General features: G+C 28.6%; 52 protein-coding genes, 4 tRNA genes and 2 pseudogenes. 45 read left to right on the forward strand and 13 right to left on the reverse strand.

All coding sequences use genetic code 11. The annotated features are described in order from the left end of the window. Positions 1-388 precede the first annotated feature (388 nt). The 7 genes and pseudogenes from B2W91_RS07330 to dnaA all read right to left on the reverse strand — a co-directional run bounded on the left by B2W91_RS07330 (position 389) and on the right by dnaA (position 9172). Positions 389-2796 (reverse strand): annotated as a pseudogene (locus B2W91_RS07330) (DNA gyrase subunit A). 31 nt (positions 2797-2827) lie between these two features. Then, positions 2828-4735 carry a DNA topoisomerase (ATP-hydrolyzing) subunit B gene (gene gyrB / locus B2W91_RS07335; RefSeq protein WP_291579744.1) on the reverse strand — a complete coding sequence of 636 codons (1908 nt, stop codon included), beginning with the start codon at positions 4733-4735 and terminating at the stop codon, positions 2828-2830. 18 nt (positions 4736-4753) lie between these two features. Beyond that, the gene (remB, locus tag B2W91_RS07340) at positions 4754-5017 is read right to left on the reverse strand and encodes an extracellular matrix regulator RemB (protein ID WP_039634431.1); all 264 of its coding nucleotides are present in this window, start codon (positions 5015-5017) and stop codon (positions 4754-4756) included. 19 nt (positions 5018-5036) lie between these two features. After that, positions 5037-6128, reverse strand: a complete 1092-nt coding sequence (recF, locus tag B2W91_RS07345; RefSeq protein WP_291579745.1) for a DNA replication/repair protein RecF — start codon at positions 6126-6128, stop codon at positions 5037-5039. Between the two features lie 111 nt (positions 6129-6239). Next, positions 6240-6446 (reverse strand): S4 domain-containing protein YaaA, encoded by a 207-nt coding sequence (gene yaaA / locus B2W91_RS07350; protein ID WP_291579746.1) that lies wholly within the window; start codon positions 6444-6446, stop codon positions 6240-6242. A gap of 17 nt (positions 6447-6463) precedes the next feature. Further along, on the reverse strand, positions 6464-7564 hold the full coding sequence (gene dnaN, locus B2W91_RS07355; RefSeq protein WP_291579747.1) for a DNA polymerase III subunit beta: 1101 nt from the start codon (positions 7562-7564) through the stop codon (positions 6464-6466). Positions 7565-7822: 258 nt separating this feature from the next. Beyond that, positions 7823-9172 (reverse strand): chromosomal replication initiator protein DnaA, encoded by a 1350-nt coding sequence (gene dnaA / locus B2W91_RS07360; RefSeq protein WP_291579748.1) that lies wholly within the window; start codon positions 9170-9172, stop codon positions 7823-7825. A 605-nt stretch (positions 9173-9777) separates the two neighbouring features. Between dnaA and rpmH the strand changes: the two genes are divergently transcribed. The 12 genes from rpmH to B2W91_RS07420 all read left to right on the forward strand — a co-directional run bounded on the left by rpmH (position 9778) and on the right by B2W91_RS07420 (position 19522). Then, on the forward strand, positions 9778-9912 hold the full coding sequence (gene rpmH / locus B2W91_RS07365) for a 50S ribosomal protein L34 (protein ID WP_039634440.1): 135 nt from the start codon (positions 9778-9780) through the stop codon (positions 9910-9912). Between the two features lie 54 nt (positions 9913-9966). Then, on the forward strand, positions 9967-10332 hold the full coding sequence (gene rnpA / locus B2W91_RS07370) for a ribonuclease P protein component (RefSeq protein WP_291579749.1): 366 nt from the start codon (positions 9967-9969) through the stop codon (positions 10330-10332). Then, a complete protein-coding gene (gene yidD, locus B2W91_RS07375; protein ID WP_414633112.1) occupies positions 10301-10513 on the forward strand; it encodes a membrane protein insertion efficiency factor YidD in 213 nt (70 codons plus the stop codon). The genes rnpA and yidD overlap by 32 nt, the downstream gene beginning before the upstream one ends. A 27-nt stretch (positions 10514-10540) precedes the next feature. After that, complete coding sequence (yidC, locus tag B2W91_RS07380) at positions 10541-11191, forward strand: membrane protein insertase YidC (RefSeq protein WP_291579750.1); 651 nt, start codon at positions 10541-10543, stop codon at positions 11189-11191. Between the two features lie 67 nt (positions 11192-11258). Further along, on the forward strand, positions 11259-11885 hold the full coding sequence (gene jag / locus B2W91_RS07385) for an RNA-binding cell elongation regulator Jag/EloR (RefSeq protein WP_291579751.1): 627 nt from the start codon (positions 11259-11261) through the stop codon (positions 11883-11885). A 223-nt stretch (positions 11886-12108) separates the two neighbouring features. Next, entirely contained in the window at positions 12109-13485 is a 1377-nt protein-coding gene (gene mnmE / locus B2W91_RS07390) for a tRNA uridine-5-carboxymethylaminomethyl(34) synthesis GTPase MnmE (protein ID WP_291579752.1), read from the forward strand. 8 nt (positions 13486-13493) lie between these two features. After that, a complete protein-coding gene (gene mnmG, locus B2W91_RS07395; protein ID WP_291579753.1) occupies positions 13494-15392 on the forward strand; it encodes a tRNA uridine-5-carboxymethylaminomethyl(34) synthesis enzyme MnmG in 1899 nt (632 codons plus the stop codon). 20 nt (positions 15393-15412) lie between these two features. After that, the gene (gene rsmG / locus B2W91_RS07400; protein ID WP_291579754.1) at positions 15413-16132 is read left to right on the forward strand and encodes a 16S rRNA (guanine(527)-N(7))-methyltransferase RsmG; all 720 of its coding nucleotides are present in this window, start codon (positions 15413-15415) and stop codon (positions 16130-16132) included. A 110-nt stretch (positions 16133-16242) separates the two neighbouring features. Then, positions 16243-17022 carry a ParB/RepB/Spo0J family partition protein gene (locus B2W91_RS07405; protein ID WP_291579755.1) on the forward strand — a complete coding sequence of 260 codons (780 nt, stop codon included), beginning with the start codon at positions 16243-16245 and terminating at the stop codon, positions 17020-17022. 335 nt (positions 17023-17357) lie between these two features. Further along, the gene (locus B2W91_RS07410; RefSeq protein ID WP_291579757.1) at positions 17358-18131 is read left to right on the forward strand and encodes a ParA family protein; all 774 of its coding nucleotides are present in this window, start codon (positions 17358-17360) and stop codon (positions 18129-18131) included. Continuing rightward, positions 18131-18982 carry a ParB/RepB/Spo0J family partition protein gene (locus tag B2W91_RS07415; RefSeq protein ID WP_291579758.1) on the forward strand — a complete coding sequence of 284 codons (852 nt, stop codon included), beginning with the start codon at positions 18131-18133 and terminating at the stop codon, positions 18980-18982. The genes B2W91_RS07410 and B2W91_RS07415 overlap by 1 nt, the downstream gene beginning before the upstream one ends. A gap of 36 nt (positions 18983-19018) precedes the next feature. Beyond that, positions 19019-19522 (forward strand): DUF4446 family protein, encoded by a 504-nt coding sequence (locus B2W91_RS07420; RefSeq protein ID WP_291579759.1) that lies wholly within the window; start codon positions 19019-19021, stop codon positions 19520-19522. 306 nt (positions 19523-19828) lie between these two features. Here the strand turns inward: B2W91_RS07420 and yyaC are convergent. After that, positions 19829-20441: pseudogene (gene yyaC, locus B2W91_RS07425) on the reverse strand (spore protease YyaC). A 203-nt stretch (positions 20442-20644) separates the two neighbouring features. After that, positions 20645-21793 (reverse strand): aminotransferase class V-fold PLP-dependent enzyme, encoded by a 1149-nt coding sequence (locus B2W91_RS07430; RefSeq protein ID WP_291579761.1) that lies wholly within the window; start codon positions 21791-21793, stop codon positions 20645-20647. Between the two features lie 232 nt (positions 21794-22025). On the opposite strand from B2W91_RS07430, the gene yedF reads away from it, so the two are divergent. Together yedF and B2W91_RS07440 are read left to right on the forward strand one after the other, a co-directional pair. Beyond that, the gene (gene yedF, locus B2W91_RS07435; protein WP_291579763.1) at positions 22026-22619 is read left to right on the forward strand and encodes a sulfurtransferase-like selenium metabolism protein YedF; all 594 of its coding nucleotides are present in this window, start codon (positions 22026-22028) and stop codon (positions 22617-22619) included. A gap of 18 nt (positions 22620-22637) precedes the next feature. Then, positions 22638-22889, forward strand: coding sequence for a DUF3343 domain-containing protein (locus B2W91_RS07440; RefSeq protein WP_291579765.1), 252 nt, complete (start codon positions 22638-22640; stop codon positions 22887-22889). Between the two features lie 429 nt (positions 22890-23318). Here B2W91_RS07440 and B2W91_RS07445 read toward each other — a convergent pair whose 3' ends face one another. After that, positions 23319-23495, reverse strand: a complete 177-nt coding sequence (locus tag B2W91_RS07445) for a DUF6440 family protein (RefSeq protein WP_291579767.1) — start codon at positions 23493-23495, stop codon at positions 23319-23321. Between the two features lie 429 nt (positions 23496-23924). On the opposite strand from B2W91_RS07445, the gene B2W91_RS07450 reads away from it, so the two are divergent. From B2W91_RS07450 to B2W91_RS07565, 24 genes are all read left to right on the forward strand, one after another. Next, the gene (locus B2W91_RS07450) at positions 23925-24116 is read left to right on the forward strand and encodes a DUF951 domain-containing protein (RefSeq protein WP_291569096.1); all 192 of its coding nucleotides are present in this window, start codon (positions 23925-23927) and stop codon (positions 24114-24116) included. Between the two features lie 176 nt (positions 24117-24292). Beyond that, positions 24293-24580, forward strand: a complete 288-nt coding sequence (gene rpsF / locus B2W91_RS07455) for a 30S ribosomal protein S6 (RefSeq protein ID WP_291579769.1) — start codon at positions 24293-24295, stop codon at positions 24578-24580. 14 nt (positions 24581-24594) lie between these two features. Beyond that, positions 24595-25029, forward strand: a complete 435-nt coding sequence (locus B2W91_RS07460) for a single-stranded DNA-binding protein (RefSeq protein WP_039634470.1) — start codon at positions 24595-24597, stop codon at positions 25027-25029. 20 nt (positions 25030-25049) lie between these two features. Then, entirely contained in the window at positions 25050-25295 is a 246-nt protein-coding gene (gene rpsR / locus B2W91_RS07465) for a 30S ribosomal protein S18 (RefSeq protein WP_414633113.1), read from the forward strand. Positions 25296-25571: 276 nt separating this feature from the next. Next, entirely contained in the window at positions 25572-26342 is a 771-nt protein-coding gene (locus B2W91_RS07470; protein WP_291579770.1) for a hypothetical protein, read from the forward strand. A gap of 140 nt (positions 26343-26482) precedes the next feature. Further along, a complete protein-coding gene (locus B2W91_RS07475) occupies positions 26483-27361 on the forward strand; it encodes a hypothetical protein (protein ID WP_291579771.1) in 879 nt (292 codons plus the stop codon). Between the two features lie 272 nt (positions 27362-27633). Then, positions 27634-27951: a MazG-like family protein gene (locus B2W91_RS07480; RefSeq protein ID WP_039634480.1), complete on the forward strand. Its 318-nt coding sequence runs from the start codon at positions 27634-27636 to the stop codon at positions 27949-27951. Positions 27952-27962: 11 nt separating this feature from the next. Then, positions 27963-28961, forward strand: a complete 999-nt coding sequence (locus B2W91_RS07485; protein WP_291579772.1) for a DUF2232 domain-containing protein — start codon at positions 27963-27965, stop codon at positions 28959-28961. 11 nt (positions 28962-28972) lie between these two features. Next, positions 28973-30973 (forward strand): DHH family phosphoesterase, encoded by a 2001-nt coding sequence (locus B2W91_RS07490; protein WP_291579773.1) that lies wholly within the window; start codon positions 28973-28975, stop codon positions 30971-30973. Next, entirely contained in the window at positions 30973-31416 is a 444-nt protein-coding gene (rplI, locus tag B2W91_RS07495) for a 50S ribosomal protein L9 (RefSeq protein WP_291579775.1), read from the forward strand. Before B2W91_RS07490 ends, rplI begins: the two co-directional genes overlap by 1 nt. Positions 31417-31529: 113 nt before the next feature. After that, entirely contained in the window at positions 31530-33386 is a 1857-nt protein-coding gene (lonC, locus tag B2W91_RS07500; protein ID WP_291579830.1) for a Lon family ATP-dependent protease, read from the forward strand. Between the two features lie 104 nt (positions 33387-33490). Then, positions 33491-34822, forward strand: a complete 1332-nt coding sequence (locus B2W91_RS07505; RefSeq protein WP_291579777.1) for a replicative DNA helicase — start codon at positions 33491-33493, stop codon at positions 34820-34822. Between the two features lie 358 nt (positions 34823-35180). Then, the gene (locus tag B2W91_RS07510) at positions 35181-36083 is read left to right on the forward strand and encodes a CAP domain-containing protein (protein WP_291579779.1); all 903 of its coding nucleotides are present in this window, start codon (positions 35181-35183) and stop codon (positions 36081-36083) included. Positions 36084-36356: 273 nt separating this feature from the next. Beyond that, positions 36357-36689: a TM2 domain-containing protein gene (locus tag B2W91_RS07515; protein WP_291579781.1), complete on the forward strand. Its 333-nt coding sequence runs from the start codon at positions 36357-36359 to the stop codon at positions 36687-36689. Positions 36690-37057: 368 nt separating this feature from the next. After that, entirely contained in the window at positions 37058-38188 is a 1131-nt protein-coding gene (locus B2W91_RS07520; RefSeq protein ID WP_291579782.1) for an SPFH domain-containing protein, read from the forward strand. 16 nt (positions 38189-38204) lie between these two features. After that, the gene (locus B2W91_RS07525) at positions 38205-39308 is read left to right on the forward strand and encodes a hypothetical protein (protein WP_291579784.1); all 1104 of its coding nucleotides are present in this window, start codon (positions 38205-38207) and stop codon (positions 39306-39308) included. Between the two features lie 172 nt (positions 39309-39480). Beyond that, complete coding sequence (locus B2W91_RS07530; RefSeq protein ID WP_291579786.1) at positions 39481-40476, forward strand: 3'-5' exoribonuclease YhaM family protein; 996 nt, start codon at positions 39481-39483, stop codon at positions 40474-40476. Between the two features lie 189 nt (positions 40477-40665). Next, positions 40666-41952 carry an adenylosuccinate synthase gene (locus B2W91_RS07535; RefSeq protein WP_291579788.1) on the forward strand — a complete coding sequence of 429 codons (1287 nt, stop codon included), beginning with the start codon at positions 40666-40668 and terminating at the stop codon, positions 41950-41952. 731 nt (positions 41953-42683) lie between these two features. Then, positions 42684-43772 (forward strand): radical SAM protein, encoded by a 1089-nt coding sequence (locus B2W91_RS07540; protein WP_291579789.1) that lies wholly within the window; start codon positions 42684-42686, stop codon positions 43770-43772. A 45-nt stretch (positions 43773-43817) separates the two neighbouring features. Further along, complete coding sequence (locus B2W91_RS07545; RefSeq protein WP_291579791.1) at positions 43818-44099, forward strand: hypothetical protein; 282 nt, start codon at positions 43818-43820, stop codon at positions 44097-44099. Beyond that, entirely contained in the window at positions 44092-45726 is a 1635-nt protein-coding gene (locus B2W91_RS07550; protein ID WP_291579792.1) for an ABC transporter ATP-binding protein, read from the forward strand. The genes B2W91_RS07545 and B2W91_RS07550 overlap by 8 nt, the downstream gene beginning before the upstream one ends. 489 nt (positions 45727-46215) lie before the next feature. Continuing rightward, positions 46216-47130, forward strand: coding sequence for an ABC transporter ATP-binding protein (locus B2W91_RS07555; RefSeq protein WP_291579793.1), 915 nt, complete (start codon positions 46216-46218; stop codon positions 47128-47130). 2 nt (positions 47131-47132) lie between these two features. Then, positions 47133-47897, forward strand: a complete 765-nt coding sequence (locus B2W91_RS07560; protein WP_291579794.1) for an ABC transporter permease — start codon at positions 47133-47135, stop codon at positions 47895-47897. 238 nt (positions 47898-48135) lie between these two features. Further along, on the forward strand, positions 48136-48321 hold the full coding sequence (locus B2W91_RS07565; protein WP_291579796.1) for a DUF1858 domain-containing protein: 186 nt from the start codon (positions 48136-48138) through the stop codon (positions 48319-48321). A gap of 123 nt (positions 48322-48444) precedes the next feature. Here the strand turns inward: B2W91_RS07565 and B2W91_RS07570 are convergent, their stop codons facing one another. Next, positions 48445-49680, reverse strand: coding sequence for an NAD(P)/FAD-dependent oxidoreductase (locus tag B2W91_RS07570; protein WP_291579797.1), 1236 nt, complete (start codon positions 49678-49680; stop codon positions 48445-48447). 379 nt (positions 49681-50059) lie between these two features. On the opposite strand from B2W91_RS07570, the gene B2W91_RS07575 reads away from it, so the two are divergent. From B2W91_RS07575 to B2W91_RS07600, 6 genes are all read left to right on the forward strand, one after another. Then, positions 50060-50134: transfer RNA gene (locus B2W91_RS07575), tRNA-Glu, on the forward strand. 5 nt (positions 50135-50139) lie between these two features. Continuing rightward, a tRNA-Val gene (locus tag B2W91_RS07580) sits at positions 50140-50215 on the forward strand. 5 nt (positions 50216-50220) lie between these two features. Further along, positions 50221-50297: transfer RNA gene (locus B2W91_RS07585), tRNA-Asp, on the forward strand. Between the two features lie 5 nt (positions 50298-50302). Beyond that, a tRNA-Thr gene (locus B2W91_RS07590) sits at positions 50303-50377 on the forward strand. Positions 50378-51563: 1186 nt separating this feature from the next. Next, entirely contained in the window at positions 51564-52709 is a 1146-nt protein-coding gene (locus tag B2W91_RS07595) for a double-cubane-cluster-containing anaerobic reductase (protein ID WP_291579799.1), read from the forward strand. 15 nt (positions 52710-52724) lie between these two features. Then, a complete protein-coding gene (locus tag B2W91_RS07600; RefSeq protein WP_291579801.1) occupies positions 52725-53480 on the forward strand; it encodes an acyl-CoA dehydratase activase in 756 nt (251 codons plus the stop codon). A 255-nt stretch (positions 53481-53735) separates the two neighbouring features. On the opposite strand, the gene B2W91_RS07605 is transcribed toward B2W91_RS07600, so the two are convergent. After that, on the reverse strand, positions 53736-54716 hold the full coding sequence (locus tag B2W91_RS07605; RefSeq protein ID WP_291579802.1) for an ATP-binding protein: 981 nt from the start codon (positions 54714-54716) through the stop codon (positions 53736-53738). Further along, positions 54709-55692 (reverse strand): DnaD domain protein, encoded by a 984-nt coding sequence (locus tag B2W91_RS07610; RefSeq protein WP_291579803.1) that lies wholly within the window; start codon positions 55690-55692, stop codon positions 54709-54711. The genes B2W91_RS07605 and B2W91_RS07610 overlap by 8 nt, the downstream gene beginning before the upstream one ends. A gap of 278 nt (positions 55693-55970) precedes the next feature. Here B2W91_RS07610 and B2W91_RS07615 point away from each other — a divergent pair. Continuing rightward, the coding region (locus B2W91_RS07615) for a hypothetical protein (RefSeq protein WP_291579804.1) at positions 55971-56651 on the forward strand (681 nt) is incomplete at its 3' end.

Here is a 56651-nt window from a genome sequence, read left to right on the forward strand (position 1 = left end):
TTTCGCATCTCTTAGGGACAAGGATTATTATATCTAAATAAAAGTTATCTGTTGAAACTAAAATACATTGTTTTATCAAATTATATTAGCTATCCTCCTTCGTTCTTCTTCTTTTGCTGTATTTCTTTTATTGATACACCAGGAAAGGTATACTTAAACAATTAGGTATTTAAGTATAATAATGTGATTTTATTAGTATTTTTTATTACAGATAGAAGTTAGTAGTCCGTTGATTTTTAAAGTGTTGGATAATAACTTTATACGAAATTCATGAATTAGTTACTTATAAATCTACAAATAATTATTTAAATATTCTTAGGTCATCTTCTAAGATGCTTTAAGAAAAAAAAGACTAAAGCATAAAGCCTCAGTCTTTTAATTGTTCTTCTTATTCTTCATTTTCTATTTGTTCTAAACTCTGATCTATTTCTTCTATACTTTCTTCTGATTCTTCATTAGAAGTATCTCCATCATGTGAATCAGTATAGTTTATTTTTGCCATAGCAACAATATTTACATCTTCACCTGTCTTCATAAGAGTTACACCCATAGTATTTCTGCTTGTAGTAGATATATCTGCAACGTTTAATCTTATTATTATACCGTCACTATTAATTAACATTAATTCATCTGCGTCTTTAACTATTCTTGCACCTACTACGTAACCTGTTTTCTCAGTTACCCTATAAGTTTTTATACCTTTTCCACCTCTACGTTGTAATGTGTACTCTGATATATCTGTTCTCTTACCAAAACCTTTTTCACTTATAACTAAAAGCTCTTCATTTTCTTTAACAACTACCATTGAAACTGCAATATCTTCATCTCTTAAAGTTATTGCCTTAACCCCTGTAGTTGTTCTTCCCATTTCTCTAGCATCTTTTTCATTAAATCTTATAGAATAACCTTGTTTAGTAACAAAAATTATTTCACTATCTCCAGTTGTGATAGTAGCACCTATAAGTTCATCTTCTTCTCTTAAGTTTATAGCAATTAATCCATTTTTTCTTATGGATGCATACTTATCAAGAGAAGTTTTCTTTACTAAACCTTCTTTTGTTCCCATAACAAGATAATTATCCGCTTCAAAAGTTTTTAATGATATAACTGCTTGAATTGTTTCATTATTTTCTAATGGAAGTATATTTATAAGGTTAGTACCTTTTGCTGTTCTACTACCCTCTGGTATTTCATAAGCCTTTAATTTATAAGCCTTACCTCTATTAGTGAAGAATATCAGGTTATTATGAGTTGGAGTTATAAAGATATGTTCTACGAAATCATCCTCTTTTGTAGTAACCCCTTGAATTCCTCTTCCACCTCTTTTTTGAGCATTATAAGTGTCTATAGGAAGTCTCTTAATATATCCTGCATGAGTTAATGTTATTACAACATCTTCTTCTGCTATTAGATCTTCTTCATCTATGCTATATGGATTTTTCTCAATAGCTGTTCTTCTTTCATCTCCATACTTATTTCTAACTTCTATAAGCTCTTCTTTTATTATCCCTAAAAGAATCTCCTCATTTTCAAGTATAGATTTTAAGTACTCTATTGTTTTCATAAGCTCATTATATTCTTCTTCAATCTTTTCACGTTCTAATCCTGTAAGTCTTTGAAGTTTCATATCTAATATAGCTTGAGATTGCTTCTCAGAAAGACCAAATTTAGCCATAAGACCTTCTTTAGCTTCTTGACCAGTTTTAGATGATCTAATTAGAGAAATTACTTCATCTATGTGATCTAGTGCAATTTTTAAGCCTTCTAGGATATGAGCTCTAGCTTGAGCCTTATCTAAGTCAAATTCAGTTCTTCTTCTTACCACCATTTTTTGATGGTTTAAATAATAAACTAAAATTTGTTTTAAATTTAATACTTGAGGCTGACCATCTACTAAAGCAAGCATTATGATACCAAAAGTATCTTGCATCTTAGTATGCTTATAAAGTCTATTTAAANNTTAACTAATTCTGCTATACTCTCTATTAGATTTGCTTTATTTACTTGATAAGGAAGCTCTGAAACTATAATTCTATTACGTCCGTTCTGCTCCTCTATCTCTGATTTTGATCTAACTATTACTTTTCCTCTACCTGTTTCATAGGCATTTTTAATTCCAGCTCTTCCTAAAATTATACCTGCTGTAGGGAAATCCGGTCCCTTTATACTACTCATAAGCTCAGTAATAGTAACATCTTCATTTTCTATTATCATTATAACTCCATCTATAACCTCTTTTAGATTATGAGGAGGTATATTAGTTGCCATACCAACAGCTATACCTGATGAACCATTAACTAAAAGATTAGGAAATCTTGATGGAAGTACAGATGGCTCTAGCTCCTCACCATCGAAGTTTGGAGTAAAGTCAACGGTATTTTTGTTAATATCCCTAAGCATTTGAAGAGTAATTTTACTCATCTTTGCCTCTGTATATCTCATTGCTGCTGCTCTATCACCATCAACAGAACCGAAGTTACCATGTCCATCAACTAATGTATATCTAATAGAGAAGTCCTGTGCCATTCTAACTAAAGCATCATAAACAGAAGAATCACCATGTGGGTGATATTTACCTAAAACATCTCCAACGATTCTTGCACATTTTCTATATCCTTTTTCTGGTGTTATACCAAGTTCATGCATAGAATAAAGTATTCTTCTATGTACTGGTTTTAATCCATCTCTTACATCAGGAAGAGCACGACCAACAATAACACTCATGGCATAACTAATATAGGAATTTTTCATCTCGTGTCTTATATCTATGGGTAATATATTTTCTTCCCTATTCATATGTTTCACCTCACCTTATTTTTCTAAAATACTATATATCTAAATTGCTAACTTTCTTAGCGTTTTCTTGTATAAATTCCCTACGAGGTTCTACCTTATCTCCCATAAGAATAGTGAAGATTTCATCTGCAGCCATAGCATCTTCTACTGTAACTTTTAATAGCGTCCTTTTTTCAGGATTCATAGTTGTATCCCAAAGCTGTTCTGGATTCATCTCTCCAAGACCTTTATATCTTTGAATATCTGTATTACTATCTTTTCCACCTACTTGATTTAGAATTTCTTCTAATTCTTCATCACTATAAGTGTAGTACTCGTTTTTACCCTTTTTAACTTTATATAAAGGTGGCTGAGCTATATAAACGTGGCCTTGCTCTACTAGCTCTCTCATATATCTATAAAAGAATGTAAGAAGTAATGTTCTTATATGAGCTCCATCAACGTCAGCATCTGTCATTATTATGATTTTATGATATCTTAATTTAGATACATCAAAATCTTTAGCTATTCCTGCTCCAAAAGCAGTAACCATATTTCTTATTTCTTCAGAGTTAAGAACTCTGTCAAGACGTTGCTTTTCTATATTTATTATCTTTCCTCTTAAAGGTAAAATAGCTTGAAATCTTCTTTCTCTTCCTTGCTTAGCTGAACCACCGGCAGAATCTCCCTCAACTATATATATTTCGCATTCTTCTGGATCCTTTGAAGAACAATCTGCAAGCTTACCAGGTAATGAAGTACTTTCAAGTGCAGTCTTTCTTCTTGTAAGTTCTCTTGCTTTTTTTGCTGCTTCTCTTGCTCTTGCAGCATTTAGTCCTTTATCTATAATACTTTTTCCTACAGCAGGATTTTCCTCCAGAAAATTGCTTATAGCCTCAGAAACTATAGCTTCAACCACACCTCTAATTTCACTATTACCTAGTTTAGTTTTTGTTTGACCTTCAAATTGGGGATCTACTACTTTAACAGATATAACTGCTGTAAGCCCCTCTCTTACATCTTCTCCACTTAAATTCTTATCATTCTCTTTTAAGAATCCAAATCTCTTAGCATAATCATTTAAAACTCTTGTTAACGCAGTTTTAAATCCCACTAAGTGAGTTCCTCCTTCAATAGTATCTATATTGTTGGCAAAAGAAAATAAATTCTCATTATAAGTATCGTTATATTGAAATGCAATCTCAACTATACATTCATCCTTATTACCCTCTACATAAATAGGTTCGTTGTGTACCTTTCCTTTATTTCTATTTAAGTACTCAACAAAGGATTTAATTCCACCTTCATAGTGAAATTCATGGCTTTTATCTTCTCTTTCATCAGTTAAGGTTATTCTTATACCTTTATTTAAAAATGCTAATTCTCTTAATCTTTGAGATAAAGTTTCATAATCAAAATCTACTTCATCAAAAATTTCCTTATCAGGTTTAAAATAAGTTTTAGTTCCATGTTCTTCAGTATCACCAATCTTTTCAAGCGAGGTTACAACCTTCCCTCTTGAAAATCCTTGCCTCCAAATATGTCCCTCTCTTTTAACTTCAACCTCACATGTTTCTGATAGAGCATTAACTACAGAAGCTCCAACCCCATGTAATCCCCCAGATGCTTTATATCCGCCACCACCAAATTTACCTCCAGCATGAAGCACTGTCATTATAACTTCAACTGTTGGTATCTTTAGCTTAGGATGTATACCTACAGGCATACCTCTACCATCATCTATTACAGTAATTGAGTTGTCATTGTGAATTGTAACATTTATATTGCTACAAGCCCCTACAGTTGCTTCATCAATACTATTATCAACTATTTCGTATACTAGATGATGAAGTCCTCTAGCACTTGTGCTACCAATATACATACCTGGTCTTTTTCTAACAGCTTCAAGTCCTTCTAACACTTGTATCTGATTTTCATCATAGTTTTGATTATTATTCATGTATATCCTCCTAACTAATTAAAGCTCACAATATACAATGTCTGTTCTTTTACATAAGGTGGCTGAAGAAATAGGAGATAAATAAACCTTACTTTTCTTATTAACCTCAGCTATAACAAAAGATTTAGGTTTTTCTTTAGTTATTCGCTCTACAAATCCGTCTTCCTCTGCCATCCTTATAAATTGAATTGTATCCGAACTATACATAGTGGCTTCCATATCGAAAATTGCTATTACGTCTTTTACAGGAACCACTACATTTTCTCCTAAATGTAGAAACATGGTTATCCTCCTTAACATGCTACAGCTTTGTTATTTTTCCACTTGAGACCTTAAATATTTTTATATTATTAGTTTTATTTAAATGCTTTTCAATATTACTTATTCCTGTACATGTGATTAAAGTTTGCACATCACTTATAGAGTTTAAAATGTATTCCTGTCTTTTAGTATCTAACTCTGATAACACATCGTCTAATAATAAAAGGGGATACTCTCCTGTTAACTCTTTAATTATGTGAAGTGATGCAAACTTAATGGAAAGTACAGAAGTTCTTTGTTGACCTTGTGAGCCATAGGTCTTAACATCCATATCATTTATTAAAACTAAAAAATCGTCTCTATGAGGGCCTACAGAGGTGGTTTTTCTTTCAAAATCTTTTTTTCTATTTTTGACTAATGAATCATAAAGTTCACTCTTTATATCATTACCTTTTAATTGCATTAAATATTTAAACTCTATGATTTCTTTATCTAGAGTTATTTCTTTATGTATAATTTTACCTTTTATATTTAAATTTTCAATATATTGTAATCTTTTTTTTACTATATATTCTCCATACTCACTAAGCTTATAATCATATATATCTAATATGTCCGTATTACTACTAAATTTTTTAAGAACTGAATTTCGCTCATTAAGAATCTTTTTATAAGCTAATAAGTTATAATAATATCTTCCATCAAGCTTACAAAGCTCTATGTCCATAAATTTTCGTCTATAAGATGGTGAATCTTTTATTATGCTTAAATCTTCTGGAGAAAACATAACTATATTTAATATACCCATAAGTTCTGATAATTTGTTAATTTTTATAGAATTAATATTAATTCCTTTTTTACCCTCTTTAAAGATTTTTATTTCAATCTTTTTATCAAGTCTAATTTTTCCGATATCAACCTTTATGTAAGCCTCATTTTCATTCCATCTTATAAGCTCTTTATCTTTGTTTGTTCTATGAGACTTACCTATACTTGCATAATAAAGGGCTTCTAAAACATTGGTTTTACCTTGTGCATTATCTCCTATAAATACATTCGTACCATTTGCAAAGTCTAAATTTAGTTCATCATAATTTCTAAAATTTTTTAAGAGTAAACTTTTTACGTACATATAAACACCCATCTTAAATTATAACATACTATAAGCTAATAGTGTAAATTTTACTTTAAACAGCTAAAATTTAAAAATATGCACCGGATTTTTTCGGTGCATATACGTTAGCTAAACTACTTTGTATTGTTCACCTTGAAATTCAACTATATAACCCTTATAAAGTTTTTTTCCTCTTTGAATCTCTACTTCATCATTGACTTTAACTTCTCCATTTTGTATGAAGAATTTAGCTTCTGATCCAAGTGAACAAGCACCAGTAAATTTTAAAAATGAATCAAGTTTTATGAATTCAGTATTTATTTTAATTTCTACCATTTCGCACCTTACCTTAATTAATATTTAACCCTAACTGGAAGTAATAAATATGTGCAATTATCTTTATCCTTATTTTTTACAATACATGGACTTACTGCACTTGATAATTCCATTATAATTTCTTCTTCATCCATATTTTTAAATATATCAATAAGATATTTTGAGTTAAATGCAGTTTTTAAAGTGTCTCCTTGCAATAAAATAGAAACTTCTTCTCTAGCTTTTCCCAATTGAGAATTAGAGGTTACTATTAAAGTGTCTTCTTGGATATCTAATTTTACTAAATTTGTATTTCCATCTTTAGCCATTAGAGAAGCTCTTTCTATACAACTTAAAATTTCATCTTTCTTAACAGTAACTTTCAGTTTATATTCTTGAGGAATTATTGAACTATACTTTATAAACTCTCCTTCTAAGAGTCTTGATATAACTTTAGTATTGCCAAAATTAAATAAAATATGGTTTGGGGTAAAGGTTATTTTTACAGGTTCTTCACTGTCTTCTAGTATTTTTGAGACCTCATTTAATGTTTTTCCTGGTATTACAGCTTCTTTATTATAGTCATAGTCTATATTTTCACTTCTAAAGGCAACCCTAAAACCATCAAGAGCTACTAAGTTTAGCTTATTTTCTTTAAGCTCAAACAAAACACCTGTTAATATTGGTCGTGTCTCATCTTGAGCTGCAGCAAAAATAGTACCTTTTATCATATTTTTAAGAGTTTTTTGAGGTATTGTAAAGATCATATCCTCATCTATAGATGGCAACAATGGATAATCAGTAGCATTCATATGTATTAAATTAACACAAGATTTTTCACAATTTATTTCTATAGTATTGTCATCTATAGAAGTAATTTCAATTTCTGCATTTGGAAGTTTTCTTATTATTTCTCCAAAAAGTCTAGAATCAATAACTATAGAACCTTCTTCTATAACTTCAACATCTATTTTTGTTTCTATACAAACATCTATGTCTGAACCAATAAGTGTTAATGTATTTTTATACGCACTAATGTATATTCCTTGTAATATTTGCATTGTGGATTTTCCAGTTATAGCTTTTTGTACATTTGATATTGCTTCTTGAAGCAGATTTTTTTTAGTTATAAATTTCATTATTTATTAACCTCCTTATTAACAACTTACGTTGTGTGTAGAATAGCTTAGATAATATAAAAAATTAGTAGTAATAGTAGTAGGGGCTGTGAGTATGTGGATAACCCCTATAAACCTATAAAACAAGCCAAAAATAAGACAAAAATAATTGTGGATAAATTCATCGAAAAAAATATATTTATCCACAATATTAACAAATTTATTATATTATATTTTTTATCCACATAGTTAATTAATTTTATTAATAACAGATGTTAATTATTTTTGATTAATCTTTTTAGTTAGCTCAGTTACTGTGCTTTGTAGGTTTTCATCCTTTTTTAAGCTTTGAGATATTTTTTCATAAGCATGGATAACAGTGGTGTGATCTCTACCACCAAACTCTTCTCCTATTTTAGGAAGAGAGGTATCAGTAAGCTTTCTAGATAGATACATAGCAATTTGCCTCGGAAAGGCAACATTTCGAGTTCTTCTAGAAGATTTAAAATCTTCTATCTTTAAATTATAATAACTTGAAACTATATCTTGAATTAGTTCTATTGTAATTTGCCTAGTATTTCTGCTAGAAATTATATCCTTTAAAGCTTCTGCTGCTAGATCTGCGTTTATTTCCCTATTAGTTAATGAAGAGTAAGCAACTATTCTTATAAGTGCTCCTTCAAGCTCTCTAATATTTGACTTTATTTGAGTTGCAATATATACCATTACTTCATTAGGTATGTTTAAATTTTCTACATCAGCTTTTTTCTTTAAAATAGCAATTCTTGTTTCAAAATCTGGTGCTTGTATATCTGCAATAAGTCCCCATTCAAACCTTGAACGCAATCTGTCCTCTAATGTAGGAATTTCCTTTGGTGGTCTATCGCTCGATAATATAATTTGTTTATTTGCTTCATAAAGAGCATTAAAAGTATGGAAGAATTCTTCTTGTGTACGCTCTTTCCCAGCTATAAATTGAATATCGTCAATTAAAAGTACATCTACGTTTCTATACTTATTTCTAAACTCTACGTTTTTATCATCTTTAATAGAATTTATAAGTTCATTAGTAAACTTTTCAGAGGATACATATACGACTTTAGATTTTGAATTTACGTTTTGTATGTAATGGCCAATAGCGTGCATTAAGTGAGTTTTACCAAGTCCAACTCCCCCATATATAAATAATGGATTATATGCTTTTGCAGGAGACTCTGCAACCGCTAGTGAAGCTGCATGAGCAAATCTATTGCTATTTCCAATAACGAAAGAATCAAAAGTGTACTTAGGATTTAATATAGCCGACATTTCATCATTTACTACTAATGTAGGTTTTTGCTCTTCTTGTTTCTTAGAAGTATCTTTTTCAATTGCTTCTTCAGATATAATAAAAAAATCGATATTATATGTTTTGTTAGAAACAGATTTAACAGAATTTATAATTAAATCCTTATATCTATTTTCTAATATATCCTTTGTGAAATTATTAGGAACACCTAATCTTAAATTACTATCTTCTATCGATATAGGTTCAATACTCTTTATCCAAGTATTAAAGCTAACTTCTGTAAGTTCCCCTTTGAGAGTGTTCAAGGTCTTTTCCCATAATTCTTTCACTTGGGTGTTCATCTCCTATCCTCCAGTCTAATGAATTTATTTTTATATATTTAATAGAAAAATTAATTAATAAAAAATTAATTTTCACATATAGCTAACAAAAAATAAACAACTTTATTAACAGGTGAATATTATTATTTAAAGTTGTTGACAATTTTAGATAAAATTATTCACATGTTAATAACTTAGTATAAAAATAAAAAATATGAAAAGTTATTAACAGTGTTAGTAAAATAACTATTCACAATAAATAAAATTGTATAAAATAAGATAAAAAGTCAAAAATATAATAGTAAATACTACTATTTTATAAAAAAGAAACAAGTTATGCACAAAGTTATCAACAGGCTGTGTATAACTTTTACTATTCAGAAGTTATTAACAGGTCTTATTACATGATATCAAAATATAATATCGTATTCAAGAAGTTATCCACAAAAAGTAAATTATATAATTGAAAAATATCAACAATAAAGTAGAAGAAGCTCGGATTTTTTGTGATTATAGTCATCTTGACATTAGAAGGTTGTAAATATATAATCTAATAGTAAAACCATAAAATAGTGATATTATAATTGCTATAAATTATTTATATCGAAAGAAGGGGGTGTACGCACATGTTCATGACATACCAACCTAAAAAAAGACAAAGAAAAAAAGAGCATGGATTCAGAAAAAGAATGAAAACTAAGTCTGGAAGAAACGTTTTACAAAGAAGAAGACTTAAAGGAAGAAAAAGATTGACAGCATAAGGGCCGCTAATGTGGCCTTTTTCTGCAATTGCAGGAAAAAAGGAGCAGTTGATAATGAAGTTAGATAGAATACGAAAGAATCCTGAATTTAGGTTAGTATATAGAAGAGGAAAGTCTTACTCGAACTCAGTACTAGTATTATATGTTTTTAAAAACTATAAAAACAATAATATTAATAGGATAGGAATTTCGGTTAGTAAAAAAGTAGGTAAGAGTGTAATTAGAAGTAGAGTTAAGAGACTTATAAGTGAAAGTTACAGATTGAATAAAGATAATTTAAAGCAGGGTTATGATTTTGTTTTTGTCGCTAGAGCTGCTTCAAAAGATAAAAGTTATAAGGATGTAGAAAAGGCTGTAAAAGATTTATTTAGAAAAAGTGGTTTATACAATGTTGAAAAAAATATTAATAAATCTAATTAATTTTTATAGAAAATACATATCTCCTTTAAAAAGGCCTTGTTGTATATATACGCCTACTTGTTCTCAGTATGCTATGGAGGCTATAGAAAAATATGGTGCTTTAAAGGGTGGATATATAGCGATAAAGAGAATATTACGATGTCATCCTTTTCATGAGGGTGGATATGACCCAGTTAAATAACTACACTATAATTAGGAGGGTTCTATTTTGAAAGAATGGTTAGCAGGAATTTTAGGAAAATTCTTTTATTTTCTATATGATATAATTTCGTCGGGTATACCTGATAAAAATATATCTGTTGGTTTAACTATTATATTATTTACTATTGTAGTTAAATTGTTTTTACTTCCACTTAGCATTAAACAAACTAAGTCCTCAGTAAAGATGAGTGAAATACAACCAAAAGCTAAAGAAATACAGGACAAATACAAAAATGACCCACAAAGAGCTCAGCAAGAAGTTATGAAGCTTTATAAAGAAGAAGGGGTAAGCCCAATGGGAGGATGTTTACCACTACTTATTCAATTTCCTATATTAATTGCGTTATTCTATGTATTTAATACATTAGATTATCAAGGGGCTTCATTCTTATGGATTCCAGTTTTAAACGAACCAGACCCATATTATATATTACCAATATTATCAGTCATAACTACATATTTATCATCTAAGGCTATGCAGCCAGCAGGAAATAGTGAAGCAGCAAAGAAAACCTCTTCAATGAATATTGGTATGGCAATTTTCTTTGGATTTATGAGTTTGAAATTTCAGGCAGCCTTAGTTTTATATTGGGTAGTAAATAACTTACTTCAGTTAGCACAAACTTTAGCATTAAAGCCTAAGAAAAATGTTGTGTAGTATGTTTATAACTAGAAAATAGTTAATATATATGCCTATTAAATTTAGAAAGGCGGTGTCATAGGGAATGAAATGTATTGAGATGACGGGGAAAACCACGGATGATGCTATTAAAAATGCACTAGAAGAATTAAGCTTAACAGAGGATAAAGTAACGGTAGAAATATTAGAAGAAGGAAGCAAAGGTTTTTTAAATATAATAGGAGTTAAACCTGCAAGAGTTAGAGTAACTATTAAGAGAGATCGTATTTATGAAGCTAAAAACTTTTTAAGAGAAGTTTTAGAATCAATGAATATGAAAGCTGAAGTTAAAGTAAAAGAAGAAAATGATGAGATTAAAATTAACTTAATTGGACCTAATATGGGAATTTTAATAGGTTATAGGGGAGAAACTCTAGACTCTCTTCAATATTTAGTTAGCTTAGTTGTAAATAAAGATCATGATGAAGAGTATAAGAGAGTTATACTAGATACTGAAAATTACAGATATAACAGACAAGAAACTTTAAAAAGACTTGCTGGAAAAATGGCTAACAAAGTCAAGGTAAGCGGAAAAACGCTAAAACTTGAGCCTATGAACCCATATGAAAGAAGAGTAATACATTCGGCTCTTCAAAATGACCCAAATGTAAAGACTTATAGTGAGGGCGAAGAGCCTAAAAGAAGAGTAGTAATTGAGTTAAAGAAAGCCTAAGGGCTTTCTTTTTAGTTCTATAAGAAAAATAAAAATTAATGTATATTCATTGTCTAACTTTTAATTTGTAATTAGAGCATGGCTTTGTCATGCTTTTTATAATATAGTAAAATAGTATAATGTTTTTATTTTATTTGTATTTTAGGATAAAATAATAAATGGTAGTTTGAGAATATTACGTATGTATTAAAGATAGATTTGAATCAAAGGAGGTATAGAATAGATGAAAGAGTTTGATACAATAGCTGCGGTGGCTACTACTGTTGGAGAAGGCGGAGTATCTATAATTAGGGTTTCAGGTGATAATTCGCTTAAAATAGTTAGCTCTATTTTTGAGGGAAAAAATAAAAGAAGATTAGATGATATAAAATCTTATACTATGAGATATGGTCACATTGTTGATAAGGATAAAAATCATATAGATGAAGTTATTGTAAGCTATATGAAAGGACCTAGGAGTTTTACAGCGGAAGATGTTGTAGAAATAAATTGTCATGGTGGTGTAATTGCTACTAATAGGGTTATGCAGGAAGTTTTGAAAGCTGGAGCTAGAATGGCTGAGCCAGGCGAATTTTCTAAAAGGGCATTCTTAAATGGAAGGATAGATTTAAGTCAAGCAGAGGCCATAATAGATATTATAAATGCCAAAACTGAACTTAGTATGAAATCTGCCCTTATGCAAAGTGAGGGTGGAATTTCCAAGGAAATAGAAGTATTAAGAAATGATCTTTTATCTACAATTGCCCACATAGAGGCTACTGTAGATTATCCTGAAGATGATCTAGAGGAAGTTACTGCAGATATGGCAGTTCTGAAATTAAATGAAGTATTATTAACTATAAATAATCTTTTAGATACAGCTGATGAAGGAAAAATTTTGAGAGAGGGCTTAAATACGGTAATAGTAGGAAAGCCTAATGTAGGTAAATCCTCATTATTAAATGCACTAACGAAGGAAAATAGAGCAATAGTTACAGATATACCAGGAACTACTAGAGATGCTATAGAGGAATATATAAATATTAGTGGAGTGCCTATTAAAATAATTGATACAGCTGGAATAAGAGAAACAGAAGATCTAGTAGAAAAAATAGGCGTTGAAAAATCTAAAGAAAAAATAAATGAAGCAGACCTTATAATATTAATATTGGATAATAGTAGAGCTATAGAAGAAGAAGATAAGGAAATTATAGAACATATAAAAGATAAAAAATACATTGTACTATTAAATAAAATTGATTTAGATGGTAAAATAAATAAAGATGATTTAATAAGTTTAAATTCTGATTATATATTTAATGTTTCCATAAAAACTGGAGAAAATATTGAAAAGATAAAAGAGTGTATAAAAGAGCTTTTCTTTAAAGGTGAAATAGCTACTAATGACATAATAATAACTAATACTAGACATAAGGAAGCGTTATTTAGAGCTAAAGAAAATATTGAGAGCGCTATTGATGCACTTAAGAATACCTTCGCAATTGATTTAGCGTCTATAGATATTAGAAATGCCTGGACAATTTTAGGTCAAATAACAGGAAATACTTTAGAGGAGAACATAATTGATAAAATATTTTCAGAATTTTGTTTAGGAAAGTAGGTGACTTTATGAAATATTTGGCTGGAGATTTTGATGTTATAGTAATTGGAGCTGGGCATGCAGGTTGTGAAGCAGCGCTTGCTACAGCAAGAATGGGATGCAAGACTTTAATGTGTACTATGAATTTAGAAAGCGTTGCTTTTATGCCATGTAATCCTAATATTGGTGGTACAGCTAAAGGACACTTAGTTAGAGAAATTGATGCATTAGGCGGAGAAATGGGTATAAATATAGATCATACTTATATTCAATCAAGAATGTTGAATACCTCTAAAGGTCCAGCGGTACATTCTTTAAGAGCTCAAGCGGATAAAAAAAGATATTCTGAAAGAATGAAAAATGTTATAGAAAAAGAGGAAAATTTATACTTAAAGCAACTTGAAGTTATAAGCATAGATGTAGAAAATAATAAGGTTAAAGGTGTTTTAACAAAATTTGGAGCGTATTTTACTTGTAAGGCATTAATTTTGACTACAGGAACATATCTAAAATCTACTGTAATTGTAGGTGATATAAGTTATAATGAAGGACCAAGTGGCCTTTATCCATCAAATCATCTTTCTAAGTGTCTATTAGACGTAGGCATTTCTTTAAGGAGATTTAAGACAGGAACTCCTGCTAGAATAAATAGACGTTCAGTAGATTTCTCTAAGATGGAGGAACAAAAAGGAGACGAGAAGGTTGTACCTTTCTCTTTCATGAGTGAAAACATAGACAGAGAACAGGTAGATTGTTATTTAACATATACAAATAATAAAACTCATGAAGTAATAATGAAAAATATACATAGATCTCCATTATATAATGGTTCAATTCATAGTACAGGGCCTAGATATTGCCCGTCAATTGAAGATAAAGTTATGAGATTTCAAGATAAAGAGAGGCATCAAATTTTTATCGAACCTGAAGGAGAAGGCACAGAGGAAATGTATGTTCAAGGTATGAGTAGTTCATTACCAGAGGATGTACAAATAGAAATGCTTAAGACCATTCCTGGTCTTGAAGATGTTGAAATGATGAGAACAGCTTATGCTATAGAATATGATTGTATAGATCCTACTCAGTTAAAGCTCTCATTAGAATTTAAACATTTAGATGGATTTTTCTCAGCAGGCCAAGTTAATGGAAGTTCAGGATATGAAGAGGCTGCAGGACAAGGCATTATAGCTGGTATTAATGCTGCACTGAAGATAAGAGGAGAAGAGCCATTAATATTAAAACGTTCAGATGCATATATAGGTGTATTAATAGATGATTTAATTACAAAGGGTACTAATGAACCATATAGAATGATGACTTCACGTTCAGAGTATAGACTTTTATTAAGACAAGACAATGCAGATTTAAGACTTACAGATATGGGATATAAAGTAGGGCTTGTAACAGACGATAGGTATAATGAGTTCATAACAAAAAAAGAACAAATTGAAAATGAGGTTAAAAGATTAAAAAATCTTCAAATTACTAATAAAAAAGAAGTAATAGATTTTCTAGATACCAAAGGGTCAGCTCCACTTAAAAAGCCTATAAGTTTTTATGAGCTAATTAAACGTTCAGAACTTGACTATTATATAGTTGCTGAATTAGATCCTGAAAGACCTAAGCTTTCCTATGCAGTTACAGAGCAGGTAAATATAATTTCAAAATATGAGGGTTATATTGAAAAACAACTGGAACAAATAGCTCAATTTAAAAAATTTGAAAATAAGCTTTTACCTGAAGATATAAACTATGATGAAGCTAAAGGTCTTAGAATTGAAGCAATGCAAAAGTTAAATAAAATAAGACCTGTAAATATAGGGCAAGCGTCAAGAATTTCAGGAGTATCACCAGCAGATATTTCAGTTTTAATGATTTATCTTGAACAAAGAAATAGATTAAAAAACCAAGAAAATGAAACTGAATAGCTATATATGGAGGGATAATCATGAAATACTACGATATATTAGAGGAAGCAAGCAATAACGAACATTTAAGTTTTGACGAAGATAAATATAATAAATTTATGCTCTACAAAGATATGATTAAAGAATGGAACGAAAAAATAAATTTAACTGCCATTACAGAGGATGATGAAATAATAAAAAAGCATTTTATTGATTCTATAAAGGTATTTAAAATAGATGAATTAAAAGATGCTAAAAGAATAATAGATATAGGTACAGGTGGAGGATTTCCAGGAATACCTATGAAAATTATAAATCCAAAATGTGAAATGGTTCTTTTAGATTCATTAAATAAAAGGATTAACTTTTTAAATGAGGTTATAAGAGAACTAAAACTTGAAAACATAGAGGCAGTACATGGAAGAGCAGAAGACTTTGTAAAACAGAACAATTGTAGGGAAGGTTTTGATGCAGTAGTTTCCAGGGCGGTAGCTAATCTTACTGTTTTAAGTGAATTTTGCCTTCCATATGTAAAAATAGGGGGATATTTTGTAGCATTAAAGGGACCAGCTATCGAAGAAGAGATGAATGATGCTAAAAATGCTTTAAAAATATTAGGGGGAAAAGTCGAAAGAATAGAGGAAGTAACAATAGAAGGTAGCGACTTAAATCATAATTTAGTAGTAATAAAGAAATTTAAGGAGACTCCTAAAAAATATCCTCGAAAAGCAGGTATGGTAACAAAGAATCCACTAAGATAATGTAAAAAAATGGTATAAACTTCTTTGTAAAAATACACAAAAAAAGAAGGGTTTTTTAAACAAAAAGAGAATTGTAAATATGAGGAAAAAAATAGAGGGATGGGTTTACTATGGAAAAAAATGTAACTTATATTTCTACGGAACTAATTTCACCAAATAAATATCAACCACGACAAGTGTTTAATGATGAAACTATAGAAGAATTAGCGCAATCTATTAAAGCATATGGAATTATACAGCCATTATCAGTTAGAAAAAACCATGACGATACATATGAGTTGGTAGCAGGTGAAAGAAGATTAAGAGCTGCTAAAAAAATAGGGTTAACAGAAGTACCAGCAATAATAATTGAAATAAGTGATGAGGACTCTGCAGCTATTGCCCTTTTAGAAAATCTACAAAGAGAAGATTTAAATTTCTATGAGGAAGCAGTTGCATATTACAACTTAATTCAAGACCATTCTTATACTCAAGATCAATTAGCTCAAATAATAGGTAAAAAGCAATCAACGATTGCTAATAAACTTAGAATACTTAAGCTGGAGAAAGAGTTAATTGATAAAATTATAAAAAATAAATTAACGGAGCGTCATGCCAGAGCGTTACTTAAATTGCCAGATTTAGATCTTCAGAAAGCTGTGCTAGATATGGTTATAGAAAAAGGCTTAAATGTAAGTAAAACAGAGCAATTGATAGATAGAGAACTATTAAAGTTATCGCAGCAAGAAATAGCAGCTGATGGAAAGAAGAGAATAAAGGGTATATTTAATGCTAAGATATATGTAAATACTATTAAACAAGTATTTGATAAATATGGAATAGATGCTAAATATAGATCAAAGGAATTAGATGATAGTATTCAAGTGACAATCACTATACAAAAAAAATAATAGTAAAGAATGTTTCATGTGAAACATTCTTTTTTTGATTTCGAATTTATTGATGCAATTAAAGTAGCCCATGAAAGTTTTATAATGGCTTATTAATAAAAATTATTAAGATTATTTTTATTATACCTTGATAATAGGTGTAAGTTTTTCTATAGTATTTTTTAAAAAATAAATTTTACAAAGCGAAGTTATGGAAAAAATAATTACAAATATCAATTTATATAAGAAATTTACATAAAAATTTTAAATAAGACTTTTATTGTATTTTATATACATATATAATTACATATATAAAGTCAAATTACATAGGGGATTTTAGAATGGGGGTATTGACTATGAAAGTTATATGTGTATTTAATCAAAAAGGTGGCGTTGGAAAAACAACTACTAACATTAATCTTTGCTCTTACTTGGCGATGCATGGCAATAAAATACTAGCAATAGATATAGACCCTCAAGGGAATACTACAAGTGGATTAGGGTTTGATAAAAGAAAATTAGAATTATCTATGCATGATGTATTAACTACTGATATTTCATTAAATGAAGTAATTAAGAAGTGCGAACTGGTAGACAATTTTTATATGGCACCATCAACTATGACTTTAGCAGGTGCAGAGGTTGAACTAATTAACAAAGCCAGTAGAGAAACAATTTTAAAGGAAAAAATAAAAGAGTTAGAAGAAGATTTTGATTATGTATTTATAGATTGCCCACCATCATTAGGATTATTAACTATCAATGCATTGACAGCATCTGATAGCGTGTTAATTCCTATTCAATGTGAATTTTATGCTTTAGAAGGTGTGGGACAACTTATGAATACTGTTGAGTTGATAAAAAAATCTCTAAATAAAAAACTCCAAATAGAAGGAGTTATTTTAAGCATGTATGATAGTAGGACAAAGTTAAGTAATGAAGTTGTTGCCGAAGTTAAGAAGTATTTTGGAGATAAAGTTTATGAAACTTCAATTCCTAGAAATATTAGATTAGCTGAATCACCAAGTTTCGGATTACCAATAATGCTATATGATGACAAGTGTAAAGGGGCTGAAGCATTTGAAAAATTGGCAAAAGAATTTTTGTCAAAGCAAAGGAGTGATAAATAGTGGCAAAAAAATCTGCTTTAGGGAAAGGTCTCAGTGCACTTATTCCAGAAAACATCGAAGAAGAAGTTTTTGATGAAAAATCTATTACTACAATTTCTATGAATCTTATAAGAGCTGATAAAGAACAACCAAGGAAAAATTTTGATCCTGATAAAATCTTGGAGCTTTCAGAATCTATAAAACAACATGGAGTAATACAACCTATTATATTAAGAAAAGAAAATGATACTTATGTTATAGTAGCAGGAGAAAGAAGATGGAGAGCTGCAAAAACTCTAGGATTAAAAGAAATTCCATCTATAGTTATGGATTTAACTTCTAAAGAAGTTGTGGAAATATCTCTTATAGAAAATATAGTTAGAGAAGATTTAAATCCTATTGAAGAAGCATTAGCTTATAAAAGATTAATAAAAGAATATAATCTAACACAAGAAGAAATAAGTAAAAAAATATCTAAATCGAGAAGTGCAATTGCTAACTGTATGAGATTATTAAATCTAGATAATAGGGTTCAACAATATATAATTGAAGGAGTAATTTCAGAAGGACATGGACGGGCTATACTTGCTATCGAGGATAAAAATCTTCAATATGAAATTTCACAAAAAGTTATAGATGAAGAGCTTAATGTAAGGCAAACTGAAAAGTATATAAAAAACTATTCAATAGAAAAGAAAAAAAGAGATTATAAAAATTTTAATCCTTATTATAAGGATTTAGCAAGCAGATTAGAAAATTATTTTGACACAAAAGTAAGCATAAACTCTAAAAATAAGAATAAAGGCAAGATAGAAATTGAATATTATTCTGAAGAGGATTTACAACGAATTTTAGATTTGTTAGAGTTATAATGTTTCACGTGAAACAATGAAGGAAGGATGAAGATAATGGACAGAATTATAAACTTTATCAGTGAGTATCAGTTATATATTACTCTAGGATTAATAGCATTAGTTACACTATTGATTATCTTATTAATTAATGCACTCATATCATTAAATAAGGTAGAAAAAAAATATAGAAGAATGATGAGAGGCGTTAATAATAAAAATCTTGAAGAACTGTTATTAAGTTATCTTGATTCTATTGACGATATTAAAGAAAAAAATGACGAAGTAATAAAAATTTGTAATACAACTAAAGCATTAACTGAATCATGTATTCAAAAGGTATCTATTATAAGATATAAAGCTTTTGAAAATATAGGTAGCGATTTAAGTTATTCAGTTGCTTTCTTAGATGCAAATAATAATGGAGTACTATTAACAAGTATTTACGGAAGAAATGAGAGTACTACATATGCAAAACCTATAGACAAAGGTATTTCAAGATATGATTTATCAGAGGAGGAAGAAAGAGTATTACATCAAGCTATGAATACTGAAATTTAATAATAAGATGTTTTTAAAAATAATTAGTATTATATCATAAGATTAGAAATATAAACAACTATCATGGATTTAATGGTTTATTAAAAACATCTTTATAATCTTAACTGATTATTTTCTATTAGATAACTAAAAGGTTATTAGTGTTTTCTCTAATAACCTTTTTTCATATCTATATGTTTCACATGAAACATAATATTAGGGATACAATGCAAAAACTTAAAGTAAAAAGAGTATGTAGCAGGTGGAAATTAGGAGTTTCTTAGTATTAAGAAAATTTTATGGAATGCTACATACTCTATAATTTAACTATATTTCAATCTTTTTTAAAACATTATCTATTTTACTTTTACCTTCTATACTAGAAAACTTCTTACCACCTATAGCTTTAAGAATACAATGATAGATTCCACTAGCTATAACATCAGCTAATTTCATAACTATGTATAATCTTGTATTTTGAAGCACCATAAATTCAAGTGACCCAGAAATATTTACTATTCCAGTTATACTTAAGTCTCCTACTGCTGGTAAGTCTTTATTAAGTGCAGAGCCAGGGTTTAAAGGTTTCGATTCAATGATTACCTTACCTACATTAGGTAGTGAACCAAGAGAGGCATCTACAGCTATAATAAAGGCATTTGGATATAATGTATTAATATCTTCCATTGTTTCCACAAGATTTTTGGCATGAACAGGATTTTCTAAATTGCCATATATATGAACTCTATTTCTTACTAAAAATTTTAATTTTTCTCCTACTAGAGGTCCGAGGCTATCACCAGTTGATCTATCAGTACCAATACATAAAACTACAATATCTCTATTTGACTTAATTATTGGAATGACTTCCTTTATTAATTNNACGTATGTTATATATGCAATCGTGAGATAAAGAATCGAATATCATTTTATTTACCATACACAACCCTCCTATTGTAATTATTACCAAAAGAGGAGGGTTATATACTTCGAATTCATATATATTTTTATTTAGGTATTTATTATGATAGTCTGTTTCACTGCAAGTCTTTTATAAATAGTTGCTACAATTTATAAAAAGCAAAAGGAAGCTTTAGCTTCCCTTAATCGTGCATAGTTAGATATTAAAATTTGTTATAGGAATTAATTGATCACCTTATTGATGCAATCTAAAGTATAATTTACATCTTTTAAATCATTAAAATACCCAAAACTAAATCGGATAGAGCCATTAGGATAAGAACCTACTGCTTGATGTGCTAATGGAGCACAGTGAAGCCCAGTACGAGTTATAATGCCATATTCAGAATCTAGTATAAATCCTAGTTCACTATTATCCATTTTTTTAGAGTTTAATGATATAGTTGAGGTTCTATTTTCTATATTTTGCTGACCATATATTATTATGTCTTTCATATTTAATAAACCATCAATAAATTTATTTGCTAAATATTCCTCATGTTCTTTTATGGTATGTAATCCTTCATTATTTATAAATTTAATACCTGCTAATAATCCAGCAATAGCTGGTGCATTCATAGTACCACTTTCAAATTTATCTGGCATAAATTGCGGTTGACTAACACTTGAAGAAAGGCTTCCTGTACCACCTTCAATTATTGAAATGCACTCTGAGTTAAATCCATCATCAATTAAAAAACCACCAATCCCTTGAGGACCTAATAAACTTTTATGACCTGTAAAAGCTAATGCACTACAATGTAAATCTTCAAAATTAACATCTATAGCTCCTGCACTTTGTGCAGAATCTACTATAAAGTAAATATTCTTTTCTTTGCAGAGCTTTCCAATTTCCTCTAAAGGTTGAATACTTCCTACTACATTGGAGGCATGAGATAAGATAATTAGTTTTGTGTTATTTTTAATTTTATTTTTTAACTCTTCAATATTTATAAAGCCATTTTGCGAAGCACCTATTATATCTAGTTCTATAATATTGTTTTCTTTTAATGTATGTAATGATCTTAAAGTACTATTATGATCCATAACAGAAGTTATAACATGCCATCCTTTTTTTACAGAGCCCTTTATTAGCATATTAAGTGAGTATGTAATATTTGGTGTAAAAATAACATTTTCTATTTTATTAAAATTAAAAAATTCCATTAAAGCTTCTCGCGCTTCATAGATTATTTTATTCCCCATAAGTGATGAACTTGAAGCACCTCTACCTACATTAGAACCAATTTTAGTCATATAATTAAGCATAGCATTGTATACGTTTTGTGGTTTAGGATGAGATGTTGCACCATTATCTAAATAAACTTTCATTCCATGACCTCCTAAAGGATAAGATATATTCATTATTTAAAAAGTTAATCAAAATATTTTATCTATTTACATTTTAAATATTACATTAGTTCTTTTGTTTGATATAATAAATTTAGCTTTTATAAGCTTTATATTAATATAACACAAAATTAATTAAAATTGGAAATGTATAAATTGATATTTAAAGAGTAATAATTTATATAAGACTAGAAAATAAATAGGGGGAGTTATGATGAGTCATATAATAGATTGTAAAGGACTTAATTGTCCTCTACCAGTAGTAAATACTAAAAAATATTTTGATACTATTAAAAATGGGGTTTCAACAACTATAGTCGATAATGAAATTGCTAAGAATAATGTTGTTAAATTTGCAGAAAATGCAAATTTACAGGTCAATGTGTCAGAAAAGGATAGTTTATATCATGTAACAATCACAAAGGGTGAAGGCCAGTTAGAAAATTTTAAAAATGAGGAAAGCTTTGAAGTAAATGAAAAATTTACCATTGTTGTTTCAAGTGATAAATTAGGAAATGGAGATGAAGCTTTAGGTGAAGCTTTAATGAAAAGCTATTTATTTGCTCTTTCAGAGGCAGATATAATTCCTAATAATTTAGTATTTTTAAACAGTGGCGTAAAATTAGTAGTTGAAGGTTCTTTAGTTTTAGAAAGTATTGATAAACTAAAAGAAAGAGGCGTTAGTATATATAGCTGTGGGCTATGTCTAGATTTCTATAAAATAAAAGATAAAGTTCAAGTTGGAGAAATAACAAATATGTATGCTATTGTAGAAATGATGAATAGTAGCAAGACAATAAAAGTATAAAATTTAGGAGGTAATTTATTGGACACTTATTATATACTAGTATTTAATAACACCCATGAAGCTATGAAAGCAGAAAGTGGATGTGTTGAAGCACAAATTAAGGCAACAATGATGCCAACACCTTCTTATATAACTAAAAGCTGTGGAATAAGCTTAAGAGTTGATGAGAATGGGTTTAGCAGTATTAAAGAACTGATAAATGAAGAAAAAATTAATGTTAAAAGTATATTTAAAAAAGATGATAGTTTTTATACGGAAGTTCAACTTTAATATAGATATCTTCAAAGATAGCTAGTTAAGGTATATTTTATGCAGTATGTAATATGTATAATGTACTAAAAGTCACTATTTAAATTTTATAATTTAGATGGTGACTTTAATTTTTAGATTATGTTTTAATATAGTGCTAAAATATGATAAAAAATTATAGCCCACATTGTTCATCTATAATTCTCAATATAAGAAAGTTTCTAGATAAACTATATAAAACTTATAATGTAGCTTATAAATTTAAGTATTATTTTTCTTAGTTATGTATTCTATCCTCTTCATCTTTTAGTTATTTATCTTATAAAGATAAACTTATAAATAAAATATTATGTAATTTTTATAATAAAAACCTATGCCTTAATATGAATTTTGGCATAGGTTTTATAGTTATTTTAGTGCTGCTCAATAATATATGAGTAGTATAAGCAATTATTCATTTTTAGTTATAATTGGTTTTCCTTCAGAATCTAATAACACCGTCAATCCGCCAGAAGTACCATTACTAATATATAAGTAATTTACTCCAGTTTCTTTATCAACTATTACTTTATAATTTTCTAAAGTTCCCTGTGTAGATATAACTTCGAACCTTTTAGCTCTTTTCATGAATTCACCCCCATAATTAGACTATTAAGTTTTTTAAAAGTTATTATAACTGAAAATATAAGTTTGCATATATTTCATACTAATAAATTTATAGTTACCAATATATCCAAATGTCTTATATAAAAGACTAAAAATATAACTTAAAACGGATGAAGATATTATAAATGAATTTAAAAACCTTTATAAGATATCAAATAATAAATTTAATCAAGTGTTTAAATCTATAACTTGTGATAATGGCTATAAATTTGCAGAACTAGTAGCTATTTAGAATGACATAAAGACTATAGTTTATTATAATAGTATTGATTTTTTATTTATTTTGTATAGTATAATAAATCTAGAGAAGAAATTTTAATATTGTAATTTAATTTGTTTTTCTATATGAAAACCATTAAAAATTAAGAGAATAGAAGGGATGATAATTTTATGAAAGATTTTGATATAAATGATATTGTTGAAACTAAAAAAACTCACCCTTGTGGAAGTAAGAGATGGAAAATTATAAGAATGGGTGCTGATATAAAAATAAAATGCCTAGGATGTGAAAGAATAATTATGCTTCCTAGAAGTAAATTTGAAAGTTCTATAAAAAAGGTAATAAAAGAAGGCGAAGAATAAATGCGGTTATTTATGGGCTATAATTAAATAAGTTGCTAAATAGGTAGAATTTTCTACAAAAAATAATTATTATTTATATTTTACTTGATTTTTTAATTTTAAACTGGTAAAATATATTGATGTAATCCCTGCTGTGTATAGCACAGCCGTTAGTCCGAGGGGAGGAGGTGAAACTAATGAGAGCATATGAAACTATATTCATATTACACCCATCATTAGACGAGGAAGCTGTTAAAGCTAATATCGAAAAATTCAAAGGTGTAATAGAGAACAATGGTGGAGAGATCGAAAATGTTGACGTTTGGGGTAAGAGAAAGCTTGCTTACGAAATCAAAAAAGTTAACGAAGGTCACTACACTCTAATCAACTTCAAATCAGAAGCTGACTTACCTAAAGAGTTAGATAGAGTATTCAGAATCAATGACACTGTTATAAGACATATCATAATCAATCCAGAAAACTAGTAGGTGGTGTTTTTATGAATAAAGTTGTTTTAATCGGAAGATTAACAAAAGACCCAGAGTTAAAATTTACTCCAGGTACAGGAACAGCTGTAACCACTTTTACTGTTGCCGTTAATAGAAGATTTAAGAAAGAAGGTCAACCAGAAGCAGACTTCATTCCAGTAGTGGTTTGGGGAAAGCAAGCTGAGAGCACTGCTAATTACATGAGTAAGGGTAAACTTATAAGTGTAGCTGGCAGAATAGAAACTCGTTCTTATGAAGCTAAAGACGGTACAAGAAGATATGTAACTGAAGTTGTTGCTGATGAAGTTCATTTCCTTGAATGGGGAGAAAAATCATCAGATATGAATACAAGAACTAACAATTATGACCACGGCGGATTCCCACAGGATGATCTTGTATCAAATGATATAACTCCTATGGATGATGGCGAGGACATTCCATTTTAATAGGTAAGGAGGAGAGCGTAATGGCAATGGATCGTAAAAAAGGCGGAAACAGAAAAAGAGCTAAAAGAAAAGTTTGCTCATTCTGTATAGATAAAGCTATAGCTATTGACTATAAAGACATAAATAAATTAAGAAAGTACGTTACAGAAAGAGGTAAAATATTACCAAGAAGAATTTCTGGAAACTGTGCTAAACACCAAAGAATGTTAACTGTAGCTATTAAAAGAGCTAGAAACATAGCTTTATTACCATTCACAACAGAATAGTAAATAAAGTAAAGCAGCAACCGAAAGGAAGCTGCTTTTGTTTTATGTTTAAATATATTAATCTTATTTTTCTCTGTCAAAATTAACGCAGTATAGGTGATGGCTAAATTGTTGATTTTAATTAATATGCAAAAAATTGTCTTTATTTAAAAAAGTAATGATATAATTTAATTAGTTTAAATTTGCTGAAAATTATCAAAATTCTACAGATTTAAGGTAAAAAGAGGCAACAATAAAAATACTTGTTGTCTATAAATTTTTTAAGGAGGATAAGTATTGAATACAATAGTAAACCTGTATAATCAGGTAAGAAGATACTGTATATATAATATTGCCTTTTTGGAAAACCGAAGTTCTGAGCTAGGGAAAAAAAATATTTATAGATACAATAAAACAAAAGAATTTGCTTTTTATCAAGCTGAAGAATACAGTAATACAAATTCAAGAAAAGGAATATTAGAGCTTATATTAAATAAAATTGAAAAAACAATGCCTAAAAATTTTAAAACAATAGAAGATATGAAAAAACATACTATATACATCATAGAAGATTCAAAAATTAATGAAGATGAATACATTTTTAAGCCGTATAAAACCTATTTAGAAAAAGCAGTCTATAAAGCTGTAGAGGATGAAAAACAAAAATTAAAAAATTTCATAACATCTTTAGATGAAGAAAATCTTCAAAATGCTAAACCGTTATTTTATAGAAAAGTTCTCACTGAAGAAGAAGGTAAAGCAATTGAAAAATCCTTAAGGGAAATCTATAGAAAATTAACTTGTGATGATAAAGATATATTGTATGGCAATTGTCTTTATATAGATAAAGAATTACCACCACAGATATTAAGAAATATATTTATTAAACGAGGTATAAAGAAATTATATGGGATATATGCAGGTAGAAAAATATATAGAGAAATTGATGTTTCTATATTTGATCCCTATGATGAAGGTGAAAGTGATAGGTATTGGTCTTCTAGTGACATGGATTGGGTGATTTCTGCTAACCATGAAGGGGATATATATATTTGCGGCAGCGGTTAATAGATGCGATTATTTCAGAGGTACCTAACACTCAGAATATGTTAAATAAGTATGTAAATCTATAACAATATTAATATGTATTAATGAAATTATTTTTATATTCAGTAAAAAGTTATATAAACTTAAAAGGGGGAAAAGCATTGAATATAATAACTAATTTACATAAGGAATCTAGAAGATATTGCATTTATCATGGCGCATTTTGGTTTAACAAGTATAGTCATTTATTTAATAGTGTTGATCATAGATATTTTAGAACAAGGAATTATGTAGAATACGAGCTTGAACCATTAAATGATTCATTAGCTAGAGAGAAAATTTTAAGCACTATACTAAATGAGATTGAAAAAACTATACCAGAAGATTTTGAAACAATAAAGGAATTAAAAAAGTATATTGTGTATTCTTGTGAAAATGCATATATAGATATAAATAGTTATTGCATGCATTCTTATTCATCTGGAAAAGAAGAAATAATGCATAAAGCTGTGGAAGAAGAAAAAGAGGAATTTAAAAGTTTTATAATATCATTAAATGAAAAAAGACTAAGATATTCAGAGCCTTTATTTTATAGAAGAGTTTTAAAAAATGAGGAAGCTGAGGAAATAAAAAATCGTATAGTAGAATCTCGTAGAAATTTTCGCAGGAATGAAGATCATTCATTGTTTGGTGATTATTTTTTTATAGATAAAAAGGTCACACCTAAAATTTTAAGAAACATACTTATAAATCATGGAATAAAAAAGGTATATGAAATAGATACTCATAAAGAAACACATTTTGAAATAGATGTTGATATGTTTAATCCTTATGGGAAAGTGAAGAACATAGATACTGATATAGGTAATCCATATGAAAGAATAGACAGAGAAAAGTTTTTTTCTTCTAGCGATATGGATTGGGTAATTTATGCTGATCATGAAGATTATATAAGGATTGATGGCAAATGGTTGATAGATGATATTATTTCAAATGTGCCAGAGGTTAAAAGTATGCTGAATGAATACATTCATAAATAAAATATTGAGAAAAATAAGGCAGATGCCGAAAGGAATCTGTTTTTATTTTTACATAGAAATTAATTTTAAATATGGAGTTGTAGGTTTAATTTGAATTTTATAGTATAATATAAACCATAATATGTAAATGGATATAATATACTAATTAATTTGTAAAATATATTTATATAACTTTATAAATTATAATAAAATGCTCCTAATGTCAATATCTTATTGCATAAATATTGAAAAAAAACTAAAATAGACTTATAGCTTAGGAAAGGGTTGGGGATATGAGAAAAGAAGATTTTAATATCATGTCTAGTGTAAAAATTATTGAAAATTTAAAAGCTGAGCTGTTATGTGTTATAGGGGATTTTTTTAAATTGCTAAGTAAAGGTAGCAACGTAGCTCAAGATGCTATTTTAGATTGCATTTCAGGCGCAATAATAATATTGTATATGTTAGCAGAAAGGCTAGGATATTCTCATTTAGCAGTAGATGAGAGTATGAAAAGAAAGCTTAAATTAGGAATAGTTGAAGAAGATAGCTTAGAAAGAGAAGGAAAAGATTTAAGCAAGCTTTACAATCATTTAAAAGAGAGAAACTAACGGAGGAAAGAATGAAAGATCAGAAATATAGCACTAAATCTATAATGGAAGCAGCATTTATGTCAGTATTTATAATTATTCTAATTATTATTACAGCATATGTTCCAGTATTGTCTATAGTTGGAACAGCACTTCTTCCAATACCAATTACCGTACTTTATTTAAGACAAAATTTTAAGACTACTATTAGCTGCATTATAGTTAGCATCATTTTAACTTGCTTTGTGATAAATCCTATAGCAGCAATTACAGCTGCATTAGATTACGCTATCGTAGGTTTAACTTTGGGATATTGTATTAAGTCAGAAAAAAGTTCATATTTTACTCTAATAGCGTTGATTTTATCAGGAATTTTATCTACTGTATTAACTTTATTATTTACAATATGGTTAGTTGAAAATAAAAGTATAATGGGTTTCTTAAATGAATTTTTTATAACTACATCACAATATATGAATGAATCTTTAGAACTTACTAAAAAAGCTTATTTAAACATGGGAATTCCTGAGGAAAATCTTGTGTTTGTAGATCAAATGAAGAAGCTTTTAACTAAAGATGTTATTGTAGGATATATTCCTATAGTTATAGCAATTTATAGCTTTATTTCTGCCTATATTAATATGACTGTTAGTAGGGTAGTTTTAAGCAGATTAAAAGAAAAATCAGTTAATGTTCTTTCTTTTACACATTTTTATATAACTAATTTGTTTGGAGCATTGTTAATAGCTTTAGTTTGCATATCAATTATTCTTCAATCCAAGGGAATAATAAGTGGTGACTATTTATTTATAGCAACATCTGGATTGGCTATGATAACCTTTATGATAAATGGTGTAGCAACAATTAGCTATTATTTAATTCATAAAAAGAAGTTTTCCAAGACTTTAACCTTTATTATAATAATATTTACTTTTTTCTTAAAATTGACGAATATATATGTCTTAGTAGGAATAGGAGAAATGTTTTTAGATTTTAGGAAGCTAGATCCATATAGAATATTAAGAAGGTAAGGGAGCTTTATATGAAAATTAAGGAAGAAAATTATAGTTATTTTACTAATAATAATAAGCTTTATATGGTTGTAATAGCTTTGTTTATACTACTATTGTTTTTGTTAAAGCATTACGAAATAGCTTTAATTTCATTAGTGTTTTATTTAATATTAGTTGTGTATAATGTAAAGAACTCAAAGGTTAAAAACTATGAGTGGAAAAAATTTATAGAAAACATATCTTCTAAGATGGATGTAGCTACCACAAGTACACTTTCAAACCTGCCATTTCCATTAATAATGGTAAGTGGAAAAGGAAATATACTTTGGTATAACCAAAATATTTCTGTAAAGCTTAATGGAAAACAAATAATAGGTGAAAGCATAAAAGATATTGTAAAAGAATTTAATGTAAAGCAAATATTAGAAGGTAAAAAAAATTCTTATAAGGCAGTAAATATTGGAGATGACTATTATGATATTCATACCAATGTAGTAGATACTGAGCTTTCTCAAAGTGAAAATGATAAAATAATACTTTTATATTTTTATGATGTAACTGAAAAAATTAAGTTAATAAAAGATATTAGCGATAATAAAGAAAGTGTCATATTAATTGAGGTAGATAATTTAGATGATGTGATAAAAAATACAGCAGAAGATAGCGCTCCTCAGCTTAGAGCAGATATTGAAAGAACAATAAATAGTTATGGTCAAAATCTTAATGCTATGATTAAGAAATATCAATTTAATAAATATGTGCTTACTGTTCAAGATAGATATATTGAAAAAGAATTAGAAAAAAAATTTGATATTTTAGATAATATTAGAGAAATAAATGTTGGAAATAAATTAGCAGTAACATTAAGCATGGGGATTGGTAGAGGAGGAAGTACTCCAGCCCAAAATCTAGAATTTGCAGAAGCTGCAAAAGATCTAGCTTTAGGTCGTGGCGGAGATCAAGCAGTTGTAAAAAGTTTTGAAAAATTATCTTTCTATGGAGGAAAAACTAAGGAGATAGAGAAGAGGACTAAAGTAAGAGCTAGAGTAATAGCTCATGCACTACTTGAACTTATAAACGAAAGTAGTAATGTTTATATTATGGGACATAAAAATCCTGATCTCGATTCTATAGGAGCTGCTATAGGATTATACAGTACTGTAAAATCTATAGGAAAAGAATGTAATATTGTATTAGACGAGCGTAATAATTCAATTAAAGAGCTATTAGCAAGACTAGAAAAAGATGACAATTACAAAGAAACTTTTGTTAATATTGAACAATGCTTAGATTATAAGAATGATAAAAGTATATTAATTTTAGTTGACGTTCATAACGAAAGCCATGTACTATCAATGGATATAGTAAATAATTTTGAAAGAATAGTAATTATAGACCATCATAGAAAGGCTAAAGATTATATTCAAAATACTTTACTAAGCTATATAGAGACTTATGCATCTTCAACTTCCGAATTAGTTACAGAAATTCTACAATATATGGTTGAAAAACCATCATTAAAACCAGTAGAAGCAGTAGGACTTCTTGCGGGAATTTGTTTAGATACTAAAAATTTCCACTTTAAGACTGGAGTTAGAACCTTTGAAGCAGCAGCCTTTTTAAGGAGGCTAGGTGCTGATACTACTGAAGTTAAAAAGATTTTTAGTGAGGATTTAAATCATTATATCTTAAGAACAGAGATAATGAAAAATGCTAAAATTAATAATGGATTAGCAATTGCACAGTGTCCACCAGATATAGAAAATACTGTATTAACTGCACAAGCAGCGGATGAACTGCTAAATATTACAGGTATCCAAGCATCCTTTGTTATTGTTAAAATGGGATTAGATGCATATATTAGTGCAAGGTCCCTTGGAGATATAAATGTGCAAGTTATACTTGAGTCCTTAGGTGGTGGTGGTCATTTAACAATGGCTGGTGCTAGGATAAAATCTGTAACTTTAGATGAAGCTGAGGAAATGCTAAAAGAAGCTATAGATAAATACTTAAGGGAAGGTGAAAAATAATGAAAGTTATATTATTAAAAGATGTTAAGGGAGTAGGTAAAAAGGGAGAGGTAATAAATGCATCAGATGGATATGCAAGAAACTTTTTATTTCCTAAAAAATTAGCTCAAGAGGCAAATGATGCTAATATGCATATTTTAAATAAAAAGAATGAAACTGAAAGAAAGAAAAAGTTAGCTGAAATAGAGGCAGCTCAAAAATTAGCAGCAGAGCTTAAAGATAAGGAAGTTAAAATAACAGCTAAATCTGGAGATAATGGAAGATTATTTGGAGCTATAACAAGCAAGGATATAGCTACAGCCTTAAATAAACAATACAATGTAGATATTGATAAGAAGAAAATAGTAACGGATACAATAAAAACTATGGGAGCGTTTGAGATAGAAGTAAAGTTATATCCTGAGGTATCTACTAAAATTAAGGTTGTTGTTAGTGAACAGTAGTAATTTTATAAACTGAAGGGAGGAAACGCTTTAGTAGGTGCAGTGCTTGGTGCACTTACTAAAGCGGATTAAATTTGAATATATTATCAGTTAATGACCTGTACAGTAACGATATGGATAAGATATTACCACTTGATATGCAGGTAGATGTATTATATGAATTGATGTATAAGGTGATAGAAGAAGGCACTATAAAGTCAAGAATAGTTAAATTTAAGCTTCAAAAGCACATAGATAGTCATGATGTTAATAGAAGATTATATGCAGCAAATAAGATTATAAGTAATGGAAAAGGAATAGATATTGTTCCTAATAGCGCTAATATATCAGAGGTGTTAGAAGAGACAAGCAAATTATTAGCAGATACAGTTGCTAAAAGATATGTTCAAAATCAAATAGAAAAAGATGTTGAGCAATATTTAATAGAAAAACAAGACAAGTATGTAGATGAGGTAAGGCTTTCGATAATTAAAAAGCAAAAGGGACCTGAAAATGGAAAAACTCTTAAAAAGTATGCAGAACTTGAGATTTTAGATTCTAGGAAACTTACTAAGAATATAATGTCTATGCTAAGACCTGAAAGCTTTTCAGAAATTATCGGACAAGAAAGAGCAATAAAATCATTGATATCAAAAATGGCTTCTCCATATCCACAGCATATTATACTTTATGGACCACCTGGAGTAGGAAAAACTACTGCTGCAAGATTAGCCTTAGAAGAAGCTAAAAAGCTGAAGCATACTCCTTATAATAAAGATGTTAAATTTGTTGAAGTAGACGGAACAACATTAAGATGGGATCCTAGAGAAATTGCGAACCCTCTTTTAGGTTCTGTTCATGATCCAATTTATCAAGGGAGCAAAAGGGATTTAGCAGAAGTGGGAATTCCTGAACCAAAGCCAGGTTTAGTTACAGATGCTCATGGTGGAGTATTATTTATTGATGAAATTGGAGAATTAGATAGTATTCTTCAAAACAAATTATTAAAGGTTTTAGAAGATAAGAGAGTTGAATTTTCATCTTCGTATTATGATCCTGATGATGAACAAACTCCAAAGTATATAAAATATTTATTTGATAATGGTGCACCAGCAGATTTTGTACTTATAGGGGCTACTACTAGAGAACCTAGTGAGATAAATCCAGCATTGAGATCAAGATGTACTGAAGTGTATTTTGAACCATTATCACCAAGAGATATAGAGAATATAGTTAAAAATGCAGCTAATAAGCTTAATGTTGATCTTGAGGAAAATGTAGCTAAAGAAATTAGTAGGTATACTATTGAAGGAAGAAAAGCTGTAAATATATTAGCTGATGTTTATGGTTATGTATTATATAATAATGATGATGATAGCAGTTATAGAACTACAATAACCATAAAAGCTTTACAGGAAGTTATATCTATTAGTAGATTAAAGCCTTATGAAGAAGTAGTTCTTGCTAATGATAAAGAAATAGGTCAAATTTATGGTTTAGGAGTGGCCGGATATCTAGGTTCAACCTTAGAAATTGAGGCTTCAGTTTTTGAAGCTAAAACTAAGGGGGCAGGAGTAGTTAGGTTTAACGAAACAGCTGGAAGCATGGCCAAAGACTCAGTGTTTAATGCAGCATCAGTAATAAGAAAAATTACAAATAAAGATATTAAAGATTATGACATACATGTTAATGTAGTCGGAGGAGGAAATATAGATGGTCCTTCGGCTGGGGCAGCTATAACTGTATGTATCATAAGTGCATTACTAGATAAACCATTAAGACAAGATATAGCAATTACAGGAGAGATATCACTGAGAGGAAAGGTTAAACCAGTAGGGGGAATATTTGAAAAAGTATATGGTGCTAGAAGAAAAGGCATTAAAACAGTTATTATTCCTAAGGATAATATAAATGAAGTACCTTTAGGCCTTTCAGATATACAAGTTATAGCTGTATCAACTATAGAAGAACTATTAGAAATTGTATTTTAGCATAAATTCGAATATAATTTAAATTAAAAAATAAATTATAACCCTGCTATAACTTTTATTAGCGGGGTTATAATTAGTATAAGAGTGTTTAAGGAGATGATGTCGTGAACGCACCTCTTAGAAGTATGCCACATAATCTTGAGGCAGAACAATCCGTTCTAGGGTCAATGCTTATAGATAAAGTCGCCATTGCTGCAGCTGCTGAGACTTTAGAAGGTGAAGATTTTTATAGAGATTCACATAAAATTATATTTAAATCTATAAAGGAGTTATATCAGAAGGATATACCTGTAGATATGATAACTTTAATAGAACATTTAAGATCCACAGAAAAGCTAGATGAGGCAGGAGGGATATCTTATATTACAGAAATAAGTGGTTCTGTACCTTCTACTGCCAATCTTACTTCTTACATACAAATTGTTGAAGACAAGGCAATATTAAGAAGACTTATTAGAAGTGCAACAGAGATTATAGAAACAAGTTATAATAAGCAAGATGATGTTGATGCAGTAGTAGATTTAGCAGAAAAGAATGTATTTAACATATCAGAGAAGAAAAATACAAGTGATTTTGAGCCTATGAATGTTGTACTTGAAAGAGGCTTTGAAGAAATAGAGAGAATTTATAACAATAAAGGAGAAACTACAGGTGTACCATCTGGATTTAAAGATCTAGATGAAAAGACAGCAGGATTTCAAGGTGGTGACATGGTTCTTATAGCAGCTAGGCCTTCTATGGGAAAAACTACTTTTGCATTAAACTTAGCTCAACATGCTGCACTTAGAGCAGGAAAAAGTGTTGCTATATTTTCTTTAGAGATGGGTAAAGAACAATTAGCCTATAAACTTTTATGCGCTGAAGCAAATGTAGATATGACTAAGTTAAGAACAGGAGATCTTGATGAAAGAGACTGGGAAAATATCGCAAGAGCTTCTGGGCCGCTGGCTGATGCAAAAATATTTATAGATGATACAGCAGGTGTATCTATAATGGAAATGCGATCTAAATGTAGAAGATTAAAGATGGAGCATGGAATAGATATGATTTTAATAGACTATCTTCAGCTTATGAGTGGAAGTGGTGGAGAAAGTAGGCAACAGGAAGTTTCAGAGATATCAAGAAGTATAAAGGCTATTGCTAAGGAGATGAAGTGCCCAGTAATAGCATTATCACAGCTTTCTCGTGCACCTGAGCAACGTGCTGATCATAGACCTATGCTTTCAGACCTTAGAGAGTCAGGTTCTATTGAGCAGGATGCTGACCTTGTTATGTTTTTATATAGAGATGAGTACTACAATAAAGAAAGCGAAGATAAAAATGTAGCTGAATGTATAATTGCTAAGCAAAGAAATGGTCCTGTAGGTACAGTAAAATTAGCATGGCTTGGACAATATAGTAAGTTTGGATCATTAGATATAATTCATAGGGAGTAGGAAACTACTTCCTTTTTATATGTCCAAAATCATAAAAAGCTAAACTTATAAATAATTAAAAAGATAATGTAAAGAAGTTTATGGTAATTAAGATTATTATTGGATAAATATTATTACATAAATGAAAATTTAAAACTCCGTATTATGGACAAATAAGGGGCTAGGCTATCGTTATTATAATGTATGGATTTTTATATGGTAATTGTGAAATTTGACCTCATATTCCGATTTATGTATCCATTATGACTATATTTGGTTACATAGGAAAGGATTTAATAATGAATTTTAAGATGAATACAATTATACTTAAAACCAAACATTAAATTTCTTTATAAAAACACATAGGGGGAAAATTTTTATGCTAAGAAGAAAAAATAATGTGGTAGTAATGCTTATAGCTTTAGCTGCTATATTAGGTGGATGCAGTAATGCTAAACAAGATACGGAGACGTCTATTAAAGATGAAATTCAACAAGAATCAAAAATTACGGAAAGTAAAATAAAAAATGATGATAAAAAAGATGTTAATAATGGAACTTTAGGTAAACAAGTATCAGATAATAAGGTTGAATCTAATAAAGTAGAAGATAATAAAAACTCAACTAATGAAGCACAACAGTATACAGTAGCTGCTGACAAACCAGTTAACAAACCTGTAGAACAAAGCAAGCCAGTAACAGATAATAAAAAAGTTGAAGAAAGCAAAAAGCCAGCGGCTTCACCAGTGAAAGAAGAAGCTGTAAATTCAAATAAAGATGCTGCTAAACCAACTCCTAATCCAGCTCCAAAGCCATCTCCTAAACCAGAAACGGAAACTACAAATAATGCTGTAAAATCAGGTAACTATGAATATCTAAACGCAGTTGAAGATGAAGTTTTAAGATTATGTAATATAGAGAGAGAAAAACAGGGACTAGCTCCACTTGTTATGGAAGAAAAACTAAGAGGAATAGCTAGAATTAAATCTGCTGAAATGTTAGAGCATAACTTCTTTGATCATAATTCTCCTATCTCTGGAAGTCCTTCTAATTTGATGAAAATTAATGGGTATACAAATTGGACAGCCTCTGGTGAAAATATTCAAATGAGCCAAGGTAGAGCTAAATCTAGTGTTACAGCTAGTTATATAGTTGGACAATGGATGAATTCACCTGGTCACAGAGCGAATATATTAAGTAAAGAATTTAAGAAAATAGGTGTAGGTATAGTGTTTAGAGATTCAGATTTAAAGGCATATGAAACTCAACTATTTTCTAACTAGGCCATATGAGAGAAAATAACTAGTTAAAAATCAATGATATATTTTCTATTAGGCAATGAATAGATTTTTGATGATGTAGTATGGGAAAATATTTATTTTTTAAAATGTGAATGAGATAATATAAGGTAGATCTTTAAGTAGGTCTACCTTTTTATAAGAGAATTATAATTGCTTTTAAGCTTTTATTGGATAAATTTTAAAAGTTTTTAGTTATATACATTATGAACATATCATAAATTATATTAATGGAGCTTATATAGAGGAGATAGTTTTATGATATGTTCAAGGTGTGATTATAGTAATGAAGAAAATTTAACTAAATGTAAAAACTGTGGGCAAATTTTATATGAAGAAGTAAGTGTTAAAAGCTGGTACACTACTTTAGTATTATGCATTTTATTTGGATTTTTAGGTATCCACAGATTTTATGTAGGAAAAGCAGGAACCGCTATTATTATGCTTTTGACTTTAGGTGGATTCGGTATTTGGATATTAGTTGATATTCTTACACTAATACTAGAGGAGTTCAAAGATGAAGATAATAAAAGATTAGTTAGACATGCTGATCTAGAGTTAATAGCTGCGGATAAGGAAGAAAGCATTTAAATAATTTCCTAAGAAATAAATATATTACTTTTAAAGCTAATTCATGCATTCATAAAATTTAGTTATTAAATCATTTAAGTTTATATTAATATGAAATTGAGAATTGACTATGTGAAAATAGATAATTATGGTGAGTTGTCAGCACAGTATGAGAAGTTTTAAGCTAATTATTTTAAAGCAATAATTAAAGATTCTAATTGTAATACTAAAAACGCATAGCTAAAAGGCTATGTATTTTTATTTTTCTTATATAGATAACATAAAAGTCATATGATAAAATAAAATAAATTATATAGATTTTAAACTTTAATGTAAGTTTTTAGCTTATAATTAAACATCGACAACTATAGTTAAAAGGAGGACTTATTATGGGATTATTTAATTTTTTAAAAGGTCAATTTATAGAGGTAATAGAGTGGACAAATAGTAATTTAGATACTATTGTGTATCGATTTCCAGTAATGAACAAAGAAATAAAAATGGGTGCAAAGTTAACAGTTAGGGAATCGCAAGTAGCTATATTTGTAAATGAAGGACAAATTGCAGATGTATTTACTCCAGGATTATATGAGCTTACTACACAGAATTTACCTATATTAACAAAACTAAAATCATGGAAATATGGTTTTAATTCTCCTTTTAAAGCAGAAGTATATTTTGTGAATACTAGGCAGTTTACAAATCAAAAATGGGGTACTACAAATCCAGTTATGATGAGAGATCCTGAATTTGGAATGCTTAGACTTAGAGCTTTTGGAGCTTATTCTTTTAAAGTTCTAGATCCAGTAATATTTATGAAGGAAATATTTGGTACTAGTGAAATTTTTGATACAGAACATATAAATGGTCAGTTAAAAAGACTAATCGTTTCTGGAATGTCAGATTTACTTGCAGAAACTAATATAGCAGCTTTAGATCTTGCCAGATATTATGATGAGCTTGGAGAAGAGTCCACAATTAAATTAAAGTCTCGCTTTGAAGCTATGGGACTTAGTCTTACAAATGTTATTATAGAAAATATATCTCTTCCAGAAGAAGTTGAAAAAGTTATGGACAAGAGAACTTCTATGGGGGTTATAGGTAATATTGATCAATATGCTAAATATCAAGCGTCTGAAGCAATAAGAGATGCAGCACAAAATCAAAGTAATGGATTTGCAGGAATGGGAGCAGGCCTCGGAGCTGGTTCTGCTATAGGAAATATGATGAACAATGCCCTTAATAATTTAAATTTTAATCAAGCTGTGGATACTAAAGAGACAATAAAATGCAAAAAATGTAATGCAGAAATTGATAAAAACTCTAAGTTTTGTCCAGAATGCGGAGAAACTGTAAATTTAAAAATTAAATGTATAAAATGCAATGCTGATATACAAGAGGGAGCTAAGTTCTGTCCTGAATGTGGTGCATCTCAAAATGCGAAGAAATTATGTTCAAATTGTAATGCAGAACTTGATCTAAATGCTAAGTTTTGTCCAGAGTGTGGAACTAAATCTTAAATATTAGGAGGATATTATGAATAGCCAAATTGAGGATGAAGTAAAGTCAAAAAAAGATACCGATAAATTTACTTGTAGTGGTTGTGGTGCTAACATGATTTATGATCCTAATATAAAGATGTTAACATGTCCTTATTGTTCCAATAATAAAGAGATTGAAGCTGAAAGTGGAAATATAGAGGAGCATGATTTTTATAGTACTATCGATAAACAAGGTACTGATTGGGGGACAGAAACTAGAGTTATACATTGTGATAGCTGTGGTGCAGAAACTATTTTAGAAAAAAATAACACTGCTCAATTTTGTGCCTTTTGTGGTTCTTCACATATAGTTAAAGGAGAAGAAAGTAATATAGTGCCAGAATCACTTATACCATTTAAAATAGGAGATAAAGAAGCTAAAGCAAAGTTTAATCAATGGATAGGAAAACATTCTCTTGCCCCTAGAGCATTAAAATCCGGACATCAAAGTGATAAGCTTAAAGGAATATATATTCCATTTTGGACATATGATACAGAAACGTACTCTACATACACAGCGGAAGCTGGAACATATTATTATGCTACAGTAACTTATTATGTAAATGAAGATGGTAAACAAGTTGCTAAGACAAGGCAAGAAAGACGAACCAGATGGGAATATACTAATGGAAATTATAATGAGTTTTTTGATGATGTACTTATAAATGCTTCTACTCAACTTGATGGGAGTTTGATGGATAGAATTAAACCATATGATTTGAAAGAATTAGTTCATTATAATCCTGAGTTTATATCTGGTTTTTATGCTGAGCGTTATGGAATAGACCATGTTACTGGGTTTAATAGTGCTAAAGAGCATATAAATGAAATAATAAATTCAGATGTAATTGATAAAATAAATGCTGATGAAGTCAGAAATGTAAATATAAAAACTGCCTTTGAAGATGTAAAATTTAAGCATATATTGCTTCCTATATGGGTTTCAAGTTATAGTTTTAAGAATAAAGTTTATAAATATTATATAAATGGTCAAACAGGAGAAATACAAGGGGAAGCCCCTGTAAGTGGCTGGAAGATATTCTTTACCATAGCATTAATAGTAGCGATTATATTTATAATCTATAAACTTATAAAATAATTAATTTAAGCATTTTATCTTTAGAATCAATTTCTAAAGATAAAATGTTTTTTAAGTATGTGAAACTGTTCATTCTAATATATTTTTGTGTAGAAGGTTATATAATATATTATAATATTATTNNATAATAGACGTAAATAATTATTATTAATTAATTTTAAGGAGATATAGTATGGAATATAAGAGAAATGGAGATTTTATGATTAAGAAAATAAACGAATTTGAAAAGAGCGATAAAATAGAGAATTATTATTTAATAAAATCAGTAGAATGTAAGTTAACTAACAATAGCACTACTAACAAATACTTAGATGTTAATTTAACTGATAGTACAGGTGAAATAAATGCAAAGCTTTGGGAAGTTCCCGTTGAATTTGAAACATTATTTAGCGAAAATATGTTAGTAAAAGTTAGAGGTATAGTAAATGAATATAGAGGGAAGCTTCAGTTAAAAATAGATAAGATAAGAACAATAAATGATAGTGATGATATTAATATAGAAGAGTTTGTTCCTACTGCACCACATAAATCTGAAGATATGTACGAAATTGTTTTAGATTATATTTGCAAAATAGAAAATGAAGATATTAGAAATATAACAGAAAAAATTATAGATAATTGTGGAGATAAGCTATTTCATTATCCTGCTGCAAAGTCTAATCATCATGCAGTAAAAGGTGGACTTTTATATCACATTACTACAATGTTAAAAGCAGGTGAAAAATTATTAGAAATATACAGTCATTTAAATAAAGATTTATTATATGCAGGTGTAATACTTCATGATATTGCTAAAATATATGAAATGAGTGCTAGCAATTTAGGAATAGTGTCTCAGTATACAATAGAAGGACAGCTTTTAGGGCATATTATATTAGGTATTAACCTAGTAGAAAAGGCTGGTGTAGAAGTAAAGGCTGATAAAGAAGTAGTAATGCTTTTACAACATATGATTTTAGCACATCACTATGAACCTGAGTATGGAAGTCCTAAAAAGCCTATGATACCAGAGGCTGAACTTTTACATCACTTAGATATAATTGATGCTAGAATGTACGATATGAATAAAGCATTAAAAGAGACTGAAATAGGTAGTTTTTCTGAGCGAATATGGAGTTTAGATAATCTTAATATATATAAGAGCTTCATAAGTAATTCACAACAATAGATTTAGTATAAGTAAACTTAATCTTAGGCAAATAATATGAAAGCTTTAGATAATATTTTATAGTTGGGCCTACTAAACATTGACATTCAGCCTTTTAACACCATATGCCAACTAGGGTTAATAAGATTATTTTAAAAGATATCAATGGAGTTTATGATAAAAATAAATTTACGAAAGAGAGGATTTAGAATGTCATCATTTGTAGTTTTAGGAGCCCAATGGGGAGATGAAGGTAAAGGTAAAATGACAGACTACCTAGCAGAAAAAGCAGATGTAGTTGTCAGGTTCCAAGGAGGAAATAACGCAGGTCATACTGTTGAGGTAGGAGATAAGCAATATAAGCTTCATCTAATTCCTTCAGGAATATTATATAAAGAAAAATTAAATATAATTGCCAATGGAGTAGTTGTAGATCCTGAAGCACTATTTAAAGAGATAGAATATCTAGAAGGACTAGGAGAAAACATAACTCCAGACAGATTAATAGTGAGTGATAGAGCACAAGTTATAATGCCATATCATAAGGTATTAGATAAATTAAAGGAAGAAGCTAGGGGTAAAAATGATATAGGGACTACTCGTAAGGGAATAGGGCCTTGCTACAGCGATAAAGTTGATAGAAATGGAATAAGAGTTTGTGACCTTATAAAACCTGAAGTTTTAAAAACTAAATTAGAAGAATATTTACCTGCTAAAAATAAAGTGATAACTAAGCTTTATGGTGGAGGAGCTTTAAATTTAGATGAGGTTTATGCTAAATATTTAGATTATGGTAAAAGATTAAAACCCTATGTTGAGGATACATCAGTTAGAATATTTGAGGCTATAAAAGCAAATAAAAAAGTTTTATTTGAAGGAGCACAAGGTACATTACTTGATATAGATTTTGGTTCATATCCATATGTAACTTCATCTAATACTACTGCTGGAGGAGTGTGTGTTGGCACAGGAATTGGACCAACAATGATAAATAGTGCAGTTGGTGTGGTTAAGGCATATACTACAAGGGTTGGTAAAGGGCCATTTCCAACAGAGTTAAATGATAAAGTTGGAGATTGGATAAGAGAAAAAGGTCATGAATATGGGACAACAACGGGAAGAAGCAGAAGATGTGGTTGGTTAGACCTTGTAATATTAAAAACAGCAGCAAGAGTGTCAGGACTTACAAGCTTTGCAGTAACTAAAATGGATACATTAGCAGGACTTGAAAAATTAAAGGTTTGTGTTGGATATAATTTTGAGGATAAAATTATAGATTATTTCCCAGCAAGCTTAGAAGATCTTGCTAAGTGTGAGCCAATATACGAAGAATTTGATGGTTGGGATGATAGTATTGCAGATGCTAGGACTTATGAGGAGTTACCAGAAAATGCGAAAGTATATTTAAAAAAATTAGAAGAATTCACTGGTGTTAGAACATCAATAGTATCTGTAGGGCCAAGAAGAGATCAAACAATGATTGTAAGTGAATTATAACCAAAAGCATATGATTTTCATGTGCTTTTTATTATTTTATAGGAAATTATACATTATCAATAAAATTACTAAATATCTATTACAAATTAGTCCTAAAGATTTTGATAGTAAATATTATAAGTTTAAAAGCAAATTAAGTAGAAAAAGAAGGAAAACTGAACAAAAAGAAGGAAAATATAGAAAAAAGTAGAATAATATACATAAAATTGAAATTATATGAAAAATATGTAATTGCAATTGTATTAACTATATATGGGGGAGGGATAAAATGAATTACGGCGAAAAATTGGGACTGGTTGGTTCAGCGGAAAATAAATGTAATAATTGTTAGTTTATTAAATGTAAAGTTGATAAGCTATAAATTTAATATGAAAAAGGAGTGAGCAAAATGAATTACGGTGAAAGAATAGCAGTAGTTGGTTCAGCGGAAAATAAATGCAATAATTGTTAGTTTACTAAATGTAAAGTTGATAAGCTATAAATTTAATATGAAAAAGGAGTGAGCAAAATGAATTACGGCGAAAGAATAGCAGTAGTTGGTTCAGCGGATAATAAGTGTCATAACTGTTAATTTGTAAGGTAATAATAAATCTTTCAGTTTGTAATTTGGAAAAGCCACTGCTATTTTAAAGGAATACTGAAAGATTTATTTATTTCTAGATATTACATTTAAAGTAGGATAAGTTTTTCTGATGTTATATAAATAAAATTTTTATAGGGGGAGATATAAAATGGGTCTATCGGTAAAATGGGATATAACTTACAAATGTAATTTGAATTGTGGACATTGCATAAATGGTAGTTTTTTGAATAATAAGCAAGATGAGATAAGTTTATTAGATATAAAGAATATAATTAATAAATTTTCAAAAATTAAAACTGAATATGTTCATTTATTAGGAGGAGAACCTACTTTTAGAAAAGACTTCGTAGATGTATGTAATTTTTTTAAAGAAAAAAATATTAATTTTGGATTTAATACAAATGGTTTAAATTTAATGACTCCTAAAATAAAAGATGTAATGTTTAATGAATCATTACGAAATATTGTATTTAGTTTAGAAGGACCAACTGCAGAAATCAATGATGGAATAAGAGGAAAAAATGTGTTTGATATTGTTGTAGATAATATTAAAAAAATTGTAGATATAAAAGATGCTAATAAACTAAATAATTTAGTTATAACAGTAAATACAGTAGTTTCAAAACAAAATTATAATTATATTATAGATATGATAGATTTTTGTATAAGCTTAGGTGTAAATGAATTTAATTTATTGCAACTTATAGAGGATGGGAATGCGAAAGATAAAAATTTAAAAATATCTGATGAGGAAGAATTAGATTTAGTAAAAAATATAGCTTTAAAATATACAACAATAAAAGATAAAATCAAAATAAATCCAAAGTTTGTTATGCCTATTGTAGTAGATTATTGTGAAAAAATGTTTGACTTAGAATTTCCGAAGTATGCTCATGGATGTGGAGCAGGAACTACATTTTGTTTTCTTAATAATAAAGGAGAATTATTTCCATGTGATAGATATGTTGATTTAACTAGAAAATCAATGAGTTGTGAACAAAATTCATTATTAAACAATGAATTTTATACTATTTGGGATAATGAAATTTTTTCACAACCATTTGAATTAACTGAAGGTATGAATTATTATGGCAAATATACTCCATGTAATAGGTGTGATCATCTACAAAAAGATTGTTTTCCTTGTATCGTTTTTGGTTTAAATGAAGAATCACATAACGTAGATTGCTGTACAAAATACTTCGAAATTTTAGAAAAGAATAATAAAGAGCATTAATAATCTTATAACTTTTATCAATAAAATTAGTAGAGGTGATATAAAATGAGGTCTATAGTTTTAGAAAAAAATAAAATTCCAGTTAGAATTACTAGATCCTTTGAAAACTATATATTATTTAATACTTTAAGCTTTAAATCTATATATTTGGATGAAATAAGTTTCAATATATATCAATTTATCCAGATGAAAGCTATAACGAGTATTGAGGAAATCAATAAGCATGTAAAAAAGCAAAGGTATGATTCTAGAATTTCAGAAAATGATTTAGATAAATTTATAGATTTTTTAGAAAGTATGGAGTTTATAAAGTGTACTAATGTTTAAAAATAAAAAAATATATCAAATATTTTCAAGTTTTAGAAGTAAGCAAATATTTATATGTATATTGATTTCTATTGAAATATCAATAGCAGCTTATATACCTTTTTTAATTAAAGATTTAATAAATATAATTACTTATAATAATAGCATTGATAAAGTAATTAATATATCTTGGATATTAGTTATAATAACAATATTACATGTAATTATATTAAAGTTTGAAAATTATTATTGGCATAAATTAAGACTTGAATCTATAAACTTTTTACGATTAAAAATGTTTCAATCTTCTTTAACGAAGTCTAAATCTTTTTTTGATACTAAGAGTATAGGCGAAATATTAGCCTTAATAATGGATGATGTAAGTATAGTAGCGCAAAATATAGTTATTGGCTTACCTATGCTATTTTCAAATATAATAAATTTTATAATAATAATATGTGTTCTTTTTAATTTAAATAGAAAACTAACTGTCTTGACATTATTGGTATTGCCTATATATATTGTTTGGTTTCATCATTTAAATAAAAAAGTAAGAAAAACGAGCAAATATGAACGTGAAAAATTTTCAATAGTAATGAAAGATGCTCAAGAAAAATTGCAAGCTGTAGATACCATAAAAGTATTTAATATGGAATCAATTATGACAAGAAATTTTGAAAGTAAGTTAAATAGTCATTTTAAATTTTTAAAAAAAAATTTAGTTTATAATAATTTAGGTTCAGGTTTAAACAGATTAATTATTTCATTACTACCAATTCTAATATTAGTCTATGGTAGTATATTAATTACTGAAAATCAACTTTCTATTGGAGCGCTTATAGCATTTTTTACATATATATCAAATATATATGAACCATTGTCTAATTTATCAGATTATAATTTAGGATTACAAGCATCTCTATCAGTTAGTGATAGGATCATGGAGTTTTTAGAATTAGATATAATAAAAAATATAGGTACAATAAATATAAATAAATTTGAATCTATAGAGTTTAAAGATGTTTCATTTGGATACGAGGATAATAAATTTATTTTAAAAAATTTTAATTTTAAAATAAATAAAGGGGATCATGTAGGGATTGTAGGCAAAAGTGGATCTGGTAAAAGCACATTGTTAAAGCTGTTATTGGGAATGTATCCTGTAACTAGTGGTCAAATATTAATTAATAATATAGATATAAAAAATATTAACATAGCATCACTATACTCTATGATGTCTATACAAGAACAAGTACCTTTCATTTTCGATGGAACTTTAGAAGAAAATTTGGTGTTAAATTCATCCATAAAAAAAACATTTTTAGATGATATAATTAGTGCAATGTATGTATCGGAGATAGGAAGTTATGATAAAAAAATATCACTTTCTAACTTATCAGTTGGACAAATGCAAAGAATATGTATGGCTAGGGCACTTGTAAAGAATCCTAAGATTTTAATTTTAGATGAACCGACAGCTGCTTTAGATTTAGATTTAGAAAAAAAAATTCAAGAAAATTTGAAGAGTTTAACAAAAGATAAAACAGTATTGTTAGTAACTCATAGAACTGTATTACTAGAAAGCTGTAACGTAATTTTGAATATAGAAGATAACTATACAATTGATGTAAATGTTGTTAAAAATTGAGTTTTTTATTCAATTTAGCTCTTATTGGGGAGTAGAAATATTATAGCTACCCTTATAGGAGCTTTTTATGTTTTACAATTTAAATATATTTTGCTGGTTATTATTGAATAAGCTAATTTTTAAATTATATTTTTGAAATTAATTTTAATAAAGTATTTATATTCGATGACTTCATCATAACAGCAGTTATTTTAGATAGATTATTACATCATTCTTCAGTTGAGAATGTTAATGGTATAGAACAAGTTACTAAACATAAGTAACTTTAAATAATAATTAGATAACTCCAAAATAATATTTTAAAATGAATGAAAAGCAGCATTTTATTGCTAATACCTACAATTAACATTAAAATAATTTAATATTATTATAATTTTACATTAATGGTATACATTAAATAAAAGTTATAAAATGAGTATAGACGCAAATCGTACAGTCTTTTAGGTACCTAATAAATGTTTATTATCAAAGAAATGGATGTGAGACAATATGTCAGATAAGGTAGTTGAGGTTAAAAACGTCTATAAATCCTTTGGAAAGAAAAAAATAATTAAAGATCTTTCATTTTCTGTTAATAGAGGCGAGATTTATGGATTTTTAGGACCTAACGGCTCAGGAAAGACCACAACAATACGTATGATGGTTGGACTTATAGGAATAGATAAAGGTGATATTTTTATTGAGGGATATGATGTTAAAAAGGATAAAATTAAAGCTTTAGAGCATATAGGTGCAATCATTGAAAATCCTGAATTATATAAATATATGAGCGGCATGAAGAATTTAATTCATTTTGCAAGAATGAGCAAAACACCTGTATCTCAAGAGAGAATAGATGAAGTTGTTAAACTTGTTAAACTGGAACATGCAATAAATAAAAAAGTAAAAACTTATTCTTTAGGAATGAAGCAAAGATTAGGAGTAGCGCAGGCACTTTTACATAAACCATCAATTCTTATATTAGATGAACCAACTAATGGACTTGATCCAGAAGGAATACATGAGCTTCGTGAATATTTAAGATATTTAGCAAAAAAAGAAAATATATCTATAATAATTTCAAGTCACTTATTATCAGAAGTTGAGCTTATTTGTGATAATATAATAGTTATTCAAGAAGGAAAATTAATAGGAGAACGTACTATTAAAAACGAAAATAATAATTTACAAGAGAAGTTAGATGTAGAAATTGAAGTTGATAATATAGATTTAGCTAAAAAGTTAATAAATTCTGTTGGGCTTATTAAAGTAGAGAAAAATAGAATGGTAGTTAGTTTGAGACGAGATGAGATTCCGTTAATCATAAGCAAATTGATTGATGGAGGATTGAAAATTTATGAGGTAAAACAGGTTACTCAATCCTTAGAAGAAGTATTCTTAAGTATGACTAAGGAGGAAAAATAGATATGGGTTTTATTCAGTTAATTAGAAACGAAATTATGAAGGTAAACACAAAAAGAACAGCACCTTATTTTTATATATTTATGGCTGTTGTAGCTATAGCATCAGCAATTATAATTAAATTTAAGGGCATAAATATGGACTATGTAGACTTTATACAAATGTCTATGATGTGGACAAGCTCTCTTATAGGTATGTTTACAATGGTATTAGGAGCACAGATATTCACTGATGAGTGGAAAGAAGGAACAATAAAGCAACTTTTAATACGTCCATGGAATAGAAGTTCTATATTATTTTCAAAATATATAGCAGTAATATTTTTCTTATTAGCTAGTTATATTTTTGCATTTGCTTTTTCATCACTGTTAGGGGTAGCATTCTTTGGTACAAAAGTAACAAGTGAATATACTATACTTATATTGATAAAAAAAGTTTTATATTCAATACCAAAAGATATATTCTATTTAACTTTAGCCTTTAGTTTAGCTACGATTTTTAAAGGTATTGGAATAGCATTAAGTACAGCTATAATAACAAGCTCATTAAGTATGCCATTAATGATGGTGGCTGGAAATCGTTGGTGGGCTAAATATATTATATTTGGCAATCTAAACCTTGAAGTTTATGATTCAAACCCACTAATAAGCAGTAATGCGCCTAAATTCTTTGATGGAACTTTAGGATTTTCATTAGCTATAATAATTGTATATATAGCAGCATTATTAATTATAAGTAATTTAATCTTCGCAAAAAAAGACGTTATTTAAATATTAAAATAGCATCCTAAATAGGATGTTATTTTGTTATATGAATTAATATGTATATAAATTTTTACTTAAGATACAAAATTGTAACAAAAGTTACAGTTTTTTTTGAATTTGTGTTGTATAATAAAGTTAATTAGTAAGGATAAAAAAAACATATAAGAAAATAATAATAAGGTATCTAAGATAAAATAACTAGTCAAAGATGCTTAATATATAATTAATGGAAGAGGTGTTATTTATGAAAATTACTAAAGATATGACAATAGGTGAGGTTGTAAGACAACATGCAAATTCTGTAGATGTATTAATGAGCTTTGGAATGGGTTGTGTAGGATGTCCATCAGCACAAGCAGAAACTTTAGAAGAAGCAGCTGCAGTTCATGGATTAGATCTAGAAAAATTATTAGAAGCTTTAAATAAGTAAATATAAGTAAGCTAGTCTATAAGACTAGCTTTTTTATTTCTAAAATTTATTTTTAATAATACTATTATTTTCTATATCACTAATTATTAATCTTTAATTGAATACAATGATTACTATTTATTATTATGATTCTGAGATTTTAAGGCTTTTGATTGCCGCTGAGGCAGAACTCCATGCCCATTGAAGATTAAAACCACCACAATCTCCATCTACGTCTAATATCTCCCCAGCAAAATATAGATTAGGAACTATTTTTGATTGTAAGGTGTTCTCATCCACTTCTTTTGTATCTATACCACCAGCTGTAACTTGTGCATTATCAAAAGAGTTAGTACCACTTACTTTAAATGTCCATTCTTTTAATAAGGATAATAACGCTTCTTTTTCTTCCCATTCTAGTGACCAGCAAGGCTTATGTATATTATCAATATTAGATTCTTTAATTATTATAGGAATAATTTTTTTGTTAATTATACCTATAAGGGCATCATGTATAGATCTATATGAATATGTTCCAAAATGATTTTCTAAAAATCTCTTTAATTCATCTTTTGAAAGATTACTCATCATATCAATTTTTAAAGATACATCTTTTCCTTTAGATAAATTATAAGAAGCAATTCTGCTAAGTTGAAGGATAGGAGGACCAGAAATACCATAGTCTGTAAACAATATTTCTCCAAACTCACTTCTCCTTAATTTATTATCTACATATATATGTGCATTTCCATCAAATTTAACCCCAGATAGTGCTTTTAACTTATTATGATTTAATTTAAGCTGCACAAGAGCTGGAATAGGATTTATTATATTGTGTCCTAGTTTTTTAGCTAAGGTGAAGCCATAACCATCAGAACCGGTTTTAGGCGCGCTTTTTCCTCCTGTACAAAGTAAAAGTTTGCTGCAAACAAAGTTTTCTTCATTACTACAATTTATAATAAATTTGTTTTTATAATTTATTTCTTTTACTTTATGATTTAAATAAATAGGAACTTCCCTTTCCTCTAGGGCAAATCTAAAAACATCTAGTACAGAAGAAGCCTGTAAAGACATAGGATACATTTTATCACCATCTAAGGTAACTAAATATAAACCAATTGAATTAAAAAGTTCTACGGTATTTTTTAGCGTAAAGCGTTCAAAGACCTTATTAAAAAAAGCTTTATTTTCACTATGATACCTTAAAACATTTATGTTTTTATTGGTTATATTACACCTTCCATTTCCTGTTGTAAGAATTTTCTTACCTATTCTATCATTGCTTTCTAATATAGCTACATCTATGCCTAGGTCTTTTGCCATAATAGCAGCCATAATTCCTGAAGCACCGCCACCAACTATAATAAGGTCATGTTTCAAAATAAAGTCTCCTTTCTAAAAAGAAAAAATAATGTTAAACTTATTATAAGTATTACTAATAAAACCATCAAGTAATCATCAATAAATAATTTATAACTAATATGTCATAAATTATTTAATCCAGAATAGAATATATATTGTGAAGAAACACATAAATTTATTTTAAAACTTTATAATAAATTTCAAATTATGACTTTTTTCTTATAAAAAAGTGCCAGCAAAATTGTTGATTTATCTAGGTTTATAATGTGAAATGAGCTTTTCTGATAAAAAATGAAATTTTTTTTGAAAAATTGTTGACATTGTTAAGGATTTTAGGTATTATATTATTTGTCGGGTGTGCAGAAAGCACCGACCTAACAAAAGTAAAATGACATATGGCTCCTTGGTCAAGCGGTTAAGACACCACCCTTTCACGGTGGTAACAGGGGTTCGATTCCCCTAGGAGTCACCATTAGCGGTCGCATAGCTCAGCTGGGAGAGCATCTGCCTTACAAGCAGAGGGTCACAGGTTCGATCCCTGTTGCGACCACCACATATGGCCCAGTGGCTCAGTTGGTTAGAGTGCCGGCCTGTCACGCCGGAGGTCGAGGGTTCGAGTCCCTTCTGGGTCGCCATAATTGCTGGCATGGCTCAACGGTAGAGCAGCTGACTTGTAATCAGCAGGTTGTAGGTTCAATTCCTATTGCCAGCTCCATGAAAAACTTGAATGTTTACATTCAGGTTTTTTTTCGTTATAGAGAAATACTATAAAAATAATCATTTGTAATTCTTAAGAGTATAGAGATAAACTATATTAGAAATTAATATATATCTAAATATAACTACACCCTTGAGTACTTCAATTCACAATTCACAATGCAAAATTCACAATTAAGGTGGAAATTATTTTTGACCAAAATAATTTCTTTAATGGATTTTTTAGTTAACAATGCAATTGCTAGTTTTCTACCTCTGGGGAACTTAGCCAATTGAGAATTGAAGATTGAAAATTGACAATTGTGGTTGAAATTAATTTTTACAAATTAATTCCTTAAAATGAAAGTGATTGTGTCACTTCAAAAACAAATCAATTTAAAACTTCTCTTATAAAAGAGAAGTATCCATAATTGTCCATTGTCAATCGTGAATTCTCAATTGTATAAGGGTTGCCCTGAGGTCAGTATAGTTTGGAACTAAAACATTGAGTTTAAGCAATACTGTGGAGATATGTAATGTTATTGAAATATCGTTTAATGATGTAGATATTGTGACTTATCATACTGCACCCCAGGGGTTTAATCAATGTAGAATTAAAAATGGACAATTGACAATGCGGTTGAAATTATTTTTAGATAAAATAATTTCTTTAATAGATTTTTTTGACTAGCAATATAATTGCTAGTTATGTGGCGAACACTGTTCGCCGCTACAAAATCAATTCTAAATTTCTCAGTTGCCACTGAGAAATATCCGAAATTTTGAACTGTGAATTGTGAATTCAATAGTTTCAATTATAATACTAAGAAATACCAATTATTTTCACATATATATTAATTTTAGAGCTGGTATATCTATATATTTAATATATCTATAGATAAGCCTGCAATCATTGGAAAACAAAAATTCACAATTGTCAAAATATATGTTAACATTAACTCAAGACGAAGTTGGTTATAGTCGTTTATCCTTTAATTAAAATTTTTCTTTCGTATTTAAAAGCTCAACTATATATAGTTGAGCTTTTAAACTGCAATTAAAAATAACTAGTAAAAGATTTAACATTAATAATTTCTATTCCATAAAAAGCAGTAAAACTATTAAGGATATAGAGATTAAAATTTAAGTGTTTATAAAGGGTAGACAATATTTTGCTCATATATTATATATTTGGAGGGTTTGTAATGAATAATTTACCGAAAAATTTTGAAGAGTTTAATGAAACAAGAAGAAATGGCTTTATTAAAGTTAAAGAGCTAAAAGATAAAGGACAAAAGGTAGTAGGTACATTTTGCACTTTTGCACCAGTAGAGGCTATATATGCAGCAGGTGCATATCCAATAAGCCTTTGTGCTGTTAGCGAAGAGACTATTCCAGATGCAGAAAAACATTTACCCAAAAACTTATGCCCACTTATAAAAGCAAGCTATGGGTTTGCATTAACAGACAAGTGTCCCTATACATATTTTTCAGATTTAATAGTTGGAGAAACTACTTGTGATGGAAAAAAGAAAATGTATGAATATCTAGAAGAAATAAAGCCACTGCATGTTATGCAATTACCTCAAAATACCAATAGAGAACATGCGCTTAAAGTATGGAAAGACGAAATTAAATATTTTATAGAAAGACTTGAAAATCAATTTGATGTTAAAATAACAGATGAAGCACTTAAAGAAGCAATTAAAATTCGTAATGAAGAAAGAACTGTGCTAAAAGATCTTTATTCATTATCAAAATTAAATCCAGCACCAATAAGTGGATTACAACTTCATAAAATAATAGATGCAACTCACTATACTTTTGACAAAAAAGAACAAAATAAAATGTTAAGAGAAACAATAGAAGATATAAAAGTTAATTATGATGCCAAAAAAGACACTTATAAAAATGGACCAAGAATATTAATTACTGGCTGTCCTATAGGGGGAGTAGCAGATAAAGTTTTAACTGCCATTGAAGAAAGCGGTGGAGTAGTAGTTTGTTTTGAGAACTGTTCTGGAATTAAAGAAAAAATTAGGCTAGTTGATGAAACAAAAGATCCAATTGATGCATTAGCGGAAAAATATTTAAGCATTCCATGTTCAGTTATGGCGCCAAATGATGGTAGATTAGATTTAATCAGTGAGCTAGTTGATGAATTCTCAGTTGATGGTGTTATAGATATAACATTACAAGCTTGTCATACTTATAACGTTGAGACTCATAGAATTAAGAAGTTTGTAAATGAAGAAAAGAAAATACCATACATGAATATAGAGACAGACTATTCTACTTCAGATGTTGGACAACTTAAAACTCGTATGGCTGCATTTATTGAAATGCTTTAAAAGGGGAAAATAAGCATGTACTATATAGGAATAGACATAGGATCTACTGCTGCTAAGGTAGCTATATTTGAAGATGATAACTTAAAAGATACTTTTGTTATGCCAACGGGATGGAGTAGCGTTGAGACATCAAAGACCATAGATGAAAAATTAGAATCGATGTGTATATATGAAGAAAATAGAAAAGTAGTAGCAACTGGATATGGAAGAGTTTCTGTACCTTATGCACATAAGTCAGTAACGGAAATAACTTGCCATGGTAAGGGAGCTTCATATCTTTTAGGGGAAGATTGTACTGTCATTGATATAGGTGGACAGGATACTAAAATTATAACTGTTAAAGATGATATGATTACAAATTTTATAATGAATGACAAATGTTCTGCAGGTACAGGAAGATTTATCGAAATTATGTCTAATATACTATCAGTAGATATAGAAGAACTATGTAATTTAGCTTCCAAGGGAGGAAATACTACAATAAGTTCAATGTGTACTGTTTTTGCAGAGTCAGAAGTTATAAGCCTTATAGGGAGTGGGAAAAAAAGAGAGGACATAGCATTTGCAATTATTGACTCAGTAGTTACAAAAGTATCTTCGCTGTGTAAAAAGCATGACGAAGGAGAAAAATATTTTTTAACTGGTGGTCTATGCGAATGTGATTATATTATAGAAATGCTTTGTAATAAGTTAAATAGTGAAGTAAAATCAAATAAATTAGCTAGGTATGCTGGCGCAATTGGTGCAGCAATATTAGCTAAGAAAATATAAAATTAAGAGGTTGCCTAAAGTGGCAGCCTCTTAACTATTTTTAAATGGAATTATAGGTGGTATGATAGAACATTTCTTATTCTTTTTTATTTTTAAACTTTTTTTAAAAGGGGGTATGGATATAGTAGATGGAATGCTAATAGCTACTATAGTCATTGATATGTTATTGGCTTCTTGTACTACTACTATAATTAATGAATTAAGAGAATATGAAGAAAAATGTACATAATAAAAAAGGTAACATAACTTTTTATGCTACCTTTTTATTATAGATTTTTTTAATATTCTAATGTCATTTCCATAAAATTTAAAAAGACTAAAATTACCGAATAATCTTGAAGTAAATCTTTCAGAATAAACATCTGATAGTTCACTTAATGCATAATTAGTGGAAATGAGCATTTTCTTTTGCTTTAAAAGCTTTGTGTTAAGTAAATTAAAAAGTTCTTTTTTAGAGAAGTCTGAGATTTGCTCTGTGCCTAAGTCATCAATTATAAGCAAATCACAATTTATAAGACAGTCTTCCATAGTACTGTTGTTATTAAATTTAACTTCTTTTAAAGCAGAAATTAAATCATCAGAGGTCTTGTAAACTACAAAATACCCATTTTCGATAAGCTCTTTAGCAATACAATGAGATAAAAAAGTTTTGCCGGTTCCTGAATTACCGTAGAAAAGTAAATTATCTTCAATATCGTTAAAGTTTTTAATAAATTCTACAGCTCTTTCGTAGTTACGTTCCATATTTGCTCTAGAGCTGACGTTTTCATTATTATTTAAGTTATTATTAAAATAATTTATGTTAAAGTTATTAAAGTTATTTTTATTAAGTAAATGCTTTAAATCTGAATTATTATAATAAAGTTGAACTAAATATTGTTTATAGCAATTACACTTATCTATATAGATATATCCTGTGTCCTTACACTTATTACATCTATAGTTTAAGGCTAAGTAATTAACATCGTATCCATTAGAAGCTAGTAGTTCACCTTTTTTCATTCTAAGATCTATAATTTTTTCTTTTATAGAATCTATAAAGGTTTCCTTGTTATCCATAGATTTTATTGCTGCCAAAGATAACTTTAAAGAAAGCTTTTTTATTTCATCTTCTATTGCTATAACCATAGGCAATTTTTGCTCAATTTCTTCTTTTCTTAACTTTAAAGCATTTTCTTCAGATTTACGAATATCTTCATAAATTTTCATTATTTCAGAATGATGTTGTTTAATCATTATTATCCCATCCTAGTAATTGTTTCTCTAATTCTTCAAAGTTATAAGATCTTTGCTCATAATTGTTGAAGGTGCCTTTATTTGATAATTTGTTGTTTACTATAGATTTGTGGGTTAATTTTTTTCTATCTTTCTTTTCTATATCTTCTAAAGTTGAAATTCCATCTCTGAACCAACTATTCAATATTCCATCTATATATTTGAAGTCTGCCCTATTAAGTCTTTCAAAGCAGATATCACAGGATTTATATATAATATCTAGAGGAAATTTATAAACTGTTAACCATTTAGTAAGCATTTCTTCTTGAGGCTTCATAATATCTGGTGTATTAATACCCAAATATTTTAAAATTTTTCTTATATTAATCCATTTATCTTCATGTTTTGTGATGAAACTTTGAGCATCTTCAACAGTCTGAATTTTATCATCATGCCATGCCATAGCAATTTTTTCAAAGTATCTATAATCAACCTTACCTTTAGATACGCAGTATTGTATTAAAAGAAGTATCAATTCAGGTGAAAAGTTAAAATCCTTTTGCCATCCTAAATATATTTCAATCTCTTTAGGTGATAAGGTTCTTCCTATAAGTTTTTCTATATCTTGAAGCATATCCTTAATTGAATTGTTATTTAATTCTTTAAGAATATCAATTTTTTTATTGGTATCTTCAATGTTATTAGTCAAATCTAAAAATTCTATAGTATAGTTGCTCATATTATCTATAGCAGCCATCTTTATAACGCCTACTTCACTCCAATAATTCCAAGCATTTAATACGTCTGTTTCTAAAAGAGATAAAGTATTTGCAATTACTGCAGAGTTAGCACCTAACTCTCCGCTTACACAATATTTAAGTCCTAGTAGATATACTTTTACATATTCTCCTCTAGCCGCAGCCATATATTTATCTATAAAGACATTGTTTATAGGTGTATATCCAAAATCTTTATTCTTAAACATGAAAGTACTCATGTACCATCCCTCACTTTTAGTATAAAATACCAACATAATTATTTGCATTGTTTTAAAATATTATTCATTTTATTATCGACTTAATCAACTGACAACTGAGAGAGGATCATTGTTAATTATGCAGATTTTAATATTATTTTAAAACAGCATATATTTTTTTCTCTCATACTTAGTATACCACATAGTTAAATTTAAATTATGAAAATTACCTAAATACTTATGATATGTTTAAAAATTATCTATAGGGGAATATTATCCTATTAGAAAGGAGGTATAGCTTGAAAGAGATTAAAAGTCATATTAAGGAGATTATAGTAGTTACAGTAGCCATAATTGCAGTAAGCTATATGTTGCTTCTTAATAGTTTAGATTACAACGGGTATGTGGTATATAGTGAAGATAGAGCTGTAGCTTATGTAAAAGATAAATTTTGCATAGATGATGCTTATAATAGTCTAAAAGAAGAGACAGTTTTTAAGGAAATTCAATTAGGAGAGTACTTTAGATTTGAAAAAGGTAAAATTGATATAGACAAATTTTTTACAGAGGAACAATTAAAAAATATGCTTTCAAATTACATAGTTGTCGATGCCTATGCAATGAAGTCTGATGAAAAACTAATTGGATTTGTCAAAAACAATAAGGTAGGGGACGAAGCGTTAAAAAAGGTAAAAGACAAATATATAGATACAGCAAAGCTTGAAGATATAGAAAGTATAGATTCAAATAATAACATTTCTTATGAAAAAGTAAAATGTAATTTAAGTTCAGTAATGACTAGTGAACAAATAGCAAATAATGTTATATACCATAATAATAATGAGGAAAAATTAATAACCTTTACTGTAACTAAAATAGAAAAAGCAAAGCCAGTTATTAATTTAGATTATGAAGATTCCACATTTGCATTTTTAGAAAAACAGCTTTATGTGCCTGCTAATGGGGTTATTACATCACAT

It is taken from the genome of Clostridium sp. UBA6640, from assembly GCF_002455975.1.
Lineage (GTDB): Bacteria > Bacillota > Clostridia > Clostridiales > Clostridiaceae > Clostridium_J.

Bases quoted from the DNA above. Each gene is read 5' to 3' on its own strand.
- gyrB (WP_291579744.1), bottom strand. From the start codon at position 4,735: ATGAATAATAATCAAAACTATGATGAAAATCAGATACAAGTGTTAGAA.
- remB (WP_039634431.1), bottom strand. From the start codon at position 5,017: ATGTTTCTACATTTAGGAGAAAATGTAGTGGTTCCTGTAAAAGACGTA.
- recF (WP_291579745.1), bottom strand. From the start codon at position 6,128: ATGTACGTAAAAAGTTTACTCTTAAAAAATTTTAGAAATTATGATGAA.
- yaaA (WP_291579746.1), bottom strand. From the start codon at position 6,446: ATGGTAGAAATTAAAATAAATACTGAATTCATAAAACTTGATTCATTT.
- dnaN (WP_291579747.1), bottom strand. From the start codon at position 7,564: ATGAAATTTATAACTAAAAAAAATCTGCTTCAAGAAGCAATATCAAAT.
- dnaA (WP_291579748.1), bottom strand. From the start codon at position 9,172: ATGAACACCCAAGTGAAAGAATTATGGGAAAAGACCTTGAACACTCTC.
- rpmH (WP_039634440.1), top strand. From the start codon at position 9,778: ATGTTCATGACATACCAACCTAAAAAAAGACAAAGAAAAAAAGAGCAT.
- rnpA (WP_291579749.1), top strand. From the start codon at position 9,967: ATGAAGTTAGATAGAATACGAAAGAATCCTGAATTTAGGTTAGTATAT.
- yidD (WP_414633112.1), top strand. From the start codon at position 10,301: ATGTTGAAAAAAATATTAATAAATCTAATTAATTTTTATAGAAAATAC.
- jag (WP_291579751.1), top strand. From the start codon at position 11,259: ATGAAATGTATTGAGATGACGGGGAAAACCACGGATGATGCTATTAAA.
- mnmE (WP_291579752.1), top strand. From the start codon at position 12,109: ATGAAAGAGTTTGATACAATAGCTGCGGTGGCTACTACTGTTGGAGAA.
- mnmG (WP_291579753.1), top strand. From the start codon at position 13,494: ATGAAATATTTGGCTGGAGATTTTGATGTTATAGTAATTGGAGCTGGG.
- rsmG (WP_291579754.1), top strand. From the start codon at position 15,413: ATGAAATACTACGATATATTAGAGGAAGCAAGCAATAACGAACATTTA.
- B2W91_RS07405 (WP_291579755.1), top strand. From the start codon at position 16,243: ATGGAAAAAAATGTAACTTATATTTCTACGGAACTAATTTCACCAAAT.
- B2W91_RS07410 (WP_291579757.1), top strand. From the start codon at position 17,358: ATGAAAGTTATATGTGTATTTAATCAAAAAGGTGGCGTTGGAAAAACA.
- B2W91_RS07420 (WP_291579759.1), top strand. From the start codon at position 19,019: ATGGACAGAATTATAAACTTTATCAGTGAGTATCAGTTATATATTACT.
- B2W91_RS07430 (WP_291579761.1), bottom strand. From the start codon at position 21,793: ATGAAAGTTTATTTAGATAATGGTGCAACATCTCATCCTAAACCACAA.
- yedF (WP_291579763.1), top strand. From the start codon at position 22,026: ATGAGTCATATAATAGATTGTAAAGGACTTAATTGTCCTCTACCAGTA.
- B2W91_RS07445 (WP_291579767.1), bottom strand. From the start codon at position 23,495: ATGAAAAGAGCTAAAAGGTTCGAAGTTATATCTACACAGGGAACTTTA.
- B2W91_RS07450 (WP_291569096.1), top strand. From the start codon at position 23,925: ATGAAAGATTTTGATATAAATGATATTGTTGAAACTAAAAAAACTCAC.
- rpsF (WP_291579769.1), top strand. From the start codon at position 24,293: ATGAGAGCATATGAAACTATATTCATATTACACCCATCATTAGACGAG.
- B2W91_RS07460 (WP_039634470.1), top strand. From the start codon at position 24,595: ATGAATAAAGTTGTTTTAATCGGAAGATTAACAAAAGACCCAGAGTTA.
- rpsR (WP_414633113.1), top strand. From the start codon at position 25,050: ATGGCAATGGATCGTAAAAAAGGCGGAAACAGAAAAAGAGCTAAAAGA.
- B2W91_RS07480 (WP_039634480.1), top strand. From the start codon at position 27,634: ATGAGAAAAGAAGATTTTAATATCATGTCTAGTGTAAAAATTATTGAA.
- B2W91_RS07485 (WP_291579772.1), top strand. From the start codon at position 27,963: ATGAAAGATCAGAAATATAGCACTAAATCTATAATGGAAGCAGCATTT.
- B2W91_RS07490 (WP_291579773.1), top strand. From the start codon at position 28,973: ATGAAAATTAAGGAAGAAAATTATAGTTATTTTACTAATAATAATAAG.
- rplI (WP_291579775.1), top strand. From the start codon at position 30,973: ATGAAAGTTATATTATTAAAAGATGTTAAGGGAGTAGGTAAAAAGGGA.
- lonC (WP_291579830.1), top strand. From the start codon at position 31,530: ATGGATAAGATATTACCACTTGATATGCAGGTAGATGTATTATATGAA.
- B2W91_RS07510 (WP_291579779.1), top strand. From the start codon at position 35,181: ATGCTAAGAAGAAAAAATAATGTGGTAGTAATGCTTATAGCTTTAGCT.
- B2W91_RS07515 (WP_291579781.1), top strand. From the start codon at position 36,357: ATGATATGTTCAAGGTGTGATTATAGTAATGAAGAAAATTTAACTAAA.
- B2W91_RS07520 (WP_291579782.1), top strand. From the start codon at position 37,058: ATGGGATTATTTAATTTTTTAAAAGGTCAATTTATAGAGGTAATAGAG.
- B2W91_RS07525 (WP_291579784.1), top strand. From the start codon at position 38,205: ATGAATAGCCAAATTGAGGATGAAGTAAAGTCAAAAAAAGATACCGAT.
- B2W91_RS07530 (WP_291579786.1), top strand. From the start codon at position 39,481: ATGGAATATAAGAGAAATGGAGATTTTATGATTAAGAAAATAAACGAA.
- B2W91_RS07535 (WP_291579788.1), top strand. From the start codon at position 40,666: ATGTCATCATTTGTAGTTTTAGGAGCCCAATGGGGAGATGAAGGTAAA.
- B2W91_RS07540 (WP_291579789.1), top strand. From the start codon at position 42,684: ATGGGTCTATCGGTAAAATGGGATATAACTTACAAATGTAATTTGAAT.
- B2W91_RS07545 (WP_291579791.1), top strand. From the start codon at position 43,818: ATGAGGTCTATAGTTTTAGAAAAAAATAAAATTCCAGTTAGAATTACT.
- B2W91_RS07550 (WP_291579792.1), top strand. From the start codon at position 44,092: ATGTTTAAAAATAAAAAAATATATCAAATATTTTCAAGTTTTAGAAGT.
- B2W91_RS07555 (WP_291579793.1), top strand. From the start codon at position 46,216: ATGTCAGATAAGGTAGTTGAGGTTAAAAACGTCTATAAATCCTTTGGA.
- B2W91_RS07560 (WP_291579794.1), top strand. From the start codon at position 47,133: ATGGGTTTTATTCAGTTAATTAGAAACGAAATTATGAAGGTAAACACA.
- B2W91_RS07565 (WP_291579796.1), top strand. From the start codon at position 48,136: ATGAAAATTACTAAAGATATGACAATAGGTGAGGTTGTAAGACAACAT.
- B2W91_RS07595 (WP_291579799.1), top strand. From the start codon at position 51,564: ATGAATAATTTACCGAAAAATTTTGAAGAGTTTAATGAAACAAGAAGA.
- B2W91_RS07600 (WP_291579801.1), top strand. From the start codon at position 52,725: ATGTACTATATAGGAATAGACATAGGATCTACTGCTGCTAAGGTAGCT.
- B2W91_RS07605 (WP_291579802.1), bottom strand. From the start codon at position 54,716: ATGATTAAACAACATCATTCTGAAATAATGAAAATTTATGAAGATATT.
- B2W91_RS07610 (WP_291579803.1), bottom strand. From the start codon at position 55,692: ATGAGTACTTTCATGTTTAAGAATAAAGATTTTGGATATACACCTATA.